The following is a 57499-nucleotide window of genomic DNA, read 5'->3' on the forward strand; positions in this document are numbered from 1 at the left end:
ACCACGGCCGAGGCGCTGCGCCTGGCGCGCGAGGAAGTGCGGGATGAACGCTCTTATCGCGACACGGTGGGCGACAAGGAACGCCAGCACCAGCTCGACCTGCTGCGGGCGCAAGCGAGCGTCGGCGTGTCGGCGGCGCGCCGTTGCCGGAATGGCCATATGGTGCCGACCGATTGCGGCGACGCGAAATTTTGTCCAGAATGCGGGGCGCCGCTGGCGAGGTAAAGCACGAGAGAGATGCAGACAGCCCGAGACAAGATTCGCGAACTGCGTGCCCTGCACGAAGATGGCCTGTTAAGCCTGCAAGAGTTCGACCGCCGCAAGAATGCCATCCTGGACGCCGAATACGCGCCGCCGGGAGGGGCGGCAGCACCCATCGCCATCCCGCGCCAGGGCACCGAGCTTGGCCTGATGGCCGGCCAGGAAATCGGCCCGCACAACCGGCGCTACCGGCTGGAGCGCCTGATCGGCATGGGCGGCATGGGCCAGGTATGGCAAGCCACTGACCTGGCGACCCATGCTGAACTGGGCCACAGCGCCGTGGTTGCGCTGAAGATCCTGCCGCCGCAGCTTACCCAAAGCCCGGCCCACGCCAAGCTGCTGATCGAAGAAGCGACCCAGGCGCGCCGCCTGGCGCATGACAATATCGTGCGCGTCTACGAATGGGCGCAGGATCCCGCCACTTCCAGCTATTTCATCATCATGGAATGCCTCGAGGGGCAGGATCTCGAGGCCTGGCTGGCGGAGCATGGCAAGGCTACGCCGGCACAGGTCGAGCAGATGCTGCGGCCGGTGGCCAATGCGCTGCAATACGCCTGGGGCAAGCACCGCCTGGTGCACCGCGACCTCAAGCCGGGCAATGTGTTCCTGACCGCGGCCGGCGAAATCAAGCTGCTCGATTTCGGCATCGCCTCGCGCGCGCGGTCGACCGGCACCGACCTTGGCATGGCGACGCCCAATGCCGGCACTGCCGGCTACCGGGCGCCGGAGGCCGGCACCGGGCAGGGCGCGCCGCGGCCGCAGCTGGACGCCTATGCGGTAGCGGTGATGATCTACCAGCTGCTGGAAGGGCGCCTGCCGTTCGACCAGCCCACCGCCCTGCTCGAGCCGCCCAAGCCGGCGGCGCTCAACGCGCAGCAATGGGAAGTGTTGAAGCACGGTTTCGCCAACCGCGCCGGCGAGCGGCCGGAATCGGTGGCCGCGCTGCTTGACGCATTAAGGGATGCCGCCGGGCCGAACGCCGAAGAAGCGGCGCAGCGCGAAGCAGCCAGCAAGGAACGGGCCGCTGCGGAACAGCAGGAACGCGAAGCGCGAGCCGCGCGTGAACAACGGGCCCGCAACGATGCCATCGCCCGCGCCGAGGAGGAAGAGCAGCGGCGCCAGAAGGAAGTGGAACTGGCCGCCCGGCGCAAGGCGGAAGCGCAGGCCGCGGCGCAGGAAAAGGCGCGCCAGGAGCAGCTTCGCCGCGAACAGGAAAAGCAGCGCAAGGCGCAGGCCGAGCAGGAAGCGAAGGAGCGCAAGGAGCGCCTGCGGCAGCAACTGATTGCGCGCCGCGATGCCGATGCGTTGAAAGCGCGCCAGGCCGAGGAAGAATACCAGCGCAAGATGGCGCAGCTGAAGGCGGAAGCAGCCTACCGCGCAGAGCAGGAGCGCCACCGCAAGGAGCAGGCGGCGCGCAAGGCCGCCGAACTGGCGGCGCTGCTGCCGAGCGCCAGCAGCCCGGTAGCCGATGCGGAAGGCGTGCTGCGCGACCGCTTCACCGATGGCAGCGGCGTCGGGCCGGACCTGGTGCTGATCCCGACCGGCCGCTTCCAGATGGGCTCCAACGAACATGAGCACAAGGCTGCCGTGAAGGCCGGGGCGCAGAAAACTTCGCTGGACAAGGAATTGCCGGCGCACTGGGTCGGCATCGAGCACTCCTTTGCACTGGGCCGCTATCCGGTGACCGTGGGCGAGTGGCGCGTCTTCGTGAAGGCGACGGGCTGGCAGTCGAAGCTGGACGTCGACTGGCAGCAGCCAGGCTTTACGCAGGATGAGCGCCACCCCGTGGTGTGCGTCAGCTGGCACGACGCGCAGCTGTACCTGCAGTGGCTTGGCGAGAAAACCGGCCAGCAATACCGCCTGCCGAGCGAAGCGGAATGGGAATACGCCTGCCGCGCCGGCAGCCACACGGCGTTCAGCTTCGGCGACCAGATCACGCCGGAACACGCCAACTACGACGGCCATTTCACCTACAACGACGGCCCCAAAGGCAACAGCCATGGCGGCACGACCCGCGTGGGCAGCTACCAGCCCAATCCATGGGGCCTGTTCGACATGCACGGCAATGTATGGGAGTGGACGCAGGACACGGTGCACGATAACTACCTTGGCGCACCCATCGACGGCAGTGCATGGGAGCAGGGCGGCGACAAGGCGCGCCGCATCCTGCGCGGCGGAGCATGGCTGTACCAGCCGCGCTACCTGCGTTCGGCCATGCGCAATGGCTATTCGGCACTGCTGGCAAACGATGTGGTGGGCTTCCGCGTAGCGCGCAAGTTGGTGTAAATTGCTGGCTAAATCAACAAGCAGGAAACCAATATGACCGTTAAAGTAGCCCGCGACCAGTCGCTTCCAATGCGCAGCATCCTGCATGTGCGCAACCATATCGTCTCCGTCGACGGCACGATCGAAGAAGGCGGCAACGATGCCGGCCCGTCGCCGCACGACCTGTACGACGCCGCCGTCAGCGCCTGCAAAGCGCTGACCGTCATCTGGTACGCTCGCCGCAAGGGCATTCCGGTCGAAGATGTGCAAGTGACCACCGAGCGCGATGCCAGCGAAGAGCGCAAGGGCGTGTACCGCCTGGCTGCTACGCTGCACCTGACCGGAGAGCTGAGCGCGGAGCAGCGGGAAGAACTGCTGGCCATCTCGCAGAAATGCCCGGTGCATAAGCTGATGACGGCCGTGACCACCGAAATCTCCACCAAGCTGGGGCCATTGCCATGAACATTGCGCAACTCCTGAAGGGGCATGAGAAGGACCTGGGCGGCGGCTTTGTGGTGCGCCGCTATTTGCCGGCGGCCATGAAGCAGGCGGTTGGTCCATTCATATTCTTCGACCATTTCGGCCCGGTCGACGTGCCTGCCGATGCCGACCATGACGTCCGGCCGCACCCGCATATCGGCCTGGCCACCGTTACCTACCTGTTCGAAGGGGCGATGGAACACCGCGACAGCCTGGGTACCTTGCAGCGCATCGAGCCGGGCGCCATCAACTGGATGACCGCAGGGCGCGGCATCGTGCATTCGGAGCGCACCCCGCAGGACCTGGTGGGCGTGCCGCACCGCACGCACGGCCTGCAGTTGTGGGCCGCCTTGCCCAAGGCGCATGAGGAGGACGAACCTTCGTTCGCCCATACGCCTGCGGCGGCAATTCCGGAAATGCTGGTCGACGGCGCCAGGGTGCGCGTGCTGATCGGTTCCGCCTTTGGCCACGTTTCGCCGGTGAAGACCTTCAGCCAGACGCTGTACCTGGACGTGAGCCTGAAGGCGGGCCAGCAACTGGAACTGAGCGGCTTGCCGGCGGAAGCTGCCGTCTATCCGGTAAGCGGTTCGGTCGACGTCGATGGTGCTCCGGTGCCGCAAAACACGATGGCGCTGCTCGACACATCGAATTCGCAGCGGGTCAGCGCAAACACGGATGCGCAATTCGTAATCATCGGCGGCGAGCCGCTGGACGGCCAGCGTTTCCTGTTCTGGAATTTTGTTTCGTCGAGCAAGGAGCGCCTCCTCAAGGCGGCCGACGACTGGGAAGCGCAGCGCTTTGCCAAGGTGCCCGGCGAGACGGAATTCATTCCGCTGCCGAAAAGGCCTTCTGCCGCGACTTAAGCGGCAGCTTCGGCTGGCGGGATGTGCGCGGCGGCGCTGCGCACAATCCAGTGCTCCGGATAAGGATCGCTGGCGAAACGGGTATGGGCCGGAATGCGGCTCAGTTTTTCCTGCTTCGGTGTTGGCGCCAGCGCGGTTTCCTTGCCGGTGAGCTGGTCGACATGCCAGAAGCCGCCCTGGTGGTGCATCAGCAGCGGCAGGCTGGAGGCCTTCGGCAGCGCGTTATGGCGCGGCAGCGGGTAGCCGGGATGGGTGTCCGCCGCCAGCAGCACGAAGCATTCGGCGCGCGCGCCTTCGTCGATACGGTGCAGTATCACGCCGTGCGGCATCACGGCGCTCACTTCCAGCAGCACGATGCCCTTGATGCTGGCGCTCATTTCAATCTTCATGCCGGTGCGCAGCGGCACCGGCTTGTTCTTGCCCGGCCAGACCCCGTCCAGCAGCAGGCCGTAGCGCGACACGTCTTCGATCTCGAAACCATTGCGGGTGCGGCGGATCACGGCATGGCGGCCGGACAGGCGGCGCGTCAGGCCGGCGCAATCGGGTCCTTCGGCGCTGAAGTGGTGCAGCAGCACATCGGCTTCGGGATCGGCCAGTTCGAAGCGGCCGAACGACACTTCTTCCATCGCGAACAGGCGGATGTGGCGGCAGGCGCCATTTTCCGGGGCGGCATTGATGAAGCTTGCGGCCAGGGTAGGGTGGGGATGCGAAGGACCGCTGCGCGGCTGCTCGATCTCGATCAGGTCTTCATCCCAGGCGATGGTCGAATAGCCAACATCCACCTTGCCCGGCGGCGCCCCGAGGTCGAGGTGGGCGATGCCGGCATTGCGGGCGGTGACGTCGATGTCCATGGTATTGCCGCCTTGCGCGGACACGCGGGCAATCGCGGCATCGTCGGCCATGACGCGCACATTCTTGTGGGTGCTGAGGAAGGTGCGGTGAATTTCGTTCAGGCTGGCGTCGACCCGCGGCACCAGGATGACAAAAGTGCATTCCCATTGGCGCTGCGAGCTCTCGTCCTTGCTGACGATTTCGGCGTGGATCTGGTACTGCCCATGTTCCTTGCCGCGCGAGGAGAATTCCACGAATACAGGGCGCCAGTCGCCATGGACCGAGCGGATGAACTGCTGCAGCAGGACGCCATTCGGAATCAATTCGGAGCGCAGCCGGATCGACAGCTGCGGCGCGCAATCCTGCGGCATGCCGCGCAATTCCATTTTCAGCGACTGGCGGCCGCCGGCGGCGCGCGGGTCGAAGCCGCTGATGTGCAGCTGGGGATAGACGCGTGCCGGCGCAGAATAGCCGGCGACCGGGACGACCGGCGGGCCGCTGCGGGCGTTGCGCATGGTGCTCAGCAGCTCGAAGCTGCCGCCTTCCGCATCGGCTGCCGGCTGCGCGTGGCCGCCGGCGCAAGTGCTTTCCCCTGGCATGACCCAGTAGGTGCAATGCGGATGGTCTGGGTTACAGCACTTGTTCATGGGAGGACGTTCGTAGGGATACCGCAACTTTACGCGTTTACACCGTTGCTTGGCAACACGCCTTTCCTTCGATAAAGGGTGTTTTTACCCCTGTATTCCCGATGAAGCAAAAGCGCAACGGTTTGCCGCCCAACGCTTTGCCAAGCCATTGCCAATGGGTAAGATAAACTTCACCAGAGAAGGAGTTGATGGAATGGCATTATTGAAGAAACTGTTGGCGCTGCGCGATCCCCGCCGTGCGGTGCGCGAAAGCCTGCATCGCCAAGCCATTGAACGTGCCCGACTGGACCCGATGCAAAATGCCAAAGCCGGCAGCCGCGAACTGGCAGGCATGGTCGCCGAACAGTTGCAGGCGCGCGGCGACAATCGTCCTGCATCACTGCTGAGTGCCTTGGGCGCCCTGGCCGGGTTCGCCTGCCAGGTCAGCGCCCGCAACAATGCCTTCGCGCATGGAATGCCGCAGCGTGACAGCCTGTCGGAAGACCTGGGTCTGCTGCTGTTCGGGATGGAATTTTCGGTATGGTCACTGGTGGCCGGCGCCGCCCGCCACAACGGCTGCACGCAATTCGTGGAGCCGGCGGAGATCTGGGCGCATGTCGGCAAGTCGATCGGCACACCGGAATTCGGGGTGCCGCGCCTGCCTCCCGAGCATGCAGCAGGAGAGCTGCCTGCCGAATACCTGCAGCTGTTCTGGCCCATGGTGAAGCCGGTGATTGCGCGTTATTGCAGCAATCCGGCGCACTGGCCGGTGATGTGCGCGCTGGCGCTGCAGCAGGCGATTGAACTGGGACCGGGAAAACTGGAGGCAGGGATGGCGATGCGAGTGGCGCTGGAATCAGCGCTGCCGATGGCAAGAATACACGCTGACTTCAGCTGAGAGCGGCGGACAAAAATAGGGACGCCCCCATTTTCTGCTTTCGCGGAAAATGGGGCGTCCCCATTTTTTATGGTTACCAGCGGCCGTGGTGGTGGCCGTGTCCGTGGCCGCGGTAGTAGCGGTCACCGTAGTAGTACACCGGGCGCGGTTCCACGTAGACAGGCGCTGGCTGGTAGTACACGCGTGGCGCCGGTTCGTAATATACGCGAGGAGGCGGGTTGTAGTAGACCGGAGCTGGCTCGTAATACACAGGGGCCGGCTGCGAGTACACGCGGGTCTCGACGTAGCCGCGGCTGTGACGGCCGGTCGGCAGGGAGTTACCAACTGCGGCGCCTACCAGGCCGCCCACCACTGCACCGCCGCTGCCGTTCTGGCTGCCGATCGCGGCGCCGATCACGGCACCTGCTGCGGTGTTGAAGTCACGGTCGCCCGCGGCAAAGGCGGCGGAGGATGCGGTCAGGGCTGCGCCCATCAAAACCAGCCCGGCAAAACGTTTGTTGAACATGGTAAGTTCCCTTTCAATCTCTGTTGGAGTGTAGATTAGCCAGCCGCAAAAAATTGCGCCAGTGCATATACACATTCTTACAAACTCCACAGAGGGGAGAGATTTGTATCGTTAAGTTGCCCTCCATGCAGGAACTTATTAAATACGCTATTGTGTCAAGTTCCGAGCGAAACTTAACCTTCTCACAGGAAACGCATGAACCTCCGCAAGCCCGCACTTTCCGCCCTGTTTGTCTGCCTGCTGGGCGCAGGCTTCTCCGGCATCGCCAGTGCCGCCAGCCCGAACGACGCCGCGACGCTGGGCAAGATCCGCGATGCCGCGATGCAGAGCGACTACGCCTACCAGCGCCTGGAAGACCTGACCGACCTGGTCGGCCCGCGCCTGTCCGGTTCCGTCGGCGGCGCGGCCGCGGTGGAGCAGGTGGCTGCCGCCATGCGTGCGATGGGCGCCAAAGTCACCCTGCAGCCGGTCAAGGTGCCGCATTGGGTGCGTGGCGAAGAGACGGCTGAGCTGGTCGATTACAAAGGCCGGCCAGCCAATATCACCCAGCGCGTGGTGCTGACCGCCCTCGGCGGCTCCGGCGCCACCCCGGCTGCCGGCCTGACCGCGCCGATCGTCGTGGTGCGCGACTTCGATGAACTGAAAGCGCGCGCGGCGGAAGTGAAGGGGGCGATCGTGCTGTTCGACGTGGCCTTCGACCAGGGCATGGCGGACCGCGGCCTGGCGGGCAACGCCTATGGCCAGGGTTCGCGCTACCGCACCAACGGCCCGCGCATGGCTGCGGAGCTGGGTGCTGTGGCCGCACTGGTGCGTTCCGTTGGCGGCGCCGATTACCGCCTGCCGCACACCGGCGCCACCATCCTGAAAGACGAGCAGCGCATCCCGGCCGCAGCGGTGACGGCGGAAGACGCGATGCTGATCAGCCGCCTGATGAGGCGCGGCCCTGTCAAGATGAAGCTGACCCTGACCCCGCAGATACTGCCGGATGCCGACACCTTCAACGTGATCGCCGACCTGCCGGGCAGCGACAAGGCGGATGAAGTCGTGATCGTTTCCGGCCACCTCGATTCCTGGGACCTGGCCACCGGTGCGCACGACGACGGCACGGGCGTGACCACTTCGATGGGTGTGCTTGAAACCATCAAGCGCCTGGGCCTGCAGCCGCGCCGCACCATCCGCATGGTGGCGTGGGCGAACGAAGAGAACGGCCTGAAGGGCGGGAACACCTATTACGAAGCGAACAAGGGCAAGCTGGAAAAGCAGTTCGCAGCCATCGAGACTGACGGCGGCGTAGGCCGTACCTTCGGCATCATGGGCAGCGTGCGCCGCGAAGCGGAGAAGTACTTCGCACCGGTGAGCAACGCCTTGCTGCCGATTGGCGCCGGTGTGTTCAACCGCCGCGATTCGGCATCGGGCTCCGACGTGCACCAGCTGGAAGCAGGCGGCGTACCGGCCTTCATGCCCTACGTCGACACCAGCGCCTACTTCAACTACCACCACACGCCGGCCGACACCTTCGACAAGGTCGACCCGGTGAACATGAAGAAGCACGTGGCGGTCATGTCGGCACTGGCCTGGTACCTGGCCAACACCGACGACCCGATCGGCCGCGCCCCCGAGCAGCTCAAATAAGCCGAGCCCGTGTCACACCTTGGGGTCTGACCCCATGGTGTGACACGGGCTGAGCTGTAGTTGTGCTTACAGGGCGTTGAGGGGGATCTTCAGGTAGCGCACGCCGTTGTCTTCGGCCTCGGGGAGGTGGCCTGCGCTCAGGTTGACCTGGATGGCCGGCAGGATCAGCACCGGCATCTGCAGCGTGGCGTCGCGCTTGGTGCGCATGGCAACGAATTCTTCTTCGCTGACGCCATCGCGGATGTGAATGTTGGCAGCGCGCTGCTCCGCCACCGTGACTTCCCAGCGCGGCTCGCGGCCGGCTGGGGGGTAGTCGTGGCACATGAACAGGCGGGTTTCCGGCGGCAGCGACAGCAAGCGGTGCACCGACTTGTACAAGTCGCCTGCGCAGCCGCCAGGGAAGTCGCAACGCGCGCTGCCCACGTCGGGCATGAACATCGTATCGCCGACAAATACCGCATCGCCGACCTGGTAGGCCATGTCGGCCGGCGTGTGGCCCGGCACATGCAGGGCGCGCGCTTTCAGGCTCCCAATCATGAATTCTTCGTCGGCCTGGAACAGGTGGCCGAACTGCGATCCATCTTCTTTCTCGCCCTTGCGGTTGAAGATCGCGGAGAAGGAATGCTGTACCTTGCAGATGCCGGCGCCGATGCCGATGCGGCCGCCCAGCTTCTCCTGCAGGTAAGGCGCGGCGGACAGATGGTCGGCGTGGGCATGAGTCTCCAGCAGCCAGTTCACCGTCAGCCGATGCTCGCGCACAAAAGCGATGATCTTGTCGGCGGCGGTGGTCGAGGTGCGCCCGGCCTTCGGGTCGTAATCAAGCACCGAATCGACGATGGCGCATGCACTGCCGTCGGTCTCGTAAATCACGTAGCTGACAGTGGAAGTTACGGGGTCGAAGAACCCCTGGATCTCAGGCTTCATATCAAGATAGTAGGATGATTCAAGCCCAACTATTATAAAGAATCCTGATATGGCGGGCGAGGCTTATTCGTTTTGTGATGCAAGTCATCTGTGTGGCGGGAAAAACTATCTCCGTGATAAGATTTTTTCACAGTGCTTCCAGGAAGAGAGGCCGCGATGCCCAAGACAGGCGATTCACTGAAGTGGGTACTGGTTACCGGCTGCATCTGCAGCCAGTCGCTAACGGCAGTCGCTGCCGCCGGCGGCGCTGCTGCGCCGGAAAACTTTGCCAACCTCTCGCTCGAGGAATTGAGCGACGTGCGCGTGGTGTCCGTGTCAAAGCGCGAAGAGCGGCTGGGCGACGCCCCGGCCTCCGTCTTCGTGATTACCGCCGACGATATCCGCCGCAGCGGTGCGCGCAGCCTGGCCGAAGCGCTGCGCATGGCGCCCAACCTGCACGTCGCGCAGACGCCTGCCGGCAATTACACCATTACCGCGCGCGGTTTCGCCGGCAACAGCGCCAACAAGCAACTGGTGATGATCGATGGCCGCTCGGTGTATACGCCGCTGCTTTCCGGGGTGTCCTGGGACGTGCAGCAGGTGCCGGTGGACGCCATTGAACGCATCGAAGTGGTCAGCGGGCCAGGCGGCACACTTTGGGGGACCAATGCGGTCAATGGCGTGATCAATGTGATTACCAAGCACGCGTCGTCCACCCTTGGCGCGATGGCCGACCTGCGCTGGGGGCAGGCGCAGTCCGGCGCAGCCTTCCGTTACGGCGCGGCGATGGACGATGGCGCCTGGCGCGCCTATGGCATGGATTACGCCATGCCGCACGGCGAAACGCTGGCCGGCAAGCCGCTGGGCGATGCCTGGCACAACGCGCAGGCGGGCTTTCGGGCCGACTGGCTGCGCGGCAGCGATGCGCTGACAGTGCAGGGCGATGTGTACCGTATCGGCGCAGGACAAATACCGACGCCCCCTGTCACCATGCTGCCTGCCGCATCCATGCGCGGCGCCAATCTGATGGGGCATTGGAGCCGCCAGTTGTACGGCGGCGCCAGCTTGTCCTTGCTGGCCTATTACGATCGCACCGAGCGCGACCAGGTCGGCGTTTACAAAGAGAACCTGGATGTGGCCGACCTGCAGGCACTCTACAACTTCGCCCCGCTTGGGCGGCATACGCTGGCGGCCGGCGCCGAATACCGCTTCGCGCGCGACAAGGTGGCGGTCACCAGCGGTACCGCCTTCCATCCCGAGCGCGCCGCCATGCATTGGGTGAGCTTGTACGGGCAGGACACCGTCGCCCTCAGCGAGCAACTGAACCTGACGGGAGGACTGCGCATCGAGCGCAATCAGTACACCGGGACGGAATTCCTCCCCAACTTGCGCCTGGCGTGGAAAGCAACAGCCTCGACCTCCTGGTGGGCCGCCTTGTCGCGCACGGTGCGGGCGCCGTCACGCGTTGACCGCGAGATTTTCTTCGCCAGCCCGCGCGGAACGCTGAGCGGCGGGCCGAATTTCCAGTCCGAGACGGCCCGCGTGCTGGAAACCGGCCTGCGCCAGCAGTTCGGCAACCGCGCCAGCTATTCGCTCACCGTTTATCGCGCACTGTATGACAAGCTGCGAACGATCAAGCCGGTTGCCCTGCAGGTTTTCGAGATCGGCAATGGCATGGAAGGCGAAACGCGCGGGCTGGAAGCCTGGGGCAGTGTCCAGGTCACGCCCGGCTGGCGGCTCAACGCGGGCCTGACCCTGATGCATGAAGAGTTTTCGCTCAAGCCGGGTGAAGCCGATTTCGGCAACCGTTCGGTCACCGGGAACTGGGATCCCCGCCGCGTGGCGAAGCTGCGCTCTTCTTACACCTTCGGCGAAGGGCGCGACCTCGACCTGACCTTGCGCCATGTCGGCCCGTTGCGCTTTACCGCGGTGGCTGGCTATACCGCGCTGGACGTGAACTTCAACTGGCAGGTCAAGCCAGGGCTTGAGTTGGCGCTGGGCGCCAGCAATGCGCTCGACCGCGATCACGAAGAGTTCGGCGGCAACAACCGGCTGTCGCTGGGACGCGGCGCCTATGTCAGGGTGGTAAGGCGCTTCTAAGGCGGGCATGTTAATATCGCTGCCCATGAAATCCATGATCCGTGTCATTGTACTTTGGCTAATGCTGGTGGCTTTGCCTTTCCAGGGTTTTGCCTCGGCCAGCATGCTGCTGTGCGGTACAGCCAAGCCGGCGGCACAGGCGATGCCGGACGGACCACACGATCATGCCGCCATGCAGGCGGCCGCCCAGCACGACGGCGATAAAACCGCCCATTGTGCCGGAGGCCAGCATGGCAGCCCCATGGGCGCTTGCTGCGTCGGCGCCGCGCCGGCCTACGCGATGCCGCAAGCTGCATCGCAGCCGCAGCTTGCCGAGCGCCTGCGCCTGCCCGAACCCGTGCCGCCGTTGCCGGTCGACCTTGCCCTTCCCAAACGCCCGCCGCGGGCGATCCTTGCCTGATCCATGCCAGCCGTGGCGGCTGGCTCATTCCTGCGTCCCCGCGCAGGACGACCAAGCATTGGAAAGACAAACATGAACCAAGCATTCAAGCTGGCGGCAATGGCCGCCGCGGCTGCGCTGCTCTCCGGTTGCGCCACGTTCTCGAACGATGGCGGTTTCGGCGCAGTGGCACAAGCCACGAAGAGCCGTAGCGGCGCCGAGACGCGCCTGTTGCGCAACGACGATGACCGGCGCGCGCTGGACGAACAGCTCAGGAAATTGCTGGCCGAGCCGCTGAGCGCCGACGCGGCTGTCCAGATCGCACTATTGAATAACCGCGGCCTGCAGGCCCGCTACTGGGATCTCGGCATCGCCGAAGCGGAACTGGTGCAGGCGGGCCGCATGGCCAATCCTGGCTTCAGTTTCAAGCGCACGCATGGCGGCGGCGAAGTCGCCATCGAGCGCACCTTGAGCATGAACTTCATCCAGCTGCTGACGCTGCCGCTGGCCAGCCGTATCGAAGCCCAGCGTTTCGAGCAGGTCAAGCTGGAACTGGCGGGCGAGGCGGTCTCGATGGCCCACCAGGCCCGCCTGGCCTGGATCGAGGCGGTGGCGGCGCAACAGGGCGTTGCGTATGCCCAGCAGATCAGCGATGCGGCGGAAGCCAGCGGCGAACTGGCGCGGCGCATGCAGGCGGCCGGCAACTGGAGCAAGTACGACGCCGCCCGCGAAGAAGCTTTCCATGCCGACGCCATGGCCGATGTGGCGCGCGCCCGCAAGGCCGCTAGCGCCAGCCGCGAAAAGCTGACCCGCATCCTGGGCCTGTCCGGCGCGGAAGCTACCAGCTACCGCCTGCCGGAGCGGCTGCCGGAACTGCCGGCAAGCCCGCGCAAGGTGGACGATGCGGAGGCCGCGGCCTTGCGCGACCGGCTTGACGTCCAGGCTGCCCGGCTGTCGTCGCAGCACACTGCCAGTTCCCTCGGACTGACCAAAACCACGCGCTTCATCAACGTGCTGGAGCTGAGCGGCATCAGTGAGCGGGACGGCGAGCGCCGTTCGCGCGGCTACGAGATTTCGCTGGAGGTGCCGCTGTTCGACTGGGGCGGCGCCCGCCTGGCGCATGCCGAAGCGACTTATATGCAATCGGTGAACCTGCTCGCCGCGGCCGCCGTCAATGCCCGCAGCGAAGCGCGCGAAAGCCACCAGGATTACCAGGCTTCCTACGAGCTGGCGAAACATTACCGCGATGTGGTGATACCGCTGCGCCAGAAGATCTCCGAAGAGACCCTGCTGCGCTACAACGGCATGTTGCTGTCGGTGTTCGAACTGCTGGCCGATGCCCGCGAACAGACTACCGCCGTCAATAATTACATCACCGCGCTCAAGGAATACTGGATCGCGGACGCCAATCTGGATGCCGCGATTGGCGGTAAAGGAGTACAGCAATGAGCAATCGTAGAACTTTTCTCGCAAATGGCGCTGCCGCCCTGATCGGAGCAGGCCTGGTGAGCCGCGCCGGCGCCGCCGGCCTGCCGGAAGCGCCTGTGCAATCGAGCGCGTCGACCGCGCCGCCGCTGATGCCGCCCAATGGCCGTCCTTACAACCCGGTCGTCACCCTGAACGGCTGGAGCCTGCCGTGGCGCATGAAAGATGGCGTCAAGGAGTTCCACCTGGTCGCCGAACCGGTCGTGCGCGAAATCGCTCCCGGCATGTATGCCAAGATGTGGGGCTACAACGGCCAGAGTCCGGGCCCGACCATCGAAGTGGTGGAGGGCGACCGCGTGCGCATTTTCGTCACCAACAAACTGCCTGAGCATACCAGCGTGCACTGGCATGGCCAGTTGCTGCCAAGCGGGATGGATGGCGTGTCCGGCGTGAGCCAGCCCGCGATCCAGCCTGGCAAGACCTTTGTCTATGAATTTGTCGCCAAACACGCCGGTACTTTCATGTACCATCCCCATGCTGACGAGATGGTGCAGATGGCGATGGGCATGATGGGCTTCTGGGTGACCCACCCGAAAGACCCGCGCCAGCATGCGGTGGACCGCGATTTCGTGTTCCTGCTCAGCGCTTACGATATCGAACCGGGGAGCATGGTCCCCAAGGTCAACACGATGACGGACTTTAATATCTGGACATTCAATAGCCGCGTCTTCCCCGCGATCGACCCGCTGGTCGTGCGCCAGGGCGACCGGGTGCGCATCCGCGCCGGCAACCTGACCATGACCAACCACCCGATCCACATCCACGGCCACCGCTTCGAGGTCACCGGTACCGACGGCGGCTGGGTGCCGCCAACCGCACGCTGGCCGGAAGTGACCACCGATGTCGCGGTGGGCCAGATGCGCGCCATCGAGTTCGTCGCCGACAATCCGGGCGACTGGGCCTTCCACTGCCACAAATCGCACCACACCATGAACGCCATGGGCCACAACGTGCCGACCCTGATCGGCGTCGACCACAAAGGCGTGGCCGAGAAGATCAACAAGCTCGTGCCGGGCTATATGGTGATGGGCGACAAGGGCGGTTCGATGGGCGGCATGGAGATGGAAATCCCCGAAAACACGCTGCCGATGATGACCGGCACCGGCCCGTATGGCGATATCGAAATGGGCGGCATGTTCACGCTGATGAAGGTGCGTGCGGACCAGAAGAAGGGCGATTACAGCGATCCGGGCTGGTACAAGGCGCCGCAAGGCACTACGGCTTACGAGTGGACTGGCGAACTGCCGCCGGCCCCCGCCGCGCCGAACGCAGCGCCGCCTGCCGGCGTCAAGCCGATGGAAGTGACCCGCGACAAGAAGGGACACGACCATCATTAAGCAACTGCGCTACCTGGGAAAATGGAGCCTGCTTTCCGGCATCGTCGCGCTGCTGGCGGGCAGTGCTTCCGCATTTTTCCTGGTGGCGCTGGACGTGGCCACAGCCTGGCGCGAAGCCTATCGCTGGGTAGTGTGGCTGCTGCCGCTGGCCGGCTTTGCCGTCGGCTGGATCTACCTGCACGTTGGCAGCCGCGTCGAGGCGGGCAATAACCTGCTGATCGACGAGATCCACGATCCGAAGAATGTGGTGCCGCTGCGGCTCGCGCCGCTGATCCTGTGCAGCACCGTGGTGTCGCACCTGTTCGGCGCCTCCGTCGGGCGCGAAGGCACGGCGGTGCAGATGGGCGGCGCGCTGGCCGACCAGCTCACCCACGTATTCCGGCTGCCGCGCGAAGATCGCAGCACCGTGCTGATGGCCGGGATCAGCGCCGGTTTCGCCTCGGTGTTCGGCACGCCGCTGGCCGGCGCCATCTTCGGCCTGGAGGTGCTGGTGATCGGGCGCATGCGTTTTACTGCGATCTATCCCTGCATGCTGGCGGCGCTGCTGGCCGACCAGGTCACGCGCTGGTGGGGCGTCGGGCATAAGCATTACCCTGCAGGCACGCTGGGTGCGCCGGACAGCCCGCTGTTGCTGGCGCTGGCCGGGATCGTTGCCGCGGGCGTCGTGTTTGGGCTGGTGGGACGGGCTTTTGCCGCTGCCACGCATGGCTTGTCGGCATGGTTCAAGGAGCGCTTTGCGTACGCGCCGCTGCGGCCCCTGGCCGGTGGCGCGGTGATCGCGCTGGCCGTGGCCGCCGGCGGCGCGTTCGGCATCGACTTCCACCGTTATCTCGGCCTCGGCATCGGGCCGATGGTGGAGGCATTCCGCGTCCCGCTCGACTGGTGGGACTGGCTGGGCAAGTTCGTGTTCACCGTCGGCTCGCTGGGTTCCGGCTTCAAAGGCGGCGAAGTGACGCCGCTGTTCTATATCGGCGCCACGCTTGGCAATGCCCTCGCGCCGATCCTGCACCTGCCGTTCCCGCTGCTGGCGGCAATCGGCTTTGTCGCAGTGTTTGCCGGTGCCGCCAACACACCGCTGGCCTGCACGGTGATGGCGATGGAATTGTTCGGGCCTGAAATCGGGCCATACGCCGCGCTGGCTTGCGCGGTTGCCTTCATGTTTTCCGGCCACTCCGGCATCTATCGCGCCCAGCGCCGGCCGTCAACCGAGTAAGCGCTGCGCCAGGTCTTGCGCGTCGAACGGCGCGTGCACTTTCACGTCGTTGTCGAAGTAGCAGTAAATGTCGCGCGAGGCGCGCTTGGGCGGGGCGCTGTCGGCGATCAGTTTTGCATCTGCCGGCTGCCCTCCCTTTGACCAGGCGCGAATGCGGGCGGCCCAGCGGTCCAGGGACTCCGGCGTGTAGCCGCTGGCGTAAAGTTCCTTCTCGCCGTGCAGCCGAAGGTACATGAAGCCGCCTGTCACATCTTCGTAGTCGGGCCACTTGCCCGCCGTGTCGGCCACGACCAGTGCCACCTTGTACTTGCGCAGCAGCCGCACGAAGGCCTGATCGGCGAAGGATTCGTTGCGGATTTCTACGGCGTGCAAAAGCTTGCGCCTGGCGTCCGTTTCGGTGGCGGCACGGCCATTCATGCGAGGCTCGTGGCGGCGGGCGAGGGCAGATGCCTGTTCGGTGTCCCTCGGCAGCAGGCTGAAAAAGTGCTCGAACAGCTCTTCATCGAACTTGAAATTGGGCGGAAACTGCCACAGGAAAGGGCCAAGCTTCTCCCGCAGCAGCAGGACGCCGCTGGCAAAGACGTTGGCCAAGGCTTTATCAGGTTCGCGCAGGCGGCGGATGTGGGTGATGTAGCGGTTGCCCTTGTGTGCAAACACGAAGCCGTCGGGAGTGGCGTCGTACCAGGCCTGGTAGCTTTCGGGCCGCTGCAGCGAGTAGAAGGAACCGTTGATCTCGATGGTGCGAACGGCGCGCGAGGCGAACTCCAGCTCGCGCGCCTGGGTCAGGTCGGGCGGGTAGAACACGCCGCGCCACGGGGTATAACGCCAGCCGGAAATGCCGATACGGATCACCGCGCCAGGCGCTTCAATGTGCCAAGCATGGCCAGGCCGGCCAGCAGCATTGCGTATTGTCCGGGCTCGGGGATGGGCAAGGGGGCGCCGCCGACCGTGATGGCATCCAGTGCGAGCCCGGAGTCGAAGTCGCGGTCATCCCAGTTGGTCACGCCGAATTCAAGCCGGTACTTGCCTGCGTTGGCGATGGCATACTGGCCGCGCACCCAGCCAGTGGCGCCGCAACCGGTGTCATAACATTCGTCGGAATCGGGACCCAGCGGCGACCACATGGTCCGGCCTGGCGCCACGGCTACCGGGAAAGGCGTTAGCGTAGCCTCCGACGGCGGCATGTCGAAACCGGGAATGGCATTGCCATTTTCGCTGGTGCGCGCGGTGAACAGCAGCGCCACCTGCCGGTCATCTGCATCCAGCAGGCGCGCCCACGCATAGTCGGCGTAGCCCGCGCCATCAGTCGTCACGTAATTGAAGCGGAAGTCGAGCGCGGCGTTTGCGTCGGCCATGAACGAGACCGAGCGCAGGTTCGAGCCGTTGTTTGCGCCCTCAACGCCACCAGCGCCGGGTAGCGAGACTTCACTTGTGGAGTTATAGGTGGAAATCCAGCCGTAGGCGCTGCCTCCACCAGGCGCAAGGCCCACTACGCCGTCCGCGCCCAGGGTGCCGCACATCCCGGTGCAGCGCCAGGGAGCAGGCAAGCCGTTGTCAAACGTGCCTGCGAAAGCAGGTACAGCCAGTGCTGACGATGCCACGCAGGCGGCAAGCATCAGAAAGTTTCTTAGCTTCATTTTGCAACCCCGTCGAAGAGAACGCCATCATTCTCCACGCACAGGACGCATCCGCCGAAAGCTTGCCGCTATCGTGCGGGCGAGGGCCATAGCTAGTTTCGCGAAGGAACGGTAATAATGATGGGCTGCGGAGGCGGTTGGAACGCCGCTTGCCGAAGTGGGGAGGCATAGTTGAGCACGAAGGTCATGATGGTATTTCCCGCGATCAGGCTGCCGGCCAGCGTGTCGTTCTGAACGGGTTTCATACTTCCCCCATGTTCAATATAGGACATGGACTTGGAGTGCGCGGAACAGGAAAAGTTCTATCTGAATGGTGCGGCAGGGCCCGGCCAGACGGTATCGGCCAACGGGCGGCCCTGGCAGCGCGATGGATCGACGAGGGCGCCGGTCTGTACGCCGCGGCAGGCCCAGATCTGGCTGCCATTCTCGCCGGTGTAGCGATCCCATGCCCACTCGCGGTCGGTGTTCGGGGCGTAGGTTGGCTCGGAAGAGTACCAGTCGTCGTTGTACAGGCCGATCGTGCCGCCAACGCCGATGCTGACGTCGTTATGCTTGCTGGCCGCGACGGCGAGCGCGACCACGCCGGCCGTGACGCCGACCGTCACCCAGGTTTCGCGTTCCTTGATGACTTCCGGACAGGCCGCTTCGGCAACGCCGCGCCGCCCCAGTTCCATGCGCAGGGCATTGGCAAAGTTCATGTCGGGCGAGCCGGTCGTGAGCGTCTTGCACATTTCGAACGGGCTCGCTGCCGATGGATTGGCGTAAAAGCTCTGCGCGCCAATGCCGGCACAGCCAGTGAGGAGCGCAGCCAGTGCCGCGGCAGGAAGCAGGGTTTTCATGCCGCTAGTATAGCAACCCCGGCAGAGCCCAGGTCACTCCCAGTGCCAGCTGATGCGGTGCTCCGGGTGTTTTTGCAACGCTGGCATCCAGGTCGAGGCGGCCCTCGACCAGCGCATAGCGCAAGCCTGCTTGCCTGGTCGGCGGGCGGTGATGGCTGCCGTAGCTTTCCAGCGAGGCGCTCCAGCGCGGGGCGAGCGCATATTCACCGCCCACGCTCCATGTGGCGCGTCCCGGTGCGGCGTACGGACGCATCCAGCCGGCGTTCAAGTGCAACAGCAGCGCATCGCCGGCGAACGAGATCGTCAGCGGCACGTTGACCGTGTGTTGGCGTGTCATGCCATGCTGGGTTGCGATGGCCAGGCCCAGGCCCCAGCCGTTCGTTTGCAGGCCGCGCAGCACCGTCTTTGCCTGCAAGGCGGCGTTGCGCGACTGTCCTTTGCCCGCAGCCAGCTCCCAGCCGCCGACGCGGCACGCCGGCATGGCCCACCATTCGTGCAGTCCACCGCTTTGCTGATGCCAGGCTTCGACCTGGCAATCGCCTGGTTCGAGGATCGTCGCGTCATCCGTGGCCAATGGCCGGCCGGCCCACGCTGTGGTCGACAGCAATGCTGCGGCGGCCAGCAACAGGCAATGTTTGTCAGGCAAGGCGCAAGCGGCGCGTGTGGAAATCAAACTCATAAATCTCTCCATAACGGCCCCATTCGATGGCGGTACGCATGATGCGGCGCGCCTCTTCAGGCTCGTTGGATTCCAGTAGTGGCGACAACACCTGCTCTTCCGGCAGCGCACCGTCCGCCGAGGCTCGCAGCATACTGTAAATGTGCTGCGGCAGCGTGACGTGCGCCAGCAACTGGCGGCCAAAGATGGCCTGCCGGGCTGCATGGTCGGCTGCTTCATAACGACGGCCAAGCGCTGTCATGGTGATGTCTCCGCCTTCCACGGAAGCCAGGCCAAGCTGGGACAGCGCTTCGCAGGCCGGGAATAGCGCCTCGTCCGGCAGTTCGCTTTCATCGGACAGGCGCGGCAAATCGGCGCGGCCTTCGAAGGGATCGGATGCCAGCAGCGACAGCACCGCTTCGATGCGCTCGATATCGGCATCGGGCAGGCGGTAGTCGGGACCGGCCTCGCGCGCCGGGCTGGCGGCCGGTGCGCGCATGGTCATCAGGCCATACACTTCGTCGATCAACTGGCGCACGGCCGGCCTGTCCGGATTGCGCGGACGCGGCAGGTCGATGCGGATTTCGGTGCGGATGCGGCCCGGGTCGCTGGAGAGCATGATGATCCGGTCCGACATCATCACCGCTTCCTCGATATTGTGCGAAACGACCAGGATGCCACGCGTCGGGATGCGGCCATGGTCCCACAGCTCGAGGATGTCGTTGCGCAGGGTCTCGCCGGTCAGCACGTCGAGGGCGGAGAAGGCCTCGTCCATCAGCAGCACGTCCGGGTTGGTGACCAGGGCGCGGGCGATGCCCACGCGCTGGCGCATGCCGCCTGACAGCTCGCGCGGCAGTGCGCCTTCGAAGCCGGAAAGGCCCATCAAGTCCAGCATCGCTTCGCTGCGTGCTGCGCGTTCGGCAGCCGGAACGCCTTGAGCCTCCAGGCCAAGTTCCACGTTCTGCTGCACGGTCAGCCAGGGGAACAGGGCGAAAGACTGGAACACCATGGCGATGCCCGGCACCGGCTCTGCCAGCGGCGCGCCGCGATACTTGGCAGCGCCGGCGTCGGCTTGCACCAGGCCCGCGATAATGCGCAGCAGGGTCGATTTGCCGGAACCTGACTTGCCAAGCAGCGCCACGATCTCGCCCGACTCCAGCGCGAAGTCGACGCCATCGAGCACGGTGCGGCTGGCGCCGTCGCCAGTGCGGAAGGATTTGCCGACGCCTTGCAGGTCGACCAGGATTTCTTTTTTCATGCTTGCTCCTGATACAAACGGCTCCAAACGAAGCGGTTGATTGCCATTACAAATACACACATGACGCCGATGCCGAGGGCGATCCGGGGGAAGTCGCCTGCATCGGTCATCTGCTTCACATAACTGCCAAGGCCATGCGCCACCAGGGTGGTTTTGCCCCAGGTGACGTATTCGGCCACGATGCTGGCGTTCCACGAGCCGCCGCTGGCCGTCACTGCGCCTGTTATGTAACTGGGGAATATGGCAGGCAGGTAGACCCGCCACCATTTCAGCCAGCCCTTCAAGCCCAGATTCGCCGCCGCCAGCCGCAGGTCGGTGGACAGGGTGGACGCACCGGCGACGACATTGAACAGGATGTACCACTGGGTACCGAACACCATTAGTGGACTGAGCCAGATGTCCGGATTGAGCCCCAGGTGCAGAACTGAATACACCACCACCGGGAACAGCAGGTTGACCGGGAAGGCGGCCAGGAACTGCGCCACCGCCTGGATTTTCTGTGCATAGCGTGGGCGTAGCCCGATCCAGACGGCCACCGGCACCCAGAACAGGGAAGCCAGCGCGATCAGCACTGCCACGCGCGCCAGCGTCGCCAGGCCGAGGCCAAACACGCCTGCTGCCTCGCGCCAACCAACCTCGGTATGGATGAAGGCCGCCACGCGGTAGCTGGCCCAAACCGCGAGCACCAGCAACAGCGTATCGGCGGCGCGCGCCGGCAGGCGCCAGCGGCGCGTGGCCTTGGCCGCAGCGGCCGCTTCGACCGGACGGGCCGGAAACCAGCCCAGGGTCGAGCGCATCAGCTTCCACGCGATGTCGGTGAGGCGGCTGGCGATACGGCTGCGGCGCACCCAGTCGAGCAGCCAGGAACGGCGGCCCACTTCACCGTCCAGTTCTTCAAAGCGGAACTTGTCCGCCCACACCAGCAAAGGACGGAAGAAGAGCTGGTCATACATGACGATGCCGACGAACATGGCGCCGATAGCCCATGCGATGGCACGGCCGTTTTCAGCTTCGATGGCCACCGCGATGTAGGCGCCGATGCCGGGCAGCTTGACGTCCTGCCCGGCGACGGAAATGGCCTCTGCCGCCACCAGGAAGAACCAGCCGCCGGACATGGACATCATCATGTTCCACAGCAGGCCCGGCATGGCGAACGGCAGCTCCAGGCGCCAGAAGCGCTGCCAGGCCGAGAGGCGGAACATGCGGCTTGCCTCGTGCAGTTCGGCCGGCACGGCACGCATCGACTGGTACAGGCTGAACGCCATGTTCCAGGCCTGCGAAGTGAAAATCGCAAAGATGGCCGCGCATTCGACGCCCATCTGGCTGCCCGGGAACAGGGCGATGAAGGGCGCGATGGCAATCGCCTGGAAGCCCAGCACCGGCACCGACTGCAGCACGTCCAGCAGCGGCACCAGGACCTTTTCAGCCAGCCGGTATTTGGCCGCCACCGCCGCGAAGACGAAGGCGAATACCAGCGACACTCCCAATGCGGCGAACATGCGCAAAATGGTGCGCAACAGGTAATAGGGCAGCGAGGCCGGGTCGAGGCTGACCGGCATAGGCTGGCCAAGCACGAAGGGGCGCGCCATCTGCATGGCGCCATAGGCGACAGCAATCAACACTGCCAGTACCAGTGGCAGCAAGGCCCAGTCCCAGCGATTGGGACGTGTGGTGAATGAAGCGAACATCAGGCTCTCCGCAAAGGATGCGGGCCCGCTATCTTGCGCGCTTGAGTATCAGAGTTTGGGATGGGTGACCATCATCCGCGACGGCGGATGACGTGAGGCGGGAGCCCAGGACGCGATCGTGCCGTTATGCGGGGCCGGAATGAACCGGCTGACAACTATGACTCGAACAAGTGCCCATGAAAGGGGACTCCAAAAATTGATAACGGTGCGGAGTGTAGGCGCATAAGATCCCCGGAGTCAACTTAGGGAGTCACGTAATTTAATGGCTCTCGGGCCGAATCAACATTGCCCTACCAATGCGGCGGCTTGCGAATTGGCTTTTTGTTTGTGGGTACTATGTCCGGTAAGCGGGCATGCTCAAGTTGACCGTCCTGGAGGTGAGGTAGGACCCAGTCCGCATGCCTGGACAGCGACCCGCTCGTCCGACGGTGCTTTTCTGTGCCTGGGACAGGTGGATGAATCGGCATCACAACGCCAATCATGATCCTGGGGAAGTCCGCGCGTATTGCTTCCAATGCTGGCTCAGCGTCGCTGTCGTTAGTGACCAGTATTATTCGATCGTAGAGGCCTTTACATGCATCGGGACCTGTCAGGAATTTTGTGTGCCGGGGTCGCTGTTAGTTAATTGAGCGCGTTGGTAAAACGTTCCCCAAACAGGATGGCAAACTGATTGGCGGCCATCTTCCAGGTCCGCTGCGGCATCTTCCAATCTTTTTCGATATTGCGCAAGGCCAGGTAGAGCAATTTCGTCGCTGCCTCGTCGCTCGGGAAGTGTCCGCGATTCTTGACGATCTTCCGCAAGCGCATATGCAGGCTCTCAATGGCGTTCGTTGTGTAAATGATCGAGCGTACTTCCGGTGGGTAGGCAAAGAACGGAATTACCTGCTCCCACTGCCGGCGCCACATGGCTACCACTGTCGGGAAGCGTTGGCCCCAAGGGCCTGCCGCAAAGGCATCCAGCGCCGCTGCCGCCGCATCGGCGTTAGAAGCCTGGTAGATTGGCTTGAGCGCTGCCGCAAGCTCCTTACGATCCTTCCAGGAGGCCAGCGTCATCGAGTTGCGAATCAGGTGCACGATGCAGGTTTGGATATGCGCCTGTGGGAACACCGCTTCAATCGCCTCAGGGAAGCCGCGAAGGCCATCAACGACGGCGATCAGAATGTCTTCCAAGCCGCGGTTGCGCAGCTCGTTAAAGACCTTCAGCCAGAACTTGGCGCCCTCTGTTTGCTCGATCCACAGCCCCAGCACTTCTTTGCGGCCGTCGGCACGAATGCCCAGCGCCAGGTACACGGCCTTGTTTTTGACGGTGCCTTCGTCGCGGATCTTCAGGCGCAATGCATCGAAGTACACGATTGGGTACATCGCTTCCAGTGGACGCTGCTGCCACTGCGTCACTTCGTCCATGACCTCGTCGGTGATCGTTGAGATCAGGTCTGGCGACACTTCGGTGCCGTACAGCTCCAGTAAATGTGCCTGGATTTCGCGCACTGTCATGCCTCGGGCATACATGCCGATCACATGGTCGTCAAAACCCGGCATGCGGCGTTGATGCTTGGCTACCAGCTTAGGCTCAAAGCTGGAAAGTCGGTCACGCGGGATCTCCAGTTCGAGCTCGCCGCCCGGTGCCAGCACGGTCTTGCGGCTTTTTCCGTTTCGGTGGTTCTTGGCGTCGCCTTCGGTGGCGAGATGGTGGGTCAATTCAGCCGTCAACATGCGCTCGGCCAGCATTTTCTTCAGCTGGCCGGCAAGGCCCGATTCACCCAGAATGGACTCGGCGTCCTTGTTCTCGACCTGGGCCAGCAACTGGTCGATCAGTTCAACGGGGAATGGGTACTGCTTCTTGGTCTTTGGCTTTTTAGTGGTCATTACGTCGGTCATGGACAATCCCTTTCGGTATTATTTCATGACCCCGGTTTCACACTAAAATTCTGACAGGCTCATGCATCGCGGTACATACAGAGTGCCAAATTTACGTCAGTCTTTTTCTCCTCCAGTTTCCAGACTCGTATGCGATTCGTCCGATCACATGGTTGACCAGCAACGAAACTCGGGAGCAGGGCGCCGCTTTTGTCATACGAATGGTTACCATAAATCACCTCGAAGCGGTCCTTATGCTTCGCTTTCAATGCGCGATGATATGCTGATTGCGCCTCCACGGAGGCCGCACCGTGTGTCGCAAAATGCGCCAGCGCCGGCGCGGTGAAGTATTTCACCACCACTAATTGCTCATTTTGATCACGTTGCGCAAGAAGAGCATCGAACAGCTTAACAATATCAAGCCATTTGAAGTCGGTGCCCCTCAATCGGCCATAGTAGAGGTTATAGCCGTCAACGTAGACGGCGATCCTTAGAGGAGGCTTTGGAATTGTCGACACCACTGATATCTTTCCAAATGTGAAAAAGCCGCCCATGTGAGCGGCTTTTCCGTCTCAAGAGGAGCCAACCTAATGACACCTCAAAAGATGAGTGGTATGGATAGTGTGACGGATGCTGACAGCACTGTCAACTAGCACGGATCAGAGTGCTGAGCGAAGTTGAAGTTAGTTCAAATTAGTCAGCCGCACTGCAGCACATCTTCGGATATGCAGGCTTGGTGCCCCGGGCCGGAATCGAACCGGCACGCCCTTGCAGGCAACGGATTTTAAGTCCGGTGTGTCTACCAATTTCACCACCGGGGCACTTTGAAGCCCGCTATTATGACATGTCTCTTGGTTAACATCCAGTAGTGGCAATTCTGGCAATGCTTGTAATCGCCGCGGAATGTTGTAGCATGCTGGTCGCAGAATCCCCTGGAAAGACCCCATGCAAATCAAGATTAACGACGTCCTGCGGGACTATATCGAGCCGTTGACCGAGGCTGAGCGTACTGCGCTGGAGCGCAGCCTGCTGGCCGAAGGCTGCCGCGATGCGCTGGTGCTGTGGAACGATGTGTTGGTCGATGGCCATAACCGCTATTCGATCTGCCAGCAGCACGGCATTCCGTTTAAAGTCACCCAGAACACGAGCTTCAAGGATATTGAAGACGTGATGCTGTGGATGATCGATAACCACCTGGGCCGCCGCAGCGTGTCGGACTTCCAGCGTGGCGTGCTGGCCCTGCGCCAGCAGGAAATCCTGGGCAAGCGCGAACAGGCTGTGAAAGAGCAGGCCAAGGCGGAAGATGCCGCCATTGCGCCGCCGGACCCGGAAGCCGAGGAACCGGCGGCTCCGCCGAAGGCCAAGGCCAAGCGCGAAGACATTGCCCGCGCGGCGCGCCTGAGCGCCAATACCCTGGGCCAGATCGAAAAGATCACCCGCAGCGCTACGCCGGAACTGGTGGAAGCCGTGCGCTCCGGCACGATCTCGATCAATGCCGCCGCCACCGTGGCTTCGTTGCCGGAAGAAGACCAGAAGTCGGCCGTCGCCGGCGGCCGCAAGTTCCTGCAGCAGGCAGCGCGCGAGATCCGCGAACAGCGCGCCGCCAACCGCCCGCCGAAACCTCCGAAAGAAGATGCTGGCGAGGCGCATTACGAAGCAGCTGAGCGTCCGGCCCCGCTGACCGAGGTGGAGGTGCTGCGCCTCGAGATCTCGCAATTGAAGGAAAAGAATGCCGCGCTGCGCGCCGAAAACGCCGAACTGCGCGAACGCATTGCACAACTGGTGGAGCAATAAAGCATGCTGAAGCTGAATGCCGCGCTCGTCGCGTTCTGCGCCATTCCTGCGATTGCCGCCCCCGCCGCTTCACAGGCGGGTGGAGCCTTGAGTCCTGCGGAAGTACTGCGCCTGCAAGCGATTGCCAAGCGCGTCACCATCCTGCGCGACAAATGGGGCATTCCGCATATTTACGGCAAGAGCGACGCGGAAGCGGTATTCGGCATGATGTACGCGCAGTCGGAAGATGATTTCAAGCGTATCGAGCTGAATTTCATCAACGCCATGGGCCGGCTGGCGGAAGTGGAAGGCGAAAAGGCGCTGTATCAGGACTTGCGCATGAAGCTCTTCATCACGCCCGAGCAGTTGAAGGCCCAGTACAAGGCCAGCCCGGACTGGCTGAAGAAGCTGATGGTGGCATGGGCCGATGGCCTGAACTTCTACCTGCACACCCACCCGCAGGTGCAGGCGCGCTTGCTGAACCGCTTCGAGCCCTGGATGGCGCTCAGCTTCAGCGAAGGCAGTATCGGCGGCGACATCGAAACCGTCAATATCGAGCAGTTGAAGGCGTTCTACAGCAAGCGCCCTGCGCCGTCCGTGGCTGCCGTTGGCAGCGATCTGGATAACGAGCCGCGCGGCTCGAACGGCTTCGCGATCGCGCCGGCCATGAGCAAGTCTGGCCACGCGCTGTTGATGATCAATCCGCACACCTCGTTCTACTTCCGGCCGGAGATCCACGTGAACAGCCAGGAGGGCCTGAACGCCTATGGCGCGGTAACCTGGGGGCAGTTCTTTGTCTACCAGGGCTTTAACGACCGCATCGGCTGGATGCACACTTCCGGCGGCGGCGACGTGATCGACGAATACCTGGAGACCGTGGTGGAGAAGGACGGTAAATTCTTCTACCAGTATGGCAAGGAGCTGCGCCCCTTCCGCACCGTGCAAGTGCAACTGCCGTACAAGGCGGAGGATGGCAGCCGGGCTGAGAAGACGGTAACGGCCTATTTCACGCATCGCGGCCCTGTGGTGCGCGAACAGGATGGAAAGTGGGTCTCGGTGGCGATGATGAACGAACCGCTGAAGGCGCTGACACAGTCCTTCATTCGCACCAAGGCCCGCAACTATCCGGCTTTCTACAGGTCGATGGAGCTTCGCACCAACTCATCCAACAACACCGTGTATGCGGATGCGGACGGCAATATCGCCTATTTCCACGGCAATTTCATCCCCGTGCGCGACCCGCGTTTTGACTACAGCAAGCCGGTCAACGGCGCCGATCCGGCGACCGACTGGAAAGGCTTGCACCAGGTGCGCGAAACCATCCAACTGTTCAACCCGAAAAATGGCTGGATTCAGAACACCAACAACTGGCCGTTCTCGGCCGCCGGCCCCTATAGCCCGCGCCCCGAGGATTATCCGGCCTACATGTCGGTCAACCCCGAGAATGCGCGCGGCATTCACGCCGTTCGCGTCCTGCAAGGGAAGAAGGACTTCACCATCGACAGCCTGATCGCCGCCGCCTACGACAGCCAGTTGCCCGCCTTCGAACCGCTGCTGCCGCTGCTGGTGCGCGCCTATGACGAGGCACCGGCCAGCGACCTGTCCAAGGCCGCCGTGATCGAACAGGTCACGCTGTTGCGCGATTGGGATATGCGCTATTCGCTGACATCGGTGCCGACTTCGGTCGCCATCTACTGGCTGCAGGACCAGGTGAAGCAATACGGTGCCGCGGCGAAAGCCAAGGGCATGCCGGTCCTCGATTACCTGGCGACCCAGCTGACGTCGAAACAGCGGCTGGAAGCGCTGGTGCGTGCTTCGAACAAGCTGGCCGCCGACTTCGGCAGCTGGAAAACACCATGGGGCGAGATCAACCGCTTCCAGCGCCTGACCGGCGATATCGCGCAGCCGTTTGACGATAACAAGCCAAGCATTCCAGTACCTTACGCGTCCGGCAATTTCGGCGCGCTGGCTGCTTACGGCATGACGTCGCAGCAGCGCACCAGGCGTATTTATGGCGAGCGCGGCAATAGCTTCGTGGCGGCTGTTGAATTCGGGCCGAAGGTGAGGGCCAAGAGCATCCTGGCCGGCGGCGAAAGCGGCGATCCTGCGTCGCCGCACTTCAATGACCAGGCCGAGATGTATGCGCGCGGCGAATTCAAGGACGTGCTGTTCTACAAGGAAGACATCGAAAAGAACCTGGAACGCAAGTACCATCCGGGCGAATAGGGTTCACGTTTGAGCTAGCGCAAAGTCCTCCCCGCCTTGGCAGGCGCACAATGAAGTGACAACATGCTAATAGGGAGGCGGGCATGTCTTCCAATCGTGAGGAAAATGGCGGCGAACCCTGCCAACGGATCGAAGAGTTCATCTTCGTGCGTGAGCTGAATGAAGTCTTCCTGCTGCTTGACCACATCTCCGGACGCTGGGACAAGAGCCTCTACAATTTCCATAACCACGACGACGGCGAGCCGCACATCGATGAACTGTGTGCGATCGGCCTGGCGCAGCCCGATAGCGAGCAACAGCGCGTGGCGCAGGCGGTCAAGGTATTGTGTGCGAAGGATAAGCTGAATGCCGCGGCACGCCCGGCGACGGGCCTGACCATTGCCTTTACTTTGCTGGTGGTGGGCGAGGACAACCGGCGCGACTGGCGCAACTGGTTGCGCGACAAGATGTTCGGGGGCGGCGGCAGCGGGAACGGCTCCGCACACAGCCCGCACTGGGACAAGCCGACACGCCTGACCCTGGCCCGCACTGCATTTCCAGGCCTGGTACGGGTGGCTTCTAGTTTCAACCTGCGCATGAAGCTGGTGGTCTACCTGCTGCTGATTGGACTGGTGCTGACCTGTGTGACGTCCTGGCATGTTGCCGGTGGCAGCGCCATCCTGCAGCACCTCGATGCGGTGCAGGCCGCGCAAGCCGCCCTGTCCAAAGAGATTGCGGAAGCTGAATTCAAGCACACGGCCAGCACTACCGCGCCTCCGATGCAGTTCTGCACTGAGGCCGATACGGCGGGCTCGCCGCACTTCCGCAGTACGGAGGAGTACCAGCTTTGCACGCGGCGCCAGCAGCTGACGGCGCAGGCGGCCGCAATCAGCATGAACCTGCGCGATTGGCTTGTCCCCTGGCAGGCCTGCTACAGCGTGCTGGCTCGCCCGTTCGGCCGCATGCCGGAGAACGGCGCAGTGCAGGCGAGTGCGACACCGGCGGAAATGCAAGGCCGCGTTCAACGCGCCCTGGAGGAGCAGGCGCGCGTCGTCACGCTGGTGGTCGGAACGGCTGTGCTGCCGTTGTGCTACGGCGTGTTGGGCGCGGGCGCCGCAGTGGTGCGCGGCCTGTGGGCCAAGATGCGCGAAAGCCTGTTGTCGCCGCGCGATTTCACCCTGGCCTTGCTGCAGTTGGCGCTGGGCGCCACGATTGGCGCCTGCATTGCCTTGTTCGTCAATCCATCCGGCCAGACGCCGGGCAGTGAGATCGGGCTGTTGGGCAACTGGGCACTCAGCACGTCGGCGTTATCGTTCATTGCCGGCTTTGGGGTGGAGGGCGTGTTCGTGGCGCTGGAAAGCCTGGTCCGGCGCGTCTTCAACATCAGCGATCCTGCACGACGGCCAGCCGATTAACGCGCTTCCAGCACCTCGATGATGTGAAAGCCGTCCTCGGCAAGTAGTGGCGGGCTGATTTCATGGACAGGCAGGCAGAACGCTGCGCGTTCCACTGCGGCCAACGCTTCGCCGCGGCGAAAGAGGCCTGTCGGCAGGCTGCGTGGGTCCGCATTCGGTACGCCGAACTGTTGCTCGAGCATGTCGAATGCGCCGCTGGCTTCCCATTCGGCTCGCACGGTCTTGGCCTGCATGTAGGCTGCCTGCATCGCGCCGTAGGTGGCGTTGGCCGGCCCCGGCCCCGGCGCACCTGGCGCGATAATCAATTGGCGCACCCGCACTTCGCGCCTTACCGATGAATGCAGGTCGCACTTCAACTCCGCCTCCTTGAAGCGCGGAGCGTACGAAATCAGCGGCGCCTCCTGGCGTTTCCAGTTGGCACGTTGCGCCGGCTGCCGGTACCAGGCCATGAGTGTGAGCGCAATGCTGCCAAGCAGGAGTCCGACGGCCAGCCGGAATTCGACATTCCGCAGCCGCTGCGTGCGGCGGTCTTCGCCAAAATTGACCACCGCATGCTGGCTTTCTGTCTTGAGTCGGTGGGAGTCGTCCCGCACGGAGGCCAATGCCGCCTCCGCCGCGCTAGCGGCTGCCGTGGCGGAAGCTGAGGCATCTTCTGTGTCCCGGCGCAATACCGGCGCCTGGCAGTGGGGGCAATGGATGTCGCGTGTCAGGTCAATGGCGCCGCCGCAGGCGTGGCATTGATGCTGCTCGACTGCCGGGGCATTAACGCTACTGGCCGGACCGTCCGGCGCGACGGCCAGCGCCAGGCGGGCGGGGTCGATTACCCCGACGGCCGAGTGACAAGCCGGACACGCTTCGACCGGCCGCGCGGGAAGCGGACAGCCGCAGCCTGCGCAAAAAACTTCCTTCCCTGCGGCATGCAGGGAACGGATATCGGACCATGCGAGGGGGCGGGCAAAGCCTTTCTCGGCCAGGTAGAGAATGTAGGTCTGGTAATAGCCATGCCCGTGCGGGCACTGGAGTTTGGAAGTGCGCCCGAAGCGCGACATGTCGAACACACGCTTGAGCGGCGCGCTGCAGACCGGGCAGGACTGGATGCGCGCCAGCGACACCGCATGCGCGTGCTCGCCGCCGGCTTGCATTGCCCCATGGATCTCGCGCACGAATTCGGCGATGCCGGGGCCTGCCAGCCGCACCGATTCCGTGTCGTCGAACCACACCAGGCAGCAATGCGGGCAGGTGTCGATCTCCACCCGCCGCTGGTAATGGCCGGAGAGATCAAGCACCCGCATCGGGCGCTTGCAGTTGCTGCAGTGGCGTTCAGATGGCGTCAAGGGCATTGCGCAGGTCTTGGCGCAAATCCTCGATGTCTTCGATCCCGACGGAGAGACGGATCAGGCCATCGCCGATGCCCAGCGTGGCGCGCTGGGTCGCCGGAATCGATGCATGGGTCATCAGGGCAGGGTGCTCGATCAGCGATTCCACGCCGCCCAGGCTTTCCGCCAGCGCGAACACTTCGCAGCGTTCCAGGAAGCGGCGGGCGCCAGCCAGGTCGGTATCGAGGTCGATCGAAATGATGCCGCCGAAGCCGTCCATCTGCGCCTTGGCCAGGGTGTGCTGGGGATGCGACTCGAGGCCTGGATAGAACACCTTTTTCACCTTGGGCTCGCGTTCCAGCCAGCGCGCCAGCTCCAGTGCGCTCTTGCAGTGGCGTTCCATGCGGATCGCCAGCGTTTTCACGCCGCGCAGGGCCAGGAAGGCGTCGAACGGACCGGCAATGGCGCCGACGGAATTCTGCAGGAAGGCCAATTGCTCGCGCCAGGCCGACTGGCGTTCTTCGCCGCCAACCACCGCGATGCCGCCGATGATATCCGAGTGCCCGTTCAGGTACTTGGTGGCGGAGTGCACGACGACGTCGAAGCCCAGCTCCAGCGGGCGCTGCACGATCGGGCTGGCGAAGGTGTTGTCGGCCACGGCCAGGATGCCGCGTTCGCGGCAGATGCGCGCGATGGCCGCGAGGTCGGCCAGTTTCAGCATCGGGTTGGTCGGCGTTTCCACCCACACCATTTTCGTTTCCGGGCGCAGGGCGGCCAGCAGGTTTTCCGGGTTGGTCAGGTCGGCATAGGTGAACTCATGGCCCGCGCTGCGTCGCCGTACACGTTCGAACAGGCGGAAGGTGCCGCCGTACATATCGTCGCCCGCCACGATGTGCGAACCCGCATCGAGCAGTTCCAGCACGGTGGAAATCGCGGCCAGGCCGGAGGCAAAGGCGAAGGCCTGCGCGCCGCCTTCCAGGTCGGCCACGCAGCGCTCCAGCGCCCAGCGCGTCGGGTTGTGCGAGCGGCCGTAGTCCAGGCCCTTGTGCACACCGGGGCTTTGCTGGACGAAAGTGGACGTGGCATAGATCGGCGGCATGATGGCGCCGGTCGATGGATCAGGGTGCTGGCCAGCGTGGATGACGCGCGTGGCCAGGTGGGCTTTGGTCTTTTTTTCGCTCAAGATAAGGTCCTGCGCAGGTGGTTGAGTAAGTCGTAGCGGGTGATCAGGCCATAGAACTTGCCGCCTTCGGCAATCACGGCGGTCAAGCCACGGTCGAGGGTATCACGAAGGGCGGGCATGCCGGCAGATGGCGCCAGGGTTTCGACACGGCTGGTCATGGTGCCGCCTACGTCGCCCTTGAACCGGGCCGCATCCTTTTCGACTTTCAGCAGGAGGTCGGACTCGTCGATGAGGCCGACCAGCTTGCCGTTGTCGATTACCGGCAGCTGCGCCAGGTCGGCTGCACGCATGCGGTTGAAGGCGATCAGCAAGGTGTCGCCCGGCGCCACGCTGACCACGTCGCCGTTTTCGAACAGGCGCCCGATCAGGTCGCGCAGGTCGCCCAGCTTCTGGCGCTGCAGTAGGCCCTGGTCGAACATCCAGCTATCGTTGTAGACCTTGGACAGGTAGCGGGTGCCGGTGTCGCAGACGAAGGTCACCACACGTTGCGGCTTGCTCTGTTCGCGGCAGTATTTCAGGGCCGCTGCCAGCAGGGTGCCGGTCGAGGAGCCGGCCAGGATGCCTTCGGCGCGCAACAGGGCGCGTGCGCTGTCGAAGCTTTCCTGGTCAGTGATGGTGTAGGCCTGCGAGATCGCCTCCATATCGGCGATAGCGGGGATGAAGTCCTCGCCGATGCCTTCCACCGCCCAGGAGCCGCTGGTATCGGCGACTTTGCCGGTATCCACGTATTCCTTCAGGATCGAACCCTTGGGATCGGCCAGGATGAACCTGACGTGCGGGGCGACCTTGCGGAAGTAGCGCGCCAGGCCGGTCAGCGTGCCGGAGGAGCCGACGCCGACCACGATGGCGTCGATCTCGCGCGCCATCTGCTCCCAGATTTCAGGGCCGGTGGTGGTTTCGTGGGCCAGCGGGTTGGCCGGGTTGTTGAACTGGTCGGCGAAGAAGGCGCCGGGGATCTCGCTGGCCAGCCGGGCAGCGTAATCCTGGTAATACTCGGGGTGGCCTTTGCCGACGTCGGAACGGGTAATGCGCACGTCGGCGCCGAGCGCCTTCAGGTGCAGGATCTTTTCGGTGGCCATCTTGTCTGGCACCACCAGCAGCACCTTATAGCCTTTGATGGCGCCGACCAGGGCCAGTCCCAGGCCGGTGTTGCCTGCCGTGGCTTCGACGATGGTGCCGCCCGGCTTGAGCAAGCCTTCGCGCTCGGCGGCTTCGATGATGGACAGGCCGATGCGGTCCTTGATGGAGCCGCCGGGATTTTGCGATTCAAGCTTGAGGAACAGCCGGCACGGGCCGGTGTCGAGGCGGGTGACTTCGGCAAGCGGTGTATTGCCGATCAGGCTGAACAAAGCTGCAGGACGGGTATTCTGCATTTTCTCTCCTTGCGAAAAACGCGCATTGTGTGGCGATTCGATTGAACCAAGAAGGAATTTCTTTGCGCTAGCTTATACCTTTTTTGGCGGGTTGAGCCTCGCGTATAATCGCGCAGCGACTTTTAATATAATTTCCACCGTGGCAAAACTCTACTTCCGCTATTCTGCGATGAACGCAGGCAAATCGACCTCCATGCTGCAGGTCGCCCATAACTACGAAGAACAGGGCTTGATCGTGCGCCTGTTCACCGCCGCCATTGACGACCGCTATGGCGTGGGCAAGGTGACTTCCCGCCTGGGGCCGCAGCGCGAAGTCGAGCTGTTCTCGTCTGAGACCAACTTCCTGCAAGACATGCAGAAAGTGGCCTGTGTGCTTGTCGACGAGGCGCAGTTCCTGTCACCGGAGCAGGTCAAGCAGCTGCACCAGCTGGCGCAGGCCAAGGGCGTGCCGGTGATCTGCTACGGCTTGCGCAGCGACTTCCGCGGCGAGCCGTTCCCGGGTTCGGCCTACCTGCTTGCGCTGGCCGACGATATCGAGGAAATCAAGAATATCTGCACTTGCGGCAAAAAGGCCACGATGAACATCCGCGTGGACGAAAAGGGCGAGCGCATTCGCGAAGGCGAGCAAATCAGCATCGGCGGCAACGAGGCTTATCGCCAGGCCTGCGGCCGCTGCTTTTATACGGGTTAATTGGATAGACTGTTTTACCTGACGCCGTCGCTATGCCTTGCGGCGGCAATCTGGGTGCTGTCGCAGCGCTATGTGGCGTTCACGCTGATGCAGCTGCCGGGCACCCTGTGCCATGAACTGGCCCATTTCGTGGCCGGGCTGCTGACGTTTGCGCGGCCGGTTTCCCTGTCCATCATCCCGCGCCGCGAGGGCAAGGGCTATCGCCTGGGCGAGGTCAAGCTGGCCAACGCGCGCTGGTACAACTCCGCTTTCACCGCGCTCGCGCCGCTGCTGCTGGCGCTGATCCCGTGGTGGGTTGCCGTGCTGCGCACGCGCGGCACCTGGCATTTCGAAGCGCTGGACGCCGGCCTGGCCTTCCTTGTCGCGCCGCAGTTCCTGGCCTGCTGGCCGTCTGCGACGGACTGGAAGCTGGCCGTGCGCTCATGGCCGTTGCTGCTTATCGCAGGCGCAGGGTGGTACGCCTGGACGACGATCCCGTGGCTGCATGGCCTGGTAGCTTGAAGGCGCGCACTTCGCGGACCAGCGCTTCGGCCTGATCCTGCATGGCGCCGGCGGCTGCGGCGGCTTCCTCTACCAGGGCGGCATTCTGCTGCGTGACCTGGTCCATCTGGCCGATGGCCTGGTTGACCTGGTCGATGCCGGCGCGCTGTTCCTCGCTGGCGGCACTGATTTCGCCCATGATGTCGGTCACGCGGCCGACGCTGTTCACCACTTCTTCCATCGTCGCACCGGCCAATTCGACCAGTTTGGCGCCGGCTTCGACTTCACCCGTGGAGTTGGCGATCAATCCCTTGATCTCCTGTGCTGCAGCGGCGCTGCGCTGGGCCAGGTTGCGCACTTCGCTCGCCACCACGGCAAAGCCGCGGCCCTGTTCGCCCGCGCGTGCCGCTTCGACAGCCGCATTCAGGGCGAGGATGTTGGTCTGGAAGGCGATGCTGTCGATCACGGAGATGATGTCTTCGATCTTACGGGAGGCCTCGTTGATGGCTCCCATCTTCTCCACCACTTGCGCCACCTGCGCTCCGCCGCGCGAAGCGACGTCCGATGCTTCGCGCGCCAGCGCATTGGCTTGGCGGGCGTTGTCGGCGTTCTGGCGCACGGTCGAAGTCAACTCTTCCATCGAAGCGGCGGTTTCCTCCAGGCTCGAAGCCTGCTGCTCGGTACGCGCCGACAAATCCTGGTTGCCGGCTGCGATCTGCGACGAAGCAGTGGCGATCTGGTCGGCACCCTCGCGCACGCCTCCAACCACGTCCGCCAGGCGTTCGCTGATGCCGTTCATGGCGCCCAGGACCTTGCCGATTTCATCGCCGGTGGTCACGTCCAGCCGCACGGTCAGGTCGCCGCCGGCAATACGGTCGGCCGCGCCCTGCACCTGCAGCAACGGGCGGCTGACAATGGCGCGCACCAGCAGCAACAGGCTGGCGGCAAAAGCGAGCAGGGCGACGATGCCGCATACCGCATAACGGTTGCGAGCAGTGACGGCATCCCTGGTGATCTCCTTGACGTAGGTGCCGCCGGCAACGATCCATTTCCAGTCGTCGAAGTAGCGGTACACCAGCAGTTTTTCCTGGGGCGAGGTCTTGCCCTCTGCATCGGACCACATATAGCGCACCTCGCCCGATTTTTGCTCAAGCATCTCGCGGATGAAGGTCTTGCCGTTGCTGTCTTTGGTCTCCAGCATCGATGCGCCTTCGCTGGAAGGGTGGACCAGCAGCGTGCCGTAGTCCTTGCCGGGGGCTGCATTCAACACGTAGACGTAGCCGGTTTCGCCAATGCGGATGCCCTTGATCTTGTCCTTCAGGGCCGTAATGTTCTTGCTGATGTCCAGGCCGATGAACAGCACGCCGACAATCTTGCCCGAGGCGTCCTTCACCGGGTCGTATTGGGTGATGTAGGGCTTGCCGAACAGTTGTGCGAGTCCGGTATAAGAGCGGCCTTCGCGCAGCCGCGCATAACTTGGGTTGTTGTGATCGAGCTGGGTGCCGATGGCGCGCTCGCCGTTCTCTTTCTTCACCGAAGTGGTCACGCGCACGAATTCGTTGCCGTCGGCTGCAAAAATGGTGGCGATGGCGCCCGTTTGGGCGGTGAAGTTGTCGGGAATGCTGAAATCGTTGTTGACGGCCTTGCCGCCGGCGGCCAGCTCGCTGCCTTCCAGCGAGAACGGGCCGGGCACCTGGGCGGCGAATTGGCGCGCGTAGCTGGCGGCATCGTTGACCATCGCAGCGTTGAATACGTCCAGCATATTGGAGACGCCATTCAGGTCGGCAGCAACCTGGTTGCGAGCGCGCTGCTCCAGCATGGCAGTGCTGTTCCAGTTGATGAAGACAATAAGTAGCGCTAACAGGGCGCTGACAAGGATAAACGTGAAGGCGGCAATCTTGGTGCCGACGCTCCAGCTGCGAATGGGAGGCGTTGGATGGGACATGGTTCTTGATTATTTTTGAGGCAGGGCCGATATGATATCGCGTTGCTACCTGGAAATTTCACCTGTTACAAAATGTTTCTTCGAAAATTCAATGACTTAGCGTAAATCTTGTCAGATGGCTTAACCTTCAGGCTGGCTTAAGTGAAGCCCAGCACACTGCCCATCGTCCCCTCTCTCCCAGAGAGTGTCCTATCCTGTAGAATGGGATCAGCACTATTCTTATAGAATCACCTACGTTCGGAGCAAGCCGATGAAGAAGCACACCCTGTTGGCCACCCTGTCCCTGGCACTGGTCACCGCTTACGCGGGCGCCGCCCAGGCAGACAAGGCGACAGACGTCACCGTCAAGCCTGCAGCACAGCAGACCCAGGCCGCCTTGTGGGCGTCCCGCGTGCTGTCGCGCTACCATTACAAGGCTACGCCGCTGGACGACGCGATGTCGGAGAAGATCTTCGACCGCTATTTCAAATCGCTCGATGGCGAGAAACTGTTCTTTACCCAGGCCGATATCGATTCCTTCAGCAAGGAAAAGTCGCGCCTGGATGACGCGATCAACAGCGAAAACCTGCAAACGCCTTTCGCTATCTACAACCTGTACCAGCAGCGCTTCGCCGACCGCATGGCCTATGCCCGCGAACTGCTGAAATCCAAGTTCGACTTCACGCAGGACGAGAGCTACCAGTTCGATCGCGAGAAGGCCGACTGGCCGAAGTCGGAAGCCGAAGTGAAAGACCTGTGGCGCAAGCGCGTGAAGAACGACTGGCTGCGCCTGAAGCTGGCCGGCAAGGACGAGAAGTCGATCCGCGAGACGCTGGACAAGCGCTACGAAAACTACGTGACCCGTTCGCGCAAGCTGAATAGCGAAGACGTGTTCCAGATCTTCATGAACGCCTACGCCATGTCGATCGAGCCGCACACCAACTACCTGGGCCCGCGCGCTTCCGAGAACTTCGACATCGCCATGCGCCTGTCGCTGGAAGGCATTGGCGCCGTGCTGCAGAACCGCGACGAGTACACCGTGATTCGCGAAATCGTGCCGGGCAGCCCGGCCGGCCTGTCCAACAAGCTCAAGGTGGGCGACCGCATTGTTGCCGTGGCACAGGGCGAATCTGAGAAATTCACCGACGTGCTGGGCTGGCGTATCGACGACGTGGTGCAGTTGATCCGCGGCCCGAAAGACTCGACCGTCAGGCTGCAGGTGCTGGGCGCTGATGCAGGCCCGGACGGCAAACCCTTCGTGCTGTCGCTGGTGCGCAAGAAAATCAGCATGGAAGAGCAATCGGCCAAGCGCTCGATCCTGGAAGTCAAGGATGGCGCTGTCAAGCGCCGCATCGGCGTGATCTCGCTGCCGACTTTCTACCAGGACTGGGATGCGCGCCGCAAGGGCGACAAGGACTACAAGAGCGCCACGCGCGACGTCGCCCGCCTGCTGGGTGAGCTGAAGAAAGAGAAGGTCGACAATGTGCTGATCGACCTGCGCAACAACGGCGGCGGTTCGCTGACCGAGGCGGTCGAGCTGACCGGCCTGTTCATCGACCGTGGTCCTGTGGTGCAGCAGCGTAACGCCGAAGGCCGCGTCGAAGTGGAGGCGGACAATGTGCCTGGCCTGTCGTGGGATGGTCCGGTGGGTGTGCTGATCAACCGCGGCTCGGCTTCGGCTTCCGAGATCTTTGCGGCGGCAATCCAGGATTACGGCCGTGGCCTCGTGATCGGTGAACCGAGCTTCGGCAAAGGCACCGTGCAGACCCTGGTCAACCTGGACCGCTTCGGCCAGAGCGACAAGTCGCGCTTCGGCGAGCTGAAAATGACGGTGGCCCAGTTCTTCCGCATCAACGGCGGTACCACCCAGCTGCGCGGCGTGACGCCGGACATCAAGCTGGCTTCCACCAGCGATGCTGAAAACTTCGGCGAATCGAGCTACGACAACGCGCTGCCATACACCCAGATCAAGCCTGCGGTGTATATCCCGGCCGGCGAGTTGAAGGAAATCGTGCCGATGCTGGATAAAAAGCACGAGGCACGCGTTGCCAAGGACAAGGACTACCAATACCTGCTGGACGACATCAGCTATGTCAAAAAGCAGCGCCAGGACAACGTGGTGTCCCTGAACGAAACCGTGCGCCGCAAGGAGCGCGACCAGCAGGAGGCGCGCGCCAAGCTGCGTGAACAGCGCCTGGCTGCCGGTCCATCGCCGGATGATCCGATCCTGGTGCCGGACCCGAAAGATGCGCTGAACAAGGCGATTGCCGCCAAGCCTGCCAACCCGCGCGCCGCCCAGCGCCAGGCCAACCAGGTGCGTGGCGCGATCCGCACCGATGACGGCCTGCAAGCGGACGAACGGTCGCTGTCGGCCGAACTGGATGCCGAAAAGGCCGCCAAGAATGCCAAGGACGTACTGTTGAACGAAGCAGTGCATATCCTGGCCGACGAGGTGAGCGTGCTGCGCACCGATACCCGTCTGGCCAGCCGAGTGCTGCCTTACGTTAGCGACAAGTGATATTGCGAATGGTTATATCTAGTATTACTACAATAAAGTAGACAGATATACCGCGCCGCAGCATACTTGCACCTGTCTCCTCTATTCTCCTCCAAGGAAATAGACTTCAGCCCGCTCCCAGAGCGGGCTTTTTTTTGGTTCATCGCGGATGATCGGGCCAGTGCCGCGGCAAAGGACGGGTCAGACCCTTGGGTCTGACCCGGATAGGCTACGGCCGATGAACCCTGTTTGATCGCCCCGGCGATGGGACGGTAAAATCCCGCCTGTGCGTACATCTATCAAATTGACTGTTTTTGCGGCTGCAGTACTGGCGATTGCCGGGGCGGGTGGCTATTTCTACTATTCTTCGACGGCGAACACCGTAGCGGCGCGTTTGCCCGAACTGGTCAAGCGCGGCCCGGCGCCGACCGAGCGCGCCTGGCCAGCGCGGCTGAAAACCTTGCTGGACGCCGGCTTGACCGACCCCTACGGCATCGCTGCCGACAAGCAGGGCAACGTCTATTTCTCGGACGGCGGCGAGAAAAATACCGTGTCGGTGTTGGCGCGAGATGGCAGCGTGCGCGTGCTGGCGGGTGGCATAGAGGGTTACCGCGACGGTGCAGGCGCCGCCGCCGCCTTCAACACTCCTTCCGGCATCGCGCTGGACAAGCAAGGCAACGTCTACGTCGCCGATACTGGCAACCACGTGATCCGCAAGATCGCAGTGGACGGCACGGTTTCGACCCTGGCCGGCAGCGGCATTGCCGGCTTTGCGGACGGGCAGGGCGCCCAAGCCCAGTTCAATGGCCCGGTCGGCGTGGCGGTCGATGCAGCCGGCGTGGTATATGTCGCCGATACCTATAACGACCGGATTCGCAAAATCGCTCCCGATGGCACCGTCACCACGCTGGCGGGCAGCGGGCGCCCCGGTTTCGTTGACGGCATGGGCGAGGGAGCGCAATTCGATACACCTTGCGGGATTGCGCTTGGCAAGGACGGCATCTACATCGCCGACACCAGCAACGATGCCGTGCGCCGCATTAACAAAGACGGCTCGGTGGTGACGATTGCCGTCGCGCCGGAGCTGGAAAAAGAGCCGCTGCTGCGCCGCCCCATGGCGCTGGCGGTGACGCATGATGGATTCGTCTACATTGCCGTGTCGTCGCGCGGACGCCTGCTGCAACTGGCGCCCGACGGCAACCTCGCCGGAATGCCGGACGCCGCGCGGCCCGCCGATCCTGTCACGGGCATCGATGGCAATATCCAGCTCTACGGCCCGCGCAGCCTCGCCCTGGCGGCCGATGGCACCCTGGTCATCGCCGACGGCTCCGCCCAGCGCCTGCACCGCGTGGTACATGCCGGCGCGGGGGCTGCCCCTGCGCAGCCAGCCGCGCAGGTCGCCAAGGCGCTGTCATCCAGCCCGGGCGTGCAGGCTGGCGCGCCGCTGATCGGCGCTGCACACGCCGCGGAGCCGATGCCGCCCGCCGGCGCACCGGCCGCGGCAGCCAGCGATCTCATGGCCCGGCGCAACGAAGGCCCAATGCCGTGGCCCGTTCTTCCGCAAAACCAGCCGCACGAGGTGGTTGGCCTGATGGGCGAGGTGAGGGGAAGCTATGACGGCGACAGCCGCCACCACTTCCACGCTGGCCTCGATGTACAGGCCGATGTCGGCAGCTCGGTCCATGTGGTCGAGAAAGCCAAGGTCAGCGACCCTCTGCCCAACTGGGCGTATGGTTCGCTCGGCGAGGGCATCAACCTCGGCACGACCAGCTACATCCATATGAAGGTCGGCCGCGACAAGAAGAACCGTGCGCTGGACGACCGGTTCCAGCTCCTGCTGAACGATCAAGGCAAGCCGGAACGGGTGCGCGTCCGCCGTGGCACGCGCTTCTATGTTGGCGAACAACTGGGCGTGGTGAACCAGATGGCCCACGTCCACCTCAACCTGTACGACCACGGCCGCGTGGTGAATCCGCTTGCGCTGCCATTCCCCGGCCTGCGCGACACCATTGCGCCGGTCATCCAGGGCATTGCGCTGTATGACGCCAGCGACAAACGCCTGCCGGCCAGGAAAGGCAAACGCCTGGAAGTAGCGCGCAGCCTGGGCGAAGTGAACGTGGTGGTGGACGCTTTCGACCAGATGGACGGCAACCTCGCACGCCGCCGCCTGGGCTTGTACAAGCTGGGCTACCAGTTGCTGCAGGCTGACGGCACGCCGGTTGCGGGCTATGAGCAGCCCCGCATCATGCAAACCTACGACCAGTTGCCCAAGCAGCGCGAAGCGGTGAAGGTGGTGTACTCCGCCGACAGCGGCATCACCGTTTACGGGAGCAAGGCCACGCGCTTCACCTATTCGCTGCTAAGCCATCTGTCTGAGGGCGAAGTCGTACCCGGCCGCTGGCAAGTAAGCGAACTGGCGCCGGGCGACTACACGCTGCGCATTTACGCCGCCGACTACGCCGGCAATACCGCCACCTCCGGCCGCGACCTCGCACTGACGGTCAACTGACTTCGTTATTGTATCGAGGTATTGCGGCCGTACAGGCTGCGCTGGGATGGGTTGCCGGTGACGGCGATGCGTCCGGAACCGTTGGCGCGGGCGTCGACCTTGTGCTGGACCCAGGCTTGCACGCCGCCGGAGCCGTTGCTGGTGATGTTGGCTTCGTCGGCGCGCAAGTCGTTCAGCTGGGCGCTACCCGAGCCTTGCACCTGCACGTCAAGCGCGCGCACGATGCCGCGCGCATAGAAACTGCCAGAGCCGGATGACGTTACGCGCAAGGCATTGCCGCGTACGGAGCCGATATTCACGCGGCCAGAACCGACCATATCCACCACAGCCGACTTGCTTTCCAGCCCGTCCGCATACAACTGGCCCGAGCCGGCGTGGCGCAAATCCAGCTGCTCGACGCGGCCGCGCAGCTCGAGATAGCCGGAGCCTGTGTGCGAAACGGCCAACGGTCCGCCTGCCAGGCCTTGCACCTCGGTGCGCACGGAGCCGCTCGATTCCAGATTGTCCAGGCGCTGGACCGTGTACCGCACGTGGATCGGCTTGCGGCTGTCCAGGCGATCTTCCGTCCACACGCGCAGCGTATCGCCGCGCACTTCGGTATGCACCAGCGGCACCAGATTGCCGTCGCCCTCGATCACCAGCGATGGCGCGCCGCCTACCTTGACGTCGACATCCATATCGACGCGATGGCGGTTCTCGATTCGCAGGCCGGTGGCGCTGGTGATGTCGCGGGTTTCAGTAATGGTCGTTCCGTTGCCCTTGACGTAGTCGCTGCCGTCGTTCAGCACGACGACGCAGCCTGCCAGGGTGAGGGAGATCATGGCGGCGAGGGTGAGCTTGGTGCGCATGGTTGTGTCCTTGTTGTGCGAGCCAGTTTGGATGAGAGCATCCTATCGGCCATCTCGGTTGCATATGGCGGGAATGCGACGAAATGCAGAAATTGAGTGCTGAGTTGTAAAAATTGATAATATGAAAGTGTCGGCATACTGCCGGCCCGGCAGCTCCGCTGCTGAGAACAATCTAGGTAATACCCCTTACTTACGCCGCGGATAGGCCATCTGCGGCGTTTCTTTTGCATGCCCGTGCTTTTTCGGCCAGCCCAGGCTTGTGCCCGAACAAACCCCTCTAACGCCGGGCTACCTAAGCTGTTGAAAGGTTCAGTCTTTTTCAGAGGGGAGGGCTCTATCATGTGCGCAATTGCAAGAAAGCTGGCCTTGGCCGCCACCAGCCTGTTACTGGCGGCAAGCGCTTTTGGCGCGACTGGCATCGGCAATACTTCGGCCGATGACGTCACGCTCGGTGGTTTCGATGCGGATGCCTTTGTTTTTTCCGCTGGCTGGAATCCGCATGCAGGGGTGAACGGCGACACCACTGGATTTGGTACTGCCTTCGATGCGTATGGCAGCGGTGCCTGGAGCTTGCTCGACAAATACGACCTCAATGCCGGCTTCGCCAATATGGGCGTGTTGCAGTTCGGCTTTGCAATGAACAGCGGCACGGCGGGTACCTGGTCGGTGCACAACGCGGGCCCAGCGAACATGGTGCTTGACCTCGTCTTCGCCATGCACGCGGCAGATGCGGGCGCGGGCTTCCTGTTCGATAACCAGGCCATCAACGCCGGGCAGACCCTGAACGGTACCTGGCGCATCGAATGGTTCACGGGGGCCAATAACGCGTATCCGGACTTTTCCAACCTCGCCTTGTTTGGGCGCGACGTGTCGGCCCTGCCTGAGCCTGGCGAATACGGCATGCTGCTGGCGGGCCTTGGCGTGCTTGGATTGCTTGCCCGCCGGCGCAGCACGGAGTGACTATATTTCGGAAAGGTAATGAACGCCGTCGAGGTCGCTAAACCGCTACATTGAAGTGGCAGTCTTAACTTCACCAGAAGGGGAATCGGAATGGAACCAATTGCAAAGAAGTTTGCATTGGCTGCCAGCAGCATGCTCCTGGCGGCAAGCGCCTTCGGCGCTACAACTATCGGTAATACCTCCGCAGACGATGCCACGCTCGACGCGCAAAGCGCCGACGCCTTCGTTTTCACCTCGGGCTGGAATCCTCAGGCGGGCCTGAGCGGCAACACCAGCGGCATGGGCGCCACCTTCGACAGCTTCGGCAGCGGCGACTGGACCTTGCTGGGCAAGCACGAAGGCGGTTCCGGTACGGGCTTCGGCCTGTTTAACGCGTTGAATTTCAGCTTCGATGCAGGGGACGGCAAGACCGGCACCTGGACCGTCACCAATACCAGCGCGCAAAGCGTTTCGCTGGACCTGGTGCTGTCGCTCAAGGCTGCAAACGGCGCCGGTGCCTTCCTGTTCGATAACCAGGCCATCAATGCCGGCCAGACCCTGAGCGGCACCTGGAATATCGGCTGGTTCACCGGAAATAATCAAGTCCATCCCGACTTTTCCAACCTGACCATGTTCGGCCGTGATATCGCTGTTTCGCCGGCGCCTGAGCCTGGGGAATATGCCATGTTGCTGGCTGGCCTGGGCCTGATCGGCTTTGTGGCGCGGCGGCGCAAAGCGCTGTAGACTCTTTGAAACGGTCGTGCTATTTTGCTGGCGCGACCAATTCAAGGAGACAGCATGGACCTGAATTACTCTGCCAGGGATGAGGCCTTCCGCGCTGAAGTGCGGGCTTTCCTGGCAGCGAACCTGCCCGCCGACCTGCAAGCCAAAGTCCGCAAGCACCTTCGCCTGAAGCGCGAAGATTATGTGCGCTGGCACAAGATCGTCGCCAAACAAGGCTGGGCTGCACCGGCCTGGCCGACCGAATTCGGCGGCCCGGGTTGGGATGCTACCCAGCGCCACATATGGGAAGAGGAGTGCGCAATTGCCGGCACCCCGCCCATCCTGCCCTTCGGTGTCAACATGGTGGCGCCGGTCATCATGGCTTTCGGCAGCCCGGAGCAGAAGGCCTATTACCTGCCGCGCATCCTCGATTGCACCGACTGGTGGTGCCAGGGCTATTCCGAGCCGGGCGCAGGGTCCGACCTGGCGTCGTTGAAGACTACGGCGGTGCGCGCGGGCGATCATTACATCGTCAACGGACAGAAGACCTGGACCACGCTGGGCCAGCACGCCGACATGATCTTCTGCCTGGTGCGCACCGACCAGGACGTGCGCAAGCAGGAGGGCATTTCCTTCCTGCTGATCGACATGAAGACCCCAGGCATCACCGTACGGCCGATCATCATGCTGGACGAAGACCACGAGATCAATGAAGTCTTCTTCGACAATGTGCGTGTGCCGGTTGCGAACCTGGTCGGCCAGGAGAACAAGGGCTGGACTTACGCCAAGTACCTGCTTGGCCACGAGCGCACCGGTATTGCGGCGGTGGGACGCTCCAGGCGCGAACTGCTGTTCCTGAAAAAGATAGCGAACCAGCAGCAGAAGAACGGCAAGTCCTTGCTCGAGGACCCGCTGTTCGCGACGCGCGTGGCGAACCTGGAAATCGAGTTGATGGCGCTGGAGGTCACCGTGCAGCGCACCATCGCGCAGGAAGCGCATGGCCCCGGGCCGCAGGCTTCGGTGCTGAAGGTGCGTGGCTCCGAGATCCAGCAAATGCTGACGGAGCTGATGGTCGAAGCACTGGGCCCGCAAGCCTTGCCCTTCGATCCGGATTACCTCGATGGCAAGCGCGAACATGCATTGGCCGGTGACGACGAGGCGTCGCCCCTGGCAGCCTGCTATTTCAACTTCCGCAAGACTTCGATCTACGGCGGCTCGAACGAAATCCAGAAGAACATCATCACCCAGATGATCCTGGGACTGTAAGGAGGCGGCATGGACTTCAGCTTCAAGGAAGAGCAACAACAATTTGCCGATGCGCTGCGCCGCTGGGTCGACAAGGACTACAGTTTTGAAGCGCGCAAGAAGATCATCCATTCGGAGGCCGGTGTTTCCAGCCAGGCCTGGGCTACGCTGGTGGAGCTGGGGATGCTGGCGCTGCCTGTGCCGGAGGAGCAGGGCGGTTTCAACGGCAGCGCGGCCGACATGATGGTCGTGATGCAGGAACTGGGTCGCGGCCTGGTGGTCGAGCCGTACTTCGCCACCGTGCTAGGGGCGCAGTTCCTCAAGCTGGCGGGAGGCCATGACGACGTGCTGGAGCGCGTTGCCGCTGGCGAGCTGAAGCTGGCATGCGCGCTCGGTGAGCAGCAGTCGCGCCACGTGCTGAACGACATCCTGGTTACCGACGGCGCCGGCGCTGGCCGCATTTCGGGCCGCAAGACGGTGGTGCTGCATGGCGGCCAGGCCGGCGCCTTGATCGTCTCCGCACGCAGTAGCGGCGCCCAGGGCGATACTGACGGCATTTCGCTGTACCTGGTGCAGCGCGACGCGCCAGGCGTGCAGGTCACCGACTACCGGACCATCGACGGCCAGCGCGCCGCAACGGTGGAATTCAAGGACGCGCAAGGCACGCTGCTCGGCGCGCAGGGCCAAGGTTGGCCGCTGATCGAGGCGGCCACCGACTACGGCGCTGCGCTTCTCTGCGCGGAAGCCATTGGCGCCATGGCCGCGCTCTTCGCCGCCACGCTCGAGTACTTGAAAACCCGCCAGCAGTTCGGCGCACCGATCGGGAAATTCCAGGTGCTGCAGCATCGGATGGCTGACATGTTCATCCACCTCGAGCAGGCGCGCTCGATGGCCATGCTGGCGGCGGCCAAGGCCGGGTCGGACGACCACGAAGAGCGCCGCCGCGTGGTTTCAGCCGCCAAGGCGCGGATAGGGCAAGCTGCACGCTTTGTTGGCCAGCAGGCGGTGCAGCTGCATGGCGGCATGGGCGTGACGGACGAACTGCCCGCCGCACACTATTTCAAGCGACTGGCGATGATCGAGGTCACGCTGGGCGACGCAGATCATCACCTGGAGCGCTTCATCGCGCAGCCGGGATTCAAGGAGGCAGCTTGATGGCGCGTTTGGTACGTAACGTGGCGGAACTGGAAGCATTGGTGGGGCAGGAAGTCGGCGTCTCCGGTTGGGTCGACATCACGCAGGATCGTGTCAACAGCTTCGGTGTTTCCACCAACGACGAGCAGTGGATCCACACCGATCCGGCGCGCGCCGCTGCTGAATCGCCCTATGGCGGCACGGTGGCGCATGGCTTCCTGACGCTGTCATTGTTGCCCGGGCTGCTGCAGGATGCCGTGTTCATGGAAGACATGCGCATGGGCGTGAACTACGGCCTGGACAAGGTGCGCTTCCCCGCGCCGGTCCCGGTCGGCAGCCGCGTGCGCGGCCACGTCGTCCTGCGCAGCATCAGCGCGGTGGCCGGCGGCCATCAGCTGGTATGGGAAGTCACGGTCGAATGCGAAGGCAGCGAAAAGCCCGCCTGCGTGGCGGAATTCCTGATGCGCCGCTACCCCTGATCTCAAACCTCGACACAGAAGCGGTTGCGGCCATCTTTTTTAGCCCGGTACAGGGCGTTGTCGGCGCAGCGCACCAGCGCATCCGGGGTGCCGCCCGTGCCGGGCAGCAGGGTGGCCACGCCCAGGCTGACTGTTACCGTGTCGCCGGCTGACGACATGCGGTGCGGGATTGCCAGCGCGCGCACGCTGGCCAGGATCCGCTCGGCCACCGTCTCCGCGCCCTGGGCACCGACCTGGGGCAGCAGGATGACGAACTCCTCGCCGCCGTAGCGCGCCAGCAGGTCCGGCGAACGGCCAGCGCATTGCAGCATGGTGTCGGCGACTTGCTTGAGGCAGGAGTCGCCGGCCTGATGGCCGTAGGCGTCGTTGTAAAGCTTGAAGTGGTCGATGTCGATCATGATCACTGAAAGCGGCATGGCCGAACGGGCGCAGCGCCGCCATTCGTTCTGGATTGCTTCGTTGAAGCTGCGGCGGTTGGCGACGCCTGTCAGGGCGTCGGTCAGCGTCAGCTCACGCATGGCGTCGGACTGGCGCTTCAATGTAAGGTGGGTGCGCACCCTGGCGCGCACTACGGCTACATTAAATGGCTTGGTGATGAAGTCGACCGCGCCCGCTTCCAGCGCCCGGGTCTCGTCCTCGGGCGTGGTCAGCGCGGTGACGAAGATGATCGGGATATCGCGCACATCCGACGCGGCGCGCAAGGCGGCGCATACTTCGTAGCCGTCCATGCCCGGCATGACTGCGTCCAGCAGGATCAGGTCGGGCTGGTGCTGGTGCGCCAGTTCCAGCGCCTTCTCGCCATTCATGGCAAACAATACTTCATGCTCCTCGCCCAGCACGTGGTTGAGGATCTGGATATTCTCCATGGCGTCATCGACGATCAGCAGGCGCCCATTGTGCGCCTGGTCGGTCCATGTCATGCGGTTTCCTCCCGTTTCATGATCTCCTGCAGCCGTTGCTCGGCGTCGCTGAAGTCGAGCGTTTCGATGGCATTGGCCAGGCCGGGCAGCAGGTCCGGGCAGCGCTGCTCAAGGATGGGGGTGAGCGCCTTGAACGCCGCCAGGGCGCGCATATTGCTGTTCCGGAGCAGCATTTGCAGGTCCCCCAGGGCTTGCGGCAAGTTGGACACGGGCGTGCTGCCGGCGGCGGCATGCACCGGCGCCGGCAATTCGCGTGCGGCGTTGATCACCACGGCCAGTGCCTGTTCAAGCGCCAGCAGCAGGGCGGCGGCCGAACTGTCCTGCCCTTCGGCGACAGCGCTCTCGGCCTGGGCGCTCAGGCGCGCCACATCGGTGGCGCCGAGGTTGGCGGCCACGCCTTTCAGCCGGTGCAGCACGCGCGTGGCGGCGTAGCGCTTGTCCTGGGCCAGGCAATCGCGCACTTCGCGCACGGCGTCGCCCTGCGAATTCTCGAAGCGCTTCAGCAGGCCGGCGAAGGCCGAATAATTGCCGGCCACGCGCCGCAATGCAGCTTCCAGGTCGATGCCGGGCACCGTGGACGGGCGGCCATCCTTGCGCTGCTCAGCGTGCGTTGCGGCCGATGGACCGTTCGCCAGCTCCGGGTGGAGGGGCGCGAGGCGCCTCAGGGTAGCGATCATTTCGTCGACGTCGATCGGCTTGGCGATATGCGCGTCGACGCCTGCCTCGATGGCGCGGATGCGGTCTTCCGGCATGACGTTGGCGGTCATGGCGATGATGGGCATGCTGCGCAGGCCCATGGAGCGAATCGCTTCGGTGGCGCGGTAGCCGTCCATCACGGGCATCTGCAAGTCCATCAGTACCGCGTCGAAACGCTGCGGGTCGTCGCGCAGCATGTCCAGTGCGATCTCGCCGTTGGACGCCACTTCCACCAAGGCCCCGCAATGAAGCAGGATGTAGCGCGCCATTTCCTGGTTGATCTCATTGTCTTCCACCAGCAGCACGTGCATGCCGGCCAGGCTGCCGGAAAGCGCCGCCTGGCTGCCGCGGTGCTCCGGCTGGTTGATGCCGGTGATTGCGGCCAGGGCCGCATCGTGCAGGCGCGACGGGGTGAAAGGCTTGGCCAGCACCGCATCGATCTGCAGGCTGTCGGCCAGTTGCTGCAAATCGTCGCTGGCGCGCTCCGGCGCCATCAACACGACCTTGGGCAATGCCAGGTTTTCGTCGCGCGCCTGCACCAGCATGGCGATGCCGTCCGTGGCGGGCATTGCGCTGTCGAGCAGGAGCAGATCGAAGCGACGCTGGCGCAGCGCCTGCAGGGCCTCGGCAGCGGTGGCCAGGGTGGTTGTCGTCCATTGCATGGCGTTGCCCGCCCGCTGCAGCATCTGGCGTACGCTGGCGTTGTCGTCGACAGCCAGGACCTTGAGCCCGTGCAGGCTGGCTGCTGATGCGCGCGGTGCGCTGCCGGCAACGCGCTGCAGGGGACAGGTAAAGCGGAAGGTCGAGCCCCGGCCCAGCGTGCTTTCCACGGCGATGACCCCGCCCATCAAGTCCGACAGGCGGCGCGCAATGGCCAGGCCTAGCCCCGTGCCGCCGTAGCGGCGGCTGGTGCTGCTGTCGCCTTGCGAAAAGGCGTCGAACATATGGGGCTGCTGTTCGGCCGGGATGCCGATGCCGGTGTCGCGCACGGTGAATTCCAGCGTCAGCGAATTGGCGCTGCCTGGCGCCTCGCGTACCGTCAGCACGACTTCGCCCCGCTCGGTGAACTTGATGGCATTGCTCAGGAGGTTGAGCAACACCTGCTGCAGGCGCATCGCATCGCCCACCATTTCCGGCGGCAGCGCAGGCGCGATGTCGAACACGGGCTCCACGCCTTTGTCCCAGGCGCCGTTTGCCACGAGTACGGCAGTCGCGGCCAGCAACTGCTCGAGGTTGAAGCGCGCTTGCTCGAGCTGCAACTGGCCGGCCTCGATCTTGGAAAAGTCCAGCACGTCATTCACGACGCCAAGCAGGCTTTGCGTCGCGAGCTGGATCTTGCTGACGTAGCTGCGCTCGCGCCGTTCCAGCGGCGCCTCTTCCAGCAAGCGCGCCAGCCCGGTGATGGCGTTCATCGGCGTGCGGATCTCATGGCTCATGTTGGCCACGAATTCGCTCTTGGCCCGGCTGGCGGCTTCCGCCCGGTCGCGGGCGCGCATCAGTTGTTCGTTCAGCTCCTGCAATTTCAATTCGCCGCGCTTTAGTTCGGTCACATCCGAGCCTAGGGCATAAAAGCCTCGCACGGCGCCCGCTTCGCCGCGGTCCGGAATGAAGTTGATCCACGCATAGCGCGGCTCGCCCGTCGGCAGTTCCAGCTCGCGCAGAAAGTGCTGCGGACTGCCATCGAGCACGGCATTGATGTGCGGCCGGATCTGTTCCAACAGCGCGGCTGGCAGCACGTTGCCGATGGGTTCGCCCATGGCCTGCTCCAGCGTCTTGCCGAACCAGGCCAGGAAGTACTTGTTGGCGAAATGGCAGCGCAGCTCCGCGTCCCAGTAAGCCACCAGGCCCGGCAGGTTTTCCGTCACCGTATGCAGGAAGCTGGTGCTGCGCGCCAGGCTCAGGGAGGTTTGCTGCAGGGCTTCGTCGGCACGTTTGCGGTCCGTGATATCGAGCGAGATGCCCAGCAGGTGGGTGGCGATACCCTGTTCGTTGCGCAGGGCCACCTTGCGGGTGGTCAGGTAGCGCATTTCCCCGGCGGCGATGCGCACCGCTTCTTCAGGTATTTCCATCACCTGTTCCGACGCCAGCACCTTGCGGTCGGCTTCCACGAACGCCGCTGCCTGCTCCGGCGGGAAGAAATCGCGGTCGCTCTTGCCGAGCAAATCCTCGCGCGGCCGGCCAAGCAGCAGTTCACCCTGGCGGTTGAGCAGTTCAAAGCGCAGGTGCTGGGCATCCTTGACGAAGACCATGGCCGGCATGTTCTCCAGCACCGACTTGAACAGGGCCTTGGACTGGCGCAGCGCCGCTTCCGACTCCTTCTGCTGGGTGATATCCATCAGCACGGCGGTAATGCCGGCCATCGCGCCATCGGCGCCAAAGACCGGGTAATAGCCGGCAATGAAATGGTTGCTGCGGCCGGGGCGGGAAGCGGTAGTGCCGCAGATTTCGGTGTTCGGCACCGCTTCCCCTGTGGCGAGTACCCGGCGGTAGGCCTGGTTCACCTGGGCCACCAGGTTGCGGTCGCTGATGACTTCATCGAAGCGGCGCCCGATATGGTCGTTGACCACCAGTCCGTTCATCGAGGCGAGGTAATCGTTGATCATCAGGATGCGCAGGCGGGTATCGACAAAACTCAGGCCCACCGGCGCCGTGGCGTAAATCGTTTCCAGCAGGGCGTTGGAATTTTCCAGTTGCTGCGTGCGCTCTTCGACCACGCGTTCCAGGTCTTGCCGATGGCGGGTCAGGTCGCGGTCGAGCCGCAGCAGGGTGTCGCCAATCTGCTTCGCCTCCTGGAAAGATGCGCGCGGCGCTTCGATGGGCGCGCCGCTTGCCAGCGCCTGGGCCGGCGCGTGCAGGGCATCGATCGAGCTTGCGATGCGGCGCGCAGCCAGGGCAGCTGCGGCAAAGCCGGCCAATACCAGCGCCGCCAGCACGGCGAACACCGCGAAGAACAGGCCGTCGAAAGCAAGCAGCGCTTCCGGCCTTGGCGAGGCCACCGCCACGCTCCACGGGCTGGCTGCACCGCGCAGGTAGCCGACCTGCAGCGGCAGGCCATGCAAGGCGTCGGCCGCCGGCTCGCCGCTGGCCCGGCCGTCGTCATGGCTGCGGGCCACCAGCTTGCCGTCGGGCGCCAGTACGGCGATCACGGCGCCGGGGGCAAGCTGCATTTCCTCGGCCACCTTGTCCAGCGCGTCGCCGGGCAGCAGGACGCTGAGGGTGGCGGGCGCCTTGGCGGCGCGCTGGATCGGCACGTCAACCGCCAGGTGGGCCGGCTCCTTGCCGTTCGCGCGCAGCAGGCTGACTGCGGAACGCGCATTCGGCGCTAACCTGATGCGGGCCGCGTTGGCGGCGCGGTCGACCGGCAGCTCATTGCCGGCAATGAGCTGTGCCGCGCCGTTTTCGGTGAACAGGATGTGGGATTGGTAGGGCAAGGCTGGCGGCAGGGCGCCGCTTGCCTGGCTGCGCAGGGCCACCAGGTCGCCGCTACGGGCGCTGGGGCTGCTGGCCAGCGCGAGGGCCGCAGCTTCCGCGGCCAGCAACTGGCGGTCCACGATGGCCGCTGCAGCGCGTTCGACGCGCTGGACCTGCAGCTCGGCGCGGCCCAGGTCGCGCTGCTGGAAATACACCAGCAACAGGGCCATCGCCAATAGTGCTGGCGCCGCGCAGGCCGCGGCCAGCAGTGCGAGCTGCGACCGCAATGGTGGCAAGGGCTTGCTGGATTCATCCCGCACGGCACGTCCTTTCGGAAAAGTGACTGCAGGATGATGATAGCTTAGCTTGTCGTGGACGAGAAGCGCGCAATCTCCAGTTTGGCGATGGCGTTGCGGTGCACTTCATCCGGCCCGTCGGCCAGGCGCAGGGTGCGGTTGCCTGCCCACTGGTAGGCCAGCGGGAAATCGTCCGATACGCCGGCCGCGCCGTGGGCCTGGATCGCCCAATCGAGCACCTGTTGCGCCACATTGGGCGCCAGCACCTTGATCATGGCGATCTCGGACTGGGCGACCTTGTTGCCGACCGTGTCCATCATGTAGGCCGCTTTCAGGGTCAGCAGGCGCGCGGTATCGATCCTGATGCGCGATTCGGCGATGCGTTCGCGCCACACGCCCTGGTCCGACAGCCGCTTGCCAAATGCAACTCGCGAGGTCAGGCGCTGCACCATCAGTTCCAGCGCACGCTCGGCGACACCGATGGCGCGCATGCAGTGGTGGATGCGGCCCGGACCGAGGCGGCCCTGGGCGATTTCAAACCCGCGCCCTTCGCCGAGCAGGATGCTGGAAACAGGCACGCGCACGTTTTCGAACACCATTTCGCAGTGGCCGTGCGGCGCGTCGTCGTAGCCGAAGACCGGCAAGGGACGCAGCACCGTCAGGCCCGGCGCATCGGCCGGCACCAGGACCATCGACTGCTGCGCGTGGCGCGGGGCGCTGAAATCGGTCTTGCCCATGGCGATATACACCTGGCAGCGCGGATCGCCGGCGCCGGAGATCCACCATTTGCGGCCGTTGATCACGTAGTGGTCGCCGTCGCGCTCGATGCGCGTTTCGATATTGGTCGCATCGGACGATGCCACCGCCGGTTCGGTCATCGCAAAGGCGGAGCGGATCTCGCCGCGCAGCAGCGGTTCCAGCCAGCGCTGCTTGTGTTCTTCCGTGCCGTAGCGCTCAAGCGTTTCCATATTGCCGGTATCGGGTGCGGAGCAGTTGAACACTTCCGCCGCCCACGGTACGCGGCCCATGATTTCGCACAAAGGGGCGTAATCGAGGTTGGACAGGCCTTCCGGGGCGCGGCTGGAGCGGGGCAGGAACAGGTTCCACAAACCCTGCTCACGGGCAAGCGGCTTGAGGCGGTCAATCAGCTCGGTGGGAATCCAGCGGTTGCCTTTCTCGCGGCCGTTGCGGTCCACCTCCTCATGGAAGGCTTTCTCGTTTGGGTAGATGTGCTGGTCCATGAAGGCCAGCAGGCGCGCCTGCAATTCCTTGGTTCGCGGGGAGTAGTCGAAGTCCATGCCGATTCCTTATTCGATTGCCTTGCCCTGGGCATAGGCCCAGCCCATGGCCGCCATCGGGCGGGCCAGTTTGCCTGATTCCAGTGCCTGGGCGCTGGATGCCGTGCCGTCCACGTAGCGCTTCATGATGCCCTGCATGATGCTGGCCAGGCGGAACATATTGAAGGCGAGGTAGAAGTTGAAGTCCTCCAGGCGGATTGCCTTGCCGGTGCGTTCGGCGTAGCGCGCGATGTATTCGCGCTGCGAGGGAATGCCGAGCGCCTTCAGGTCCAGGCCGGCGATGCCGCGGAACTTGCCCGGCTCGATGTGCCAGCTCATGCAGTGGTAGCTGAAGTCCGCAAACGGATGCCCGAGCGTCGACAGTTCCCAGTCCAGCACTGCGAGGATGCGCGGCTCGGTCGGATGGAAGATCATGTTGTCGAGGCGGTAGTCGCCGTGCACGATCGAGGTGTCCTCGCCGGGCGGGATGTTGGCAGGCAGCCAGGCGATCAACTGGTCCATCGCCTCGATGGTCTCGGTCTCGGATGCCTTGTACTGCTTGCTCCAGCGTTCGATCTGGCGCTGGAAGTAGTTGCCCGGCTTGCCGTAATCGCCAAGCCCGATGGCGTTGTAATCGATGGTGTGCAGCTGCGCGATGACGCGATTGAGTTCATCGTAGATCGCAGCACGTTCGGCAGGCGTCATGCCGGGCAGGGACTGGTCCCACAGCACGCGGCCTTCGACAAATTGCATCACGTAGAAAGCGCGGCCGATCACTTCTTCGTCCATGCACAGGCAGTATTGGCGGGCCGCCGGGAAGCCTGCCTTGTGCAGCGCGTCCATGACGCGGAATTCGCGTTCGATGGCGTGGGCGGATGGCAGCAGCTTGGCCGCCGGAGCCGGCTTGGTGCGCAGGACGTACTGCTGGCCGCCGACCGTCAGCTTGAAGGTGGGATTCGACTGGCCGCCCTTGAACTGCTCGACCTTCAATTCGCCCTGCGGATAGCCTTCCACGTGCTGGCGCAGGTATGCGTCCAGCGCGGCGGTGTCGAAACGGTGGCGCTCCGACACCTCCTTGGTGCCCATGAATTCTTCGAACATAATGCCTCCTTCCGAACGATCGTACTATTTTTATGGGCGGGAAAGCAAGCGGGATTTGGAATATTCCTTGAACAACTGCTCCATGGTGGTGCTGCGGGTGGCCGCTTGCAGTGGCGCGGGCGGGGCGAAGTTCGAAAACCGCACGATCCAGTCGTGCCGTTCCTGGCCCACGTCGAGGGCGTTGATGCAGCCGGCAGCCTGCGACAGGTTGCCGAGGAAAAGGCGCTGGCCACCGGTCAGGGCATAGGACAGGATGGCGCGATTGACGCCGCCGTGCAGGACCAGCAGCACGGTATCCCAGCCATCGTCGGCCAGCAGCCTGGCGATGGCGGGATGGATGCGGTCCATCAGCTCGCCGACCGATTCGCCGCCGAGGAAGCGGCGCTGCTCCGGCACCACGCCCTCAAAAGCGCCGGTGAAGGCTTCCCGCAGTTGATCGTCCGGGATGCCGGACAGCTTGCCGCCGCGGATTTCGGCCAGCTCGGGCCAGGTTTCGAGCTGTACCTGCTGGCCGGTTTCCGCCAGCACGCGCTGCGCAGTTTCGACCGTGCGCGGCAGGCCGGAGACGATGACGCGGTCGAACTTGATGCCATCGGCGGCGAAGGCCTGGCCGGCGGCCGCAGCCTGCGCGCGGCCGGCCTCGTTGAGGGGGACGGTTTCGGGCAGGTAGGGTTTGCCGGCCTGGTCGAAATAGGTGACGCTGCCATGCCGCATCAGGAAGATGCGGCGCCGTTCAGGGTTTGCTGTCATAGGTCCGTTAGAAGAAGATTGCGAGGCGCGTAATGATGGTTCCGTTATTAGTATAAGGCCCAGTTGCGCGCACGTTGCCGGAATCGGGTTTGCCGTCATCCAGCTTGGCGTCGATCTGCTCGGCAAAGGTGTCGGGCAGGTTGTCGAAGCGGATGCCGTTGCCGCCACGGCCACCCACGACGTCGTTGTAGATGTACACCGCGCCACCCTGGGCGCTGGTCATGAAGTCGGTGGTGCCGTTGTAGGAACCGGTGATCAGGCCCGCCAGTGCCAGATGCTGCGGCGCCAGCTGGTATTCCGTGATCTGGCCGTCGCCGTTGCCGTTGCCGGCCGCGCCGGGAACGTGGGTGGTGGCCAGGATATCGTCGCCGGGCAGGGCGCGGAAGCGGTCCTGGTAGGAGTTGACGGCCGCCTGCAGGGCAGTAGCCTGCTGGATGATGCTCTTGACCTTGGCGCTGTCGATCAGGGCCTGGCCTTTGAGCACGCCGCCCAGCAGCAGGCCGATGATGACCAGGACGATGGCGATTTCAACGAGGGTAAAGCCGCGGTGTCTCATGGCGCTCTCCTTGGGTTGCATGTCATGGCAGCCTTTGCGCTGCGAGCATTCGATTGAACAGGATATTGGGCGACAGCCAGACGACGATGTCGTCGTAGGCGCCGCCCGCGGCGGCGGGATTGTCGGCGCGGTCGCGTGCAATGAACATGCGGCCGTCGGCCTGGAAGTTGGCCTTTTCGTCGACATTGCCCTGGCCCATGTCGGCCGCCTGCACGCCGACGTCGCTGAAGGCGCCGAAGCCATTGCGCCCTTGCGACAGCACGACCGCGGGAATATCGTTCTGCCCGCTGGCCAGCACCAGCGCGCCGCTGGCATCGCGGCTGGCAATGGTGATGTCGCGCGGGGTGCTGAGGCGGAACAGGGCGCCGCTGTCGCTGAAGGATGGCGTGACGCTGTACAGGTAGAGGTGTTGCCAGGCGTCGAGCTTCGGCAGGCCCAGGGTTGCCCACGGCAGGAATCCGAGGCGGCGTTCGTTGCTGCAGCGCGTGCCGCTGCGGTCTTCCAGGCCATTCGAGGCGGAGATGGCGGGGCAGGGAAGGTAGCCGTTGCGGGCGGCGAATCCGGCCAGCGCATCGCGCGCTTCTTCCAGCGCCCTGCTGGTGTCGGCGGCGCGCCGTTGTTCCATCTGCGCCGACAACGGGGCCAGCATGCCGCCCAGCAGCAAGCCGACGATGACCAGCACGATCGCCATTTCAACCAGGGTGAAGGCTGTCTGCTTTCTCATGGCAGGGTCTTGGCGGCGGCCATCCTTTCATAGAGTACTTGCAGCGGCACGGCGGCGAGCAGGTCGTCGAAGGCGCCGCCGGGAGCATTCGCCTGCGCACTTCGCGGGCGCTGCATGAAATCGGTGGCGGCCTGCAGGTTGCCGGCTTCGTCCTGGCTGCCAGGCATATCGCTGGGACCACGCGAGAAGATGACGGCCGGTGCGCACTGTGCGGCCAGCGAGCAGTTATCCTGTCCGGCGACGAAGAACAGCGTGCCGCTCGCGTCGCGCGACAGCACGCGTTTGCTGGCGATGAGCGCAGTGCGTGCCAAGGGCGCGACCGTGAATGCTGGCGTTACGCTGTAGCGCAAATGGCGGCCCCAGTTGTCCGCGGCCGGCAGCCCGAGATCCATCCATGGCAGGAGGCCGGTGCAGTCGGCCTCTGTGGCGCAGGGTACTGTTCGTTCGCGCCCGGCCTCGCCCATCCCCGGTGCGGGTGCGGCCGGTGCGGGACGCGGCAGGCGGCCATGGGCCGCGGCGAAGCCGACCAGCGCCTCGCTGGCCTGCGCCAGCAAGGCGTGGGTGCGCTCTTCGCGGGCGCGCTCGCCGCTGCCGCCGCTGAATGCCGACAGCAAGACCGCCGACAGCGCCACTGTGGCGATCAGCAATAGCGTCAGGAGCGCTGCGCCGCGCTGTCTAGCGTGCCGCTTCATGGACCTCTCCCGTTGCCGGGTCATAGCGCTGGCCGGGCTTGAGCACGACGGACCGCCCGTCCGCCTGCAAGGTGACCGAGCCGCGCATCACCCCGCCCGGCGGCGCGGCTTGCGCTTCGCCGTTCACGATGATCATCGTGGGCCCATTGCTGCGGCGGATCACGCCCCCCAGACGAAGCCCGGGCGGCGCAGTCTCGCCAGCGCCTGGGCCCCCAGGCGTTTCGGCTGCCGCCGTGCCAGGCGCCGCAGCCGGCGGACATCCAGGCGCAGAGCCAGGCTGGCAATGCGCCGATGCCTCCATTCCCGGTGCGACAGGACCCGGGCCGGCTGCCTGGGCGTTGCCTCCCGGTGCCGGGACGGACGCCGCTCCGGGAAGAGTGCCCTGGTTGCGCTGCGTATCGAGCTGCGCACGTTCGTCCGGGGTGGTAAACAACCTTCCCATGCTGACGAAACCCTGCGCGCCGGCCTGCGTCGCCAGCAGCAGGAGAAGTGCCGGCAATCCCGTTTTCATGACGACCCTCGCTGCGGCTTGGCCGAAGCGGAAACCGGCGTCAGCGTCAGCCAGTTCAGGGTGCAGTCGGCATTCAGGGTCGGCGACAGCACGCCCGCCACAGGCGCGGCGCCGGC

At 63.9% G+C, this 57499-nt stretch carries 49 protein-coding genes and 1 tRNA gene (2 of these 50 running past the window's edge); 23 read left to right on the forward strand and 27 right to left on the reverse strand.

The genetic code is table 11. The features are described 5' to 3' along the window. The 4 genes in view from ACN9MY_RS15375 to ACN9MY_RS15390 are tightly spaced (at most 33 nt apart) and all read left to right on the forward strand, a layout consistent with a single transcriptional unit that may run on beyond the window. Positions 1–225, forward strand: the end of a protein-coding gene (locus ACN9MY_RS15375; protein ID WP_426323501.1) for a zinc-ribbon domain-containing protein. It extends 1965 nt beyond the left edge of the window; only the last 225 of its 2190 coding nucleotides appear in the window; its start codon lies off the left edge, out of view; the stop codon is at positions 223–225. Between the two features lie 12 nt (positions 226–237). Further along, complete coding sequence (locus ACN9MY_RS15380; protein ID WP_426337600.1) at positions 238–2547, forward strand: SUMF1/EgtB/PvdO family nonheme iron enzyme; 2310 nt, start codon at positions 238–240, stop codon at positions 2545–2547. Between the two features lie 33 nt (positions 2548–2580). Further along, entirely contained in the window at positions 2581–2988 is a 408-nt protein-coding gene (locus ACN9MY_RS15385) for an OsmC family protein (protein WP_426171892.1), read from the forward strand. Then, the gene (locus ACN9MY_RS15390) at positions 2985–3869 is read left to right on the forward strand and encodes a pirin family protein (protein WP_426171894.1); all 885 of its coding nucleotides are present in this window, start codon (positions 2985–2987) and stop codon (positions 3867–3869) included. The genes ACN9MY_RS15385 and ACN9MY_RS15390 overlap by 4 nt, the downstream gene beginning before the upstream one ends. Here ACN9MY_RS15390 and ACN9MY_RS15395 read toward each other — a convergent pair. After that, positions 3866–5347, reverse strand: coding sequence for an FHA domain-containing protein (locus tag ACN9MY_RS15395; protein ID WP_426171896.1), 1482 nt, complete (start codon positions 5345–5347; stop codon positions 3866–3868). The genes ACN9MY_RS15390 and ACN9MY_RS15395 overlap by 4 nt on opposite strands. A 49-nt stretch (positions 5348–5396) precedes the next feature. On the opposite strand from ACN9MY_RS15395, the gene ACN9MY_RS15400 reads away from it, so the two are divergent. Beyond that, entirely contained in the window at positions 5397–6224 is an 828-nt protein-coding gene (locus tag ACN9MY_RS15400) for a hypothetical protein (RefSeq protein WP_426337601.1), read from the forward strand. Between the two features lie 73 nt (positions 6225–6297). Here ACN9MY_RS15400 and ACN9MY_RS15405 read toward each other — a convergent pair whose 3' ends face one another. Continuing rightward, positions 6298–6729, reverse strand: coding sequence for a hypothetical protein (locus tag ACN9MY_RS15405; RefSeq protein ID WP_426171899.1), 432 nt, complete (start codon positions 6727–6729; stop codon positions 6298–6300). 195 nt (positions 6730–6924) lie between these two features. Here ACN9MY_RS15405 and ACN9MY_RS15410 point away from each other — a divergent pair, with 195 nt between their 5' ends. Beyond that, positions 6925–8361 carry a M20/M25/M40 family metallo-hydrolase gene (locus tag ACN9MY_RS15410; RefSeq protein ID WP_426171901.1) on the forward strand — a complete coding sequence of 479 codons (1437 nt, stop codon included), beginning with the start codon at positions 6925–6927 and terminating at the stop codon, positions 8359–8361. A gap of 66 nt (positions 8362–8427) precedes the next feature. On the opposite strand, the gene ACN9MY_RS15415 is transcribed toward ACN9MY_RS15410, so the two are convergent. Then, positions 8428–9285: an MBL fold metallo-hydrolase gene (locus ACN9MY_RS15415; RefSeq protein ID WP_426171902.1), complete on the reverse strand. Its 858-nt coding sequence runs from the start codon at positions 9283–9285 to the stop codon at positions 8428–8430. 156 nt (positions 9286–9441) lie between these two features. Between ACN9MY_RS15415 and ACN9MY_RS15420 the strand changes: the two genes are divergently transcribed. From ACN9MY_RS15420 to ACN9MY_RS15440, 5 genes are all read left to right on the forward strand, one after another. Continuing rightward, positions 9442–11364 carry a TonB-dependent receptor plug domain-containing protein gene (locus ACN9MY_RS15420; protein WP_426337602.1) on the forward strand — a complete coding sequence of 641 codons (1923 nt, stop codon included), beginning with the start codon at positions 9442–9444 and terminating at the stop codon, positions 11362–11364. 34 nt (positions 11365–11398) lie between these two features. Further along, on the forward strand, positions 11399–11764 hold the full coding sequence (locus tag ACN9MY_RS15425) for a hypothetical protein (RefSeq protein WP_426171906.1): 366 nt from the start codon (positions 11399–11401) through the stop codon (positions 11762–11764). Between the two features lie 72 nt (positions 11765–11836). Beyond that, entirely contained in the window at positions 11837–13192 is a 1356-nt protein-coding gene (locus tag ACN9MY_RS15430; protein ID WP_426337603.1) for a TolC family protein, read from the forward strand. Beyond that, on the forward strand, positions 13189–14565 hold the full coding sequence (locus tag ACN9MY_RS15435) for a multicopper oxidase family protein (RefSeq protein WP_426171910.1): 1377 nt from the start codon (positions 13189–13191) through the stop codon (positions 14563–14565). Before ACN9MY_RS15430 ends, ACN9MY_RS15435 begins: the two co-directional genes overlap by 4 nt. Then, positions 14558–15778 carry a voltage-gated chloride channel family protein gene (locus tag ACN9MY_RS15440; RefSeq protein WP_426323762.1) on the forward strand — a complete coding sequence of 407 codons (1221 nt, stop codon included), beginning with the start codon at positions 14558–14560 and terminating at the stop codon, positions 15776–15778. Before ACN9MY_RS15435 ends, ACN9MY_RS15440 begins: the two co-directional genes overlap by 8 nt. Here ACN9MY_RS15440 and ACN9MY_RS15445 read toward each other — a convergent pair. From ACN9MY_RS15445 to ACN9MY_RS15485, 9 genes are all read right to left on the reverse strand, one after another. Next, positions 15767–16630, reverse strand: coding sequence for a DUF72 domain-containing protein (locus tag ACN9MY_RS15445; RefSeq protein WP_426323514.1), 864 nt, complete (start codon positions 16628–16630; stop codon positions 15767–15769). The two genes, ACN9MY_RS15440 and ACN9MY_RS15445, sit on opposite strands and share 12 nt — an antisense overlap. After that, positions 16627–17394, reverse strand: coding sequence for an NF038132 family protein (locus ACN9MY_RS15450; protein WP_426337604.1), 768 nt, complete (start codon positions 17392–17394; stop codon positions 16627–16629). The genes ACN9MY_RS15445 and ACN9MY_RS15450 overlap by 4 nt, the downstream gene beginning before the upstream one ends. Before the next feature lie 323 nt (positions 17395–17717). After that, the gene (locus ACN9MY_RS15455) at positions 17718–18254 is read right to left on the reverse strand and encodes a hypothetical protein (RefSeq protein ID WP_426337605.1); all 537 of its coding nucleotides are present in this window, start codon (positions 18252–18254) and stop codon (positions 17718–17720) included. Between the two features lie 4 nt (positions 18255–18258). Continuing rightward, positions 18259–18933, reverse strand: a complete 675-nt coding sequence (locus ACN9MY_RS15460) for a hypothetical protein (RefSeq protein WP_426337606.1) — start codon at positions 18931–18933, stop codon at positions 18259–18261. Then, a complete protein-coding gene (locus ACN9MY_RS15465; RefSeq protein WP_426337607.1) occupies positions 18893–20170 on the reverse strand; it encodes a nitrate/sulfonate/bicarbonate ABC transporter ATP-binding protein in 1278 nt (425 codons plus the stop codon). Before ACN9MY_RS15465 ends, ACN9MY_RS15460 begins: the two co-directional genes overlap by 41 nt. Then, positions 20167–21858: an ABC transporter permease gene (locus ACN9MY_RS15470; RefSeq protein ID WP_426337608.1), complete on the reverse strand. Its 1692-nt coding sequence runs from the start codon at positions 21856–21858 to the stop codon at positions 20167–20169. Before ACN9MY_RS15470 ends, ACN9MY_RS15465 begins: the two co-directional genes overlap by 4 nt. A gap of 621 nt (positions 21859–22479) precedes the next feature. After that, positions 22480–23724, reverse strand: a complete 1245-nt coding sequence (locus tag ACN9MY_RS15475; RefSeq protein ID WP_426337627.1) for an IS256 family transposase — start codon at positions 23722–23724, stop codon at positions 22480–22482. A 71-nt stretch (positions 23725–23795) separates the two neighbouring features. After that, positions 23796–24269, reverse strand: coding sequence for an NYN domain-containing protein (locus tag ACN9MY_RS15480; RefSeq protein WP_426337609.1), 474 nt, complete (start codon positions 24267–24269; stop codon positions 23796–23798). Positions 24270–24449: 180 nt separating this feature from the next. Then, positions 24450–24536 (reverse strand) — tRNA-Leu (locus ACN9MY_RS15485). A gap of 124 nt (positions 24537–24660) precedes the next feature. On the opposite strand from ACN9MY_RS15485, the gene ACN9MY_RS15490 reads away from it, so the two are divergent. The 3 genes from ACN9MY_RS15490 to ACN9MY_RS15500 all read left to right on the forward strand — a co-directional run bounded on the left by ACN9MY_RS15490 (position 24661) and on the right by ACN9MY_RS15500 (position 29108). Next, positions 24661–25509: a hypothetical protein gene (locus tag ACN9MY_RS15490; protein ID WP_426171922.1), complete on the forward strand. Its 849-nt coding sequence runs from the start codon at positions 24661–24663 to the stop codon at positions 25507–25509. 3 nt (positions 25510–25512) lie between these two features. Next, complete coding sequence (locus ACN9MY_RS15495) at positions 25513–27714, forward strand: acylase (RefSeq protein WP_426171924.1); 2202 nt, start codon at positions 25513–25515, stop codon at positions 27712–27714. 83 nt (positions 27715–27797) lie between these two features. Further along, positions 27798–29108 (forward strand): hypothetical protein, encoded by a 1311-nt coding sequence (locus ACN9MY_RS15500; RefSeq protein ID WP_426323531.1) that lies wholly within the window; start codon positions 27798–27800, stop codon positions 29106–29108. Here ACN9MY_RS15500 and ACN9MY_RS15505 read toward each other — a convergent pair. From ACN9MY_RS15505 to ACN9MY_RS15515, 3 genes are read right to left on the reverse strand one after another with little or no spacing between them, the layout of a single operon-like run. Further along, positions 29105–30442: a zf-TFIIB domain-containing protein gene (locus tag ACN9MY_RS15505; protein WP_426323533.1), complete on the reverse strand. Its 1338-nt coding sequence runs from the start codon at positions 30440–30442 to the stop codon at positions 29105–29107. The two genes, ACN9MY_RS15500 and ACN9MY_RS15505, sit on opposite strands and share 4 nt — an antisense overlap. Beyond that, positions 30429–31607 carry a trans-sulfuration enzyme family protein gene (locus ACN9MY_RS15510; RefSeq protein ID WP_426323535.1) on the reverse strand — a complete coding sequence of 393 codons (1179 nt, stop codon included), beginning with the start codon at positions 31605–31607 and terminating at the stop codon, positions 30429–30431. Before ACN9MY_RS15510 ends, ACN9MY_RS15505 begins: the two co-directional genes overlap by 14 nt. Continuing rightward, a complete protein-coding gene (locus ACN9MY_RS15515) occupies positions 31604–32980 on the reverse strand; it encodes a pyridoxal-phosphate dependent enzyme (protein WP_426337610.1) in 1377 nt (458 codons plus the stop codon). Before ACN9MY_RS15515 ends, ACN9MY_RS15510 begins: the two co-directional genes overlap by 4 nt. Before the next feature lie 139 nt (positions 32981–33119). Here ACN9MY_RS15515 and ACN9MY_RS15520 point away from each other — a divergent pair, with 139 nt between their 5' ends. Together ACN9MY_RS15520 and ACN9MY_RS15525 are read left to right on the forward strand one after the other, a co-directional pair. After that, on the forward strand, positions 33120–33671 hold the full coding sequence (locus ACN9MY_RS15520; RefSeq protein WP_426171930.1) for a thymidine kinase: 552 nt from the start codon (positions 33120–33122) through the stop codon (positions 33669–33671). Next, positions 33672–34172: a hypothetical protein gene (locus ACN9MY_RS15525; protein ID WP_426323539.1), complete on the forward strand. Its 501-nt coding sequence runs from the start codon at positions 33672–33674 to the stop codon at positions 34170–34172. On the opposite strand, the gene ACN9MY_RS15530 is transcribed toward ACN9MY_RS15525, so the two are convergent. After that, complete coding sequence (locus tag ACN9MY_RS15530; RefSeq protein ID WP_426323541.1) at positions 34108–36096, reverse strand: methyl-accepting chemotaxis protein; 1989 nt, start codon at positions 36094–36096, stop codon at positions 34108–34110. The genes ACN9MY_RS15525 and ACN9MY_RS15530 overlap by 65 nt on opposite strands. Positions 36097–36346: 250 nt before the next feature. Here ACN9MY_RS15530 and ACN9MY_RS15535 point away from each other — a divergent pair, with 250 nt between their 5' ends. After that, positions 36347–38593, forward strand: coding sequence for a carboxy terminal-processing peptidase (locus ACN9MY_RS15535; protein WP_426171934.1), 2247 nt, complete (start codon positions 36347–36349; stop codon positions 38591–38593). Positions 38594–38858: 265 nt separating this feature from the next. Continuing rightward, positions 38859–41081 carry an SMP-30/gluconolactonase/LRE family protein gene (locus tag ACN9MY_RS15540; RefSeq protein WP_426337611.1) on the forward strand — a complete coding sequence of 741 codons (2223 nt, stop codon included), beginning with the start codon at positions 38859–38861 and terminating at the stop codon, positions 41079–41081. 5 nt (positions 41082–41086) lie between these two features. On the opposite strand, the gene ACN9MY_RS15545 is transcribed toward ACN9MY_RS15540, so the two are convergent. Then, on the reverse strand, positions 41087–41929 hold the full coding sequence (locus tag ACN9MY_RS15545) for a GIN domain-containing protein (RefSeq protein ID WP_426337612.1): 843 nt from the start codon (positions 41927–41929) through the stop codon (positions 41087–41089). Between the two features lie 339 nt (positions 41930–42268). On the opposite strand from ACN9MY_RS15545, the gene ACN9MY_RS15550 reads away from it, so the two are divergent. From ACN9MY_RS15550 to ACN9MY_RS15570, 5 genes are all read left to right on the forward strand, one after another. Beyond that, positions 42269–42889, forward strand: coding sequence for a PEP-CTERM sorting domain-containing protein (locus tag ACN9MY_RS15550; protein ID WP_426337613.1), 621 nt, complete (start codon positions 42269–42271; stop codon positions 42887–42889). A gap of 90 nt (positions 42890–42979) precedes the next feature. After that, positions 42980–43612, forward strand: coding sequence for a PEP-CTERM sorting domain-containing protein (locus ACN9MY_RS15555; RefSeq protein ID WP_426337614.1), 633 nt, complete (start codon positions 42980–42982; stop codon positions 43610–43612). 54 nt (positions 43613–43666) lie between these two features. Continuing rightward, on the forward strand, positions 43667–44857 hold the full coding sequence (locus tag ACN9MY_RS15560; protein ID WP_426171947.1) for an acyl-CoA dehydrogenase family protein: 1191 nt from the start codon (positions 43667–43669) through the stop codon (positions 44855–44857). 9 nt (positions 44858–44866) lie between these two features. After that, a complete protein-coding gene (locus tag ACN9MY_RS15565) occupies positions 44867–45991 on the forward strand; it encodes an acyl-CoA dehydrogenase family protein (RefSeq protein ID WP_426337615.1) in 1125 nt (374 codons plus the stop codon). Then, entirely contained in the window at positions 45991–46449 is a 459-nt protein-coding gene (locus ACN9MY_RS15570; RefSeq protein ID WP_426337616.1) for a MaoC family dehydratase, read from the forward strand. The genes ACN9MY_RS15565 and ACN9MY_RS15570 overlap by 1 nt, the downstream gene beginning before the upstream one ends. 2 nt (positions 46450–46451) lie before the next feature. Here ACN9MY_RS15570 and ACN9MY_RS15575 read toward each other — a convergent pair whose 3' ends face one another. The 10 genes in view from ACN9MY_RS15575 to ACN9MY_RS15620 are tightly spaced (at most 41 nt apart) and all read right to left on the reverse strand, a layout consistent with a single transcriptional unit that may run on beyond the window. Next, a complete protein-coding gene (locus ACN9MY_RS15575; RefSeq protein WP_426323558.1) occupies positions 46452–47369 on the reverse strand; it encodes a diguanylate cyclase domain-containing protein in 918 nt (305 codons plus the stop codon). After that, the gene (locus tag ACN9MY_RS15580) at positions 47366–51796 is read right to left on the reverse strand and encodes a PAS domain-containing protein (RefSeq protein ID WP_426337617.1); all 4431 of its coding nucleotides are present in this window, start codon (positions 51794–51796) and stop codon (positions 47366–47368) included. The genes ACN9MY_RS15575 and ACN9MY_RS15580 overlap by 4 nt, the downstream gene beginning before the upstream one ends. Before the next feature lie 41 nt (positions 51797–51837). Then, entirely contained in the window at positions 51838–53070 is a 1233-nt protein-coding gene (locus ACN9MY_RS15585; protein ID WP_426323562.1) for an acyl-CoA dehydrogenase family protein, read from the reverse strand. A 9-nt stretch (positions 53071–53079) separates the two neighbouring features. Continuing rightward, positions 53080–54150 (reverse strand): phosphotransferase, encoded by a 1071-nt coding sequence (locus ACN9MY_RS15590; protein WP_426171959.1) that lies wholly within the window; start codon positions 54148–54150, stop codon positions 53080–53082. Between the two features lie 30 nt (positions 54151–54180). Continuing rightward, positions 54181–54900 (reverse strand): histidine phosphatase family protein, encoded by a 720-nt coding sequence (locus ACN9MY_RS15595; protein ID WP_426323566.1) that lies wholly within the window; start codon positions 54898–54900, stop codon positions 54181–54183. A gap of 7 nt (positions 54901–54907) precedes the next feature. Further along, complete coding sequence (locus tag ACN9MY_RS15600) at positions 54908–55456, reverse strand: prepilin-type N-terminal cleavage/methylation domain-containing protein (RefSeq protein ID WP_426323568.1); 549 nt, start codon at positions 55454–55456, stop codon at positions 54908–54910. A 22-nt stretch (positions 55457–55478) separates the two neighbouring features. Next, positions 55479–56180: a type II secretion system protein gene (locus ACN9MY_RS15605; RefSeq protein WP_426337618.1), complete on the reverse strand. Its 702-nt coding sequence runs from the start codon at positions 56178–56180 to the stop codon at positions 55479–55481. Beyond that, entirely contained in the window at positions 56177–56872 is a 696-nt protein-coding gene (locus ACN9MY_RS15610; RefSeq protein ID WP_426335692.1) for a hypothetical protein, read from the reverse strand. Before ACN9MY_RS15610 ends, ACN9MY_RS15605 begins: the two co-directional genes overlap by 4 nt. Next, the gene (locus ACN9MY_RS15615; RefSeq protein ID WP_426335693.1) at positions 56856–57383 is read right to left on the reverse strand and encodes a hypothetical protein; all 528 of its coding nucleotides are present in this window, start codon (positions 57381–57383) and stop codon (positions 56856–56858) included. The genes ACN9MY_RS15610 and ACN9MY_RS15615 overlap by 17 nt, the downstream gene beginning before the upstream one ends. Next, positions 57380–57499: the end of a hypothetical protein gene (locus tag ACN9MY_RS15620; protein ID WP_426171969.1), read on the reverse strand. 507 nt of this gene lie beyond the right edge of the window; the window shows 120 of its 627 coding nt (coding positions 508–627); the start codon falls outside the window, past its right edge; it ends in the stop codon at positions 57380–57382. The genes ACN9MY_RS15615 and ACN9MY_RS15620 overlap by 4 nt, the downstream gene beginning before the upstream one ends.

Origin of the sequence: Pseudoduganella sp. R-31, assembly GCF_049913235.1 — a bacterium.
In the GTDB taxonomy this organism is placed as follows: Bacteria; Pseudomonadota; Gammaproteobacteria; order Burkholderiales; family Burkholderiaceae_D; genus Rugamonas.

Coding starts and splice junctions, on each gene's coding strand:
- ACN9MY_RS15460 (WP_426337606.1), bottom strand. CDS start 18,933: ATGAGTTTGATTTCCACACGCGCCGCTTGCGCCTTGCCTGACAAACAT.
- ACN9MY_RS15530 (WP_426323541.1), bottom strand. CDS start 36,096: ATGTCCCATCCAACGCCTCCCATTCGCAGCTGGAGCGTCGGCACCAAG.
- ACN9MY_RS15605 (WP_426337618.1), bottom strand. CDS start 56,180: ATGAGAAAGCAGACAGCCTTCACCCTGGTTGAAATGGCGATCGTGCTG.
- ACN9MY_RS15380 (WP_426337600.1), top strand. CDS start 238: ATGCAGACAGCCCGAGACAAGATTCGCGAACTGCGTGCCCTGCACGAA.
- ACN9MY_RS15385 (WP_426171892.1), top strand. CDS start 2,581: ATGACCGTTAAAGTAGCCCGCGACCAGTCGCTTCCAATGCGCAGCATC.
- ACN9MY_RS15430 (WP_426337603.1), top strand. CDS start 11,837: ATGAACCAAGCATTCAAGCTGGCGGCAATGGCCGCCGCGGCTGCGCTG.
- ACN9MY_RS15470 (WP_426337608.1), bottom strand. CDS start 21,858: ATGTTCGCTTCATTCACCACACGTCCCAATCGCTGGGACTGGGCCTTG.
- ACN9MY_RS15570 (WP_426337616.1), top strand. CDS start 45,991: ATGGCGCGTTTGGTACGTAACGTGGCGGAACTGGAAGCATTGGTGGGG.
- ACN9MY_RS15535 (WP_426171934.1), top strand. CDS start 36,347: ATGAAGAAGCACACCCTGTTGGCCACCCTGTCCCTGGCACTGGTCACC.
- ACN9MY_RS15395 (WP_426171896.1), bottom strand. CDS start 5,347: ATGAACAAGTGCTGTAACCCAGACCATCCGCATTGCACCTACTGGGTC.
- ACN9MY_RS15600 (WP_426323568.1), bottom strand. CDS start 55,456: ATGAGACACCGCGGCTTTACCCTCGTTGAAATCGCCATCGTCCTGGTC.
- ACN9MY_RS15615 (WP_426335693.1), bottom strand. CDS start 57,383: ATGAAAACGGGATTGCCGGCACTTCTCCTGCTGCTGGCGACGCAGGCC.
- ACN9MY_RS15455 (WP_426337605.1), bottom strand. CDS start 18,254: ATGAAAACCCTGCTTCCTGCCGCGGCACTGGCTGCGCTCCTCACTGGC.
- ACN9MY_RS15475 (WP_426337627.1), bottom strand. CDS start 23,724: ATGACCACTAAAAAGCCAAAGACCAAGAAGCAGTACCCATTCCCCGTT.
- ACN9MY_RS15500 (WP_426323531.1), top strand. CDS start 27,798: ATGTCTTCCAATCGTGAGGAAAATGGCGGCGAACCCTGCCAACGGATC.
- ACN9MY_RS15595 (WP_426323566.1), bottom strand. CDS start 54,900: ATGACAGCAAACCCTGAACGGCGCCGCATCTTCCTGATGCGGCATGGC.
- ACN9MY_RS15555 (WP_426337614.1), top strand. CDS start 42,980: ATGGAACCAATTGCAAAGAAGTTTGCATTGGCTGCCAGCAGCATGCTC.
- ACN9MY_RS15425 (WP_426171906.1), top strand. CDS start 11,399: ATGATCCGTGTCATTGTACTTTGGCTAATGCTGGTGGCTTTGCCTTTC.
- ACN9MY_RS15465 (WP_426337607.1), bottom strand. CDS start 20,170: ATGAAAAAAGAAATCCTGGTCGACCTGCAAGGCGTCGGCAAATCCTTC.
- ACN9MY_RS15565 (WP_426337615.1), top strand. CDS start 44,867: ATGGACTTCAGCTTCAAGGAAGAGCAACAACAATTTGCCGATGCGCTG.
- ACN9MY_RS15590 (WP_426171959.1), bottom strand. CDS start 54,150: ATGTTCGAAGAATTCATGGGCACCAAGGAGGTGTCGGAGCGCCACCGT.
- ACN9MY_RS15410 (WP_426171901.1), top strand. CDS start 6,925: ATGAACCTCCGCAAGCCCGCACTTTCCGCCCTGTTTGTCTGCCTGCTG.
- ACN9MY_RS15450 (WP_426337604.1), bottom strand. CDS start 17,394: ATGCTTGCCGCCTGCGTGGCATCGTCAGCACTGGCTGTACCTGCTTTC.
- ACN9MY_RS15495 (WP_426171924.1), top strand. CDS start 25,513: ATGCTGAAGCTGAATGCCGCGCTCGTCGCGTTCTGCGCCATTCCTGCG.
- ACN9MY_RS15575 (WP_426323558.1), bottom strand. CDS start 47,369: ATGACATGGACCGACCAGGCGCACAATGGGCGCCTGCTGATCGTCGAT.
- ACN9MY_RS15415 (WP_426171902.1), bottom strand. CDS start 9,285: ATGAAGCCTGAGATCCAGGGGTTCTTCGACCCCGTAACTTCCACTGTC.
- ACN9MY_RS15405 (WP_426171899.1), bottom strand. CDS start 6,729: ATGTTCAACAAACGTTTTGCCGGGCTGGTTTTGATGGGCGCAGCCCTG.
- ACN9MY_RS15610 (WP_426335692.1), bottom strand. CDS start 56,872: ATGAAGCGGCACGCTAGACAGCGCGGCGCAGCGCTCCTGACGCTATTG.
- ACN9MY_RS15550 (WP_426337613.1), top strand. CDS start 42,269: ATGTGCGCAATTGCAAGAAAGCTGGCCTTGGCCGCCACCAGCCTGTTA.
- ACN9MY_RS15515 (WP_426337610.1), bottom strand. CDS start 32,980: ATGCAGAATACCCGTCCTGCAGCTTTGTTCAGCCTGATCGGCAATACA.
- ACN9MY_RS15490 (WP_426171922.1), top strand. CDS start 24,661: ATGCAAATCAAGATTAACGACGTCCTGCGGGACTATATCGAGCCGTTG.
- ACN9MY_RS15420 (WP_426337602.1), top strand. CDS start 9,442: ATGCCCAAGACAGGCGATTCACTGAAGTGGGTACTGGTTACCGGCTGC.
- ACN9MY_RS15545 (WP_426337612.1), bottom strand. CDS start 41,929: ATGCGCACCAAGCTCACCCTCGCCGCCATGATCTCCCTCACCCTGGCA.
- ACN9MY_RS15435 (WP_426171910.1), top strand. CDS start 13,189: ATGAGCAATCGTAGAACTTTTCTCGCAAATGGCGCTGCCGCCCTGATC.
- ACN9MY_RS15585 (WP_426323562.1), bottom strand. CDS start 53,070: ATGGACTTCGACTACTCCCCGCGAACCAAGGAATTGCAGGCGCGCCTG.
- ACN9MY_RS15480 (WP_426337609.1), bottom strand. CDS start 24,269: ATGGGCGGCTTTTTCACATTTGGAAAGATATCAGTGGTGTCGACAATT.
- ACN9MY_RS15560 (WP_426171947.1), top strand. CDS start 43,667: ATGGACCTGAATTACTCTGCCAGGGATGAGGCCTTCCGCGCTGAAGTG.
- ACN9MY_RS15390 (WP_426171894.1), top strand. CDS start 2,985: ATGAACATTGCGCAACTCCTGAAGGGGCATGAGAAGGACCTGGGCGGC.